Source organism: Rhodococcus tukisamuensis NBRC 100609 (assembly GCF_001894985.1).
GTDB classification, from domain to species: Bacteria; Actinomycetota; Actinomycetes; order Mycobacteriales; family Mycobacteriaceae; genus Rhodococcus_G; species Rhodococcus_G tukisamuensis.
Window position 1 is genome coordinate 56,175 of the sequence record NZ_BCXG01000017.1, and the last position, 44,121, is coordinate 100,295.

42 protein-coding genes are annotated in these 44,121 nt (G+C 70.9%); 19 read left to right on the forward strand and 23 right to left on the reverse strand.

Translation table 11 applies throughout. The features are described from left to right. Positions 1-10: 10 nt before the first annotated feature. From RT2_RS17215 to RT2_RS17235, 5 genes are all read right to left on the reverse strand, one after another. The gene (locus RT2_RS17215; RefSeq protein WP_072846014.1) at positions 11-664 is read right to left on the reverse strand and encodes a DUF305 domain-containing protein; all 654 of its coding nucleotides are present in this window, start codon (positions 662-664) and stop codon (positions 11-13) included. Between the two features lie 65 nt (positions 665-729). Next, complete coding sequence (locus tag RT2_RS17220) at positions 730-1,173, reverse strand: DUF6153 family protein (RefSeq protein ID WP_139191291.1); 444 nt, start codon at positions 1,171-1,173, stop codon at positions 730-732. A gap of 24 nt (positions 1,174-1,197) precedes the next feature. Then, positions 1,198-1,875: a hypothetical protein gene (locus RT2_RS17225; protein ID WP_072846016.1), complete on the reverse strand. Its 678-nt coding sequence runs from the start codon at positions 1,873-1,875 to the stop codon at positions 1,198-1,200. 127 nt (positions 1,876-2,002) lie between these two features. After that, complete coding sequence (locus RT2_RS17230; protein WP_072846017.1) at positions 2,003-3,034, reverse strand: glutathione S-transferase family protein; 1,032 nt, start codon at positions 3,032-3,034, stop codon at positions 2,003-2,005. A 75-nt stretch (positions 3,035-3,109) separates the two neighbouring features. Then, positions 3,110-3,817 carry a GNAT family N-acetyltransferase gene (locus RT2_RS17235; RefSeq protein WP_072846018.1) on the reverse strand — a complete coding sequence of 236 codons (708 nt, stop codon included), beginning with the start codon at positions 3,815-3,817 and terminating at the stop codon, positions 3,110-3,112. A 106-nt stretch (positions 3,818-3,923) separates the two neighbouring features. Here RT2_RS17235 and RT2_RS17240 point away from each other — a divergent pair, with 106 nt between their 5' ends. The 5 genes from RT2_RS17240 to RT2_RS17260 all read left to right on the forward strand — a co-directional run bounded on the left by RT2_RS17240 (position 3,924) and on the right by RT2_RS17260 (position 9,265). Next, positions 3,924-4,529 carry a PadR family transcriptional regulator gene (locus RT2_RS17240; RefSeq protein WP_072846019.1) on the forward strand — a complete coding sequence of 202 codons (606 nt, stop codon included), beginning with the start codon at positions 3,924-3,926 and terminating at the stop codon, positions 4,527-4,529. A gap of 74 nt (positions 4,530-4,603) precedes the next feature. Beyond that, positions 4,604-6,013: a DHA2 family efflux MFS transporter permease subunit gene (locus RT2_RS17245; RefSeq protein ID WP_245709520.1), complete on the forward strand. Its 1,410-nt coding sequence runs from the start codon at positions 4,604-4,606 to the stop codon at positions 6,011-6,013. 57 nt (positions 6,014-6,070) lie between these two features. Further along, positions 6,071-6,868: an enoyl-CoA hydratase/isomerase family protein gene (locus RT2_RS17250; protein WP_072846021.1), complete on the forward strand. Its 798-nt coding sequence runs from the start codon at positions 6,071-6,073 to the stop codon at positions 6,866-6,868. 50 nt (positions 6,869-6,918) lie between these two features. Next, positions 6,919-8,292 (forward strand): DUF1254 domain-containing protein, encoded by a 1,374-nt coding sequence (locus RT2_RS17255; protein WP_083577445.1) that lies wholly within the window; start codon positions 6,919-6,921, stop codon positions 8,290-8,292. A 4-nt stretch (positions 8,293-8,296) separates the two neighbouring features. Next, on the forward strand, positions 8,297-9,265 hold the full coding sequence (locus RT2_RS17260; protein ID WP_072846022.1) for an adenosine deaminase: 969 nt from the start codon (positions 8,297-8,299) through the stop codon (positions 9,263-9,265). A 19-nt stretch (positions 9,266-9,284) separates the two neighbouring features. Here the strand turns inward: RT2_RS17260 and RT2_RS17265 are convergent, their stop codons facing one another. Both RT2_RS17265 and RT2_RS17270 read right to left on the reverse strand, forming a co-directional pair. Further along, positions 9,285-10,613 (reverse strand): amidase family protein, encoded by a 1,329-nt coding sequence (locus tag RT2_RS17265; protein ID WP_072846023.1) that lies wholly within the window; start codon positions 10,611-10,613, stop codon positions 9,285-9,287. A gap of 106 nt (positions 10,614-10,719) precedes the next feature. Then, positions 10,720-12,033: a D-arabinono-1,4-lactone oxidase gene (locus RT2_RS17270; protein WP_072846024.1), complete on the reverse strand. Its 1,314-nt coding sequence runs from the start codon at positions 12,031-12,033 to the stop codon at positions 10,720-10,722. Between the two features lie 77 nt (positions 12,034-12,110). Between RT2_RS17270 and RT2_RS17275 the strand changes: the two genes are divergently transcribed. Next, the gene (locus tag RT2_RS17275) at positions 12,111-12,752 is read left to right on the forward strand and encodes a TetR/AcrR family transcriptional regulator (RefSeq protein ID WP_072846025.1); all 642 of its coding nucleotides are present in this window, start codon (positions 12,111-12,113) and stop codon (positions 12,750-12,752) included. A gap of 89 nt (positions 12,753-12,841) precedes the next feature. Further along, on the forward strand, positions 12,842-14,059 hold the full coding sequence (locus RT2_RS17280) for an amino acid deaminase/aldolase (protein ID WP_371851180.1): 1,218 nt from the start codon (positions 12,842-12,844) through the stop codon (positions 14,057-14,059). Between the two features lie 23 nt (positions 14,060-14,082). On the opposite strand, the gene RT2_RS17285 is transcribed toward RT2_RS17280, so the two are convergent. Beyond that, positions 14,083-17,541: a TM0106 family RecB-like putative nuclease gene (locus RT2_RS17285; protein WP_072846026.1), complete on the reverse strand. Its 3,459-nt coding sequence runs from the start codon at positions 17,539-17,541 to the stop codon at positions 14,083-14,085. 62 nt (positions 17,542-17,603) lie between these two features. On the opposite strand from RT2_RS17285, the gene RT2_RS17290 reads away from it, so the two are divergent. Together RT2_RS17290 and RT2_RS17295 are read left to right on the forward strand one after the other, a co-directional pair. Then, the gene (locus RT2_RS17290) at positions 17,604-18,227 is read left to right on the forward strand and encodes an alpha/beta hydrolase (RefSeq protein WP_072846027.1); all 624 of its coding nucleotides are present in this window, start codon (positions 17,604-17,606) and stop codon (positions 18,225-18,227) included. Further along, positions 18,224-18,973: a maleylpyruvate isomerase N-terminal domain-containing protein gene (locus tag RT2_RS17295; protein ID WP_072846028.1), complete on the forward strand. Its 750-nt coding sequence runs from the start codon at positions 18,224-18,226 to the stop codon at positions 18,971-18,973. Before RT2_RS17290 ends, RT2_RS17295 begins: the two co-directional genes overlap by 4 nt. 16 nt (positions 18,974-18,989) lie before the next feature. Here the strand turns inward: RT2_RS17295 and RT2_RS17300 are convergent, their stop codons facing one another. From RT2_RS17300 to RT2_RS17325, 5 genes are all read right to left on the reverse strand, one after another. Next, the gene (locus tag RT2_RS17300; RefSeq protein ID WP_092776408.1) at positions 18,990-19,466 is read right to left on the reverse strand and encodes a uracil-DNA glycosylase family protein; all 477 of its coding nucleotides are present in this window, start codon (positions 19,464-19,466) and stop codon (positions 18,990-18,992) included. Between the two features lie 235 nt (positions 19,467-19,701). Continuing rightward, a complete protein-coding gene (locus RT2_RS17305; protein WP_072846030.1) occupies positions 19,702-19,884 on the reverse strand; it encodes a hypothetical protein in 183 nt (60 codons plus the stop codon). A 223-nt stretch (positions 19,885-20,107) separates the two neighbouring features. Next, positions 20,108-21,895 carry an AMP-dependent synthetase/ligase gene (locus RT2_RS17315; protein WP_072846032.1) on the reverse strand — a complete coding sequence of 596 codons (1,788 nt, stop codon included), beginning with the start codon at positions 21,893-21,895 and terminating at the stop codon, positions 20,108-20,110. A gap of 173 nt (positions 21,896-22,068) precedes the next feature. Continuing rightward, entirely contained in the window at positions 22,069-22,701 is a 633-nt protein-coding gene (locus tag RT2_RS17320) for a phosphoribosyltransferase (RefSeq protein WP_072846033.1), read from the reverse strand. A 71-nt stretch (positions 22,702-22,772) separates the two neighbouring features. Further along, on the reverse strand, positions 22,773-23,570 hold the full coding sequence (locus RT2_RS17325; protein WP_072846034.1) for a carbon-nitrogen hydrolase family protein: 798 nt from the start codon (positions 23,568-23,570) through the stop codon (positions 22,773-22,775). A 72-nt stretch (positions 23,571-23,642) separates the two neighbouring features. Here RT2_RS17325 and RT2_RS17330 point away from each other — a divergent pair, with 72 nt between their 5' ends. After that, positions 23,643-25,385 (forward strand): DEAD/DEAH box helicase, encoded by a 1,743-nt coding sequence (locus tag RT2_RS17330; RefSeq protein ID WP_072846035.1) that lies wholly within the window; start codon positions 23,643-23,645, stop codon positions 25,383-25,385. Positions 25,386-25,494: 109 nt separating this feature from the next. Here the strand turns inward: RT2_RS17330 and RT2_RS17335 are convergent, their stop codons facing one another. Both RT2_RS17335 and RT2_RS17340 read right to left on the reverse strand, forming a co-directional pair. After that, complete coding sequence (locus RT2_RS17335; protein ID WP_072846036.1) at positions 25,495-26,421, reverse strand: D-isomer specific 2-hydroxyacid dehydrogenase family protein; 927 nt, start codon at positions 26,419-26,421, stop codon at positions 25,495-25,497. Positions 26,422-26,470: 49 nt separating this feature from the next. Then, entirely contained in the window at positions 26,471-26,989 is a 519-nt protein-coding gene (locus RT2_RS17340) for a hypothetical protein (RefSeq protein ID WP_072846037.1), read from the reverse strand. A gap of 150 nt (positions 26,990-27,139) precedes the next feature. On the opposite strand from RT2_RS17340, the gene RT2_RS17345 reads away from it, so the two are divergent. Continuing rightward, positions 27,140-27,613, forward strand: a complete 474-nt coding sequence (locus tag RT2_RS17345; RefSeq protein WP_072846038.1) for an SRPBCC family protein — start codon at positions 27,140-27,142, stop codon at positions 27,611-27,613. Further along, on the forward strand, positions 27,610-27,942 hold the full coding sequence (locus tag RT2_RS17350) for an ArsR/SmtB family transcription factor (RefSeq protein WP_072846039.1): 333 nt from the start codon (positions 27,610-27,612) through the stop codon (positions 27,940-27,942). The genes RT2_RS17345 and RT2_RS17350 overlap by 4 nt, the downstream gene beginning before the upstream one ends. Positions 27,943-27,953: 11 nt before the next feature. Here the strand turns inward: RT2_RS17350 and RT2_RS17355 are convergent, their stop codons facing one another. Beyond that, positions 27,954-28,730, reverse strand: coding sequence for a deoxyribonuclease IV (locus RT2_RS17355; protein ID WP_072846040.1), 777 nt, complete (start codon positions 28,728-28,730; stop codon positions 27,954-27,956). Between the two features lie 161 nt (positions 28,731-28,891). Between RT2_RS17355 and RT2_RS17360 the strand changes: the two genes are divergently transcribed. Together RT2_RS17360 and RT2_RS17365 are read left to right on the forward strand one after the other, a co-directional pair. Beyond that, entirely contained in the window at positions 28,892-29,686 is a 795-nt protein-coding gene (locus RT2_RS17360; protein ID WP_072846041.1) for an ABC transporter ATP-binding protein, read from the forward strand. Positions 29,687-29,701: 15 nt separating this feature from the next. Next, on the forward strand, positions 29,702-32,206 hold the full coding sequence (locus RT2_RS17365; RefSeq protein ID WP_072846042.1) for an ABC transporter permease: 2,505 nt from the start codon (positions 29,702-29,704) through the stop codon (positions 32,204-32,206). Between the two features lie 77 nt (positions 32,207-32,283). Here the strand turns inward: RT2_RS17365 and RT2_RS17370 are convergent, their stop codons facing one another. The 5 genes from RT2_RS17370 to RT2_RS17390 all read right to left on the reverse strand — a co-directional run bounded on the left by RT2_RS17370 (position 32,284) and on the right by RT2_RS17390 (position 36,328). Further along, the gene (locus RT2_RS17370; protein ID WP_072846043.1) at positions 32,284-32,892 is read right to left on the reverse strand and encodes an AMIN-like domain-containing (lipo)protein; all 609 of its coding nucleotides are present in this window, start codon (positions 32,890-32,892) and stop codon (positions 32,284-32,286) included. A gap of 42 nt (positions 32,893-32,934) precedes the next feature. Continuing rightward, entirely contained in the window at positions 32,935-33,408 is a 474-nt protein-coding gene (locus RT2_RS17375; protein WP_072846044.1) for an SgcJ/EcaC family oxidoreductase, read from the reverse strand. A 111-nt stretch (positions 33,409-33,519) separates the two neighbouring features. After that, on the reverse strand, positions 33,520-35,169 hold the full coding sequence (locus tag RT2_RS17380; RefSeq protein ID WP_371851181.1) for a hypothetical protein: 1,650 nt from the start codon (positions 35,167-35,169) through the stop codon (positions 33,520-33,522). 28 nt (positions 35,170-35,197) lie between these two features. Then, positions 35,198-35,785 carry a histidine phosphatase family protein gene (locus RT2_RS17385; protein WP_072846045.1) on the reverse strand — a complete coding sequence of 196 codons (588 nt, stop codon included), beginning with the start codon at positions 35,783-35,785 and terminating at the stop codon, positions 35,198-35,200. A 165-nt stretch (positions 35,786-35,950) separates the two neighbouring features. Further along, complete coding sequence (locus RT2_RS17390; RefSeq protein WP_072846046.1) at positions 35,951-36,328, reverse strand: excalibur calcium-binding domain-containing protein; 378 nt, start codon at positions 36,326-36,328, stop codon at positions 35,951-35,953. 124 nt (positions 36,329-36,452) lie between these two features. Here RT2_RS17390 and RT2_RS17395 point away from each other — a divergent pair, with 124 nt between their 5' ends. Together RT2_RS17395 and RT2_RS17400 are read left to right on the forward strand one after the other, a co-directional pair. Then, a complete protein-coding gene (locus RT2_RS17395) occupies positions 36,453-38,102 on the forward strand; it encodes an NERD domain-containing protein (RefSeq protein ID WP_072846047.1) in 1,650 nt (549 codons plus the stop codon). 91 nt (positions 38,103-38,193) lie between these two features. Beyond that, positions 38,194-39,402, forward strand: coding sequence for a hypothetical protein (locus tag RT2_RS17400; protein ID WP_072846048.1), 1,209 nt, complete (start codon positions 38,194-38,196; stop codon positions 39,400-39,402). 3 nt (positions 39,403-39,405) lie between these two features. On the opposite strand, the gene RT2_RS17405 is transcribed toward RT2_RS17400, so the two are convergent. After that, on the reverse strand, positions 39,406-40,008 hold the full coding sequence (locus tag RT2_RS17405; RefSeq protein WP_072846065.1) for a TetR/AcrR family transcriptional regulator: 603 nt from the start codon (positions 40,006-40,008) through the stop codon (positions 39,406-39,408). Positions 40,009-40,188: 180 nt separating this feature from the next. Between RT2_RS17405 and RT2_RS17410 the strand changes: the two genes are divergently transcribed. The 3 genes from RT2_RS17410 to RT2_RS17420 all read left to right on the forward strand — a co-directional run bounded on the left by RT2_RS17410 (position 40,189) and on the right by RT2_RS17420 (position 42,918). After that, the gene (locus RT2_RS17410; protein WP_072846049.1) at positions 40,189-41,358 is read left to right on the forward strand and encodes an acyl-CoA dehydrogenase family protein; all 1,170 of its coding nucleotides are present in this window, start codon (positions 40,189-40,191) and stop codon (positions 41,356-41,358) included. 9 nt (positions 41,359-41,367) lie between these two features. After that, positions 41,368-42,498 (forward strand): acyl-CoA dehydrogenase family protein, encoded by a 1,131-nt coding sequence (locus RT2_RS17415; RefSeq protein ID WP_072846050.1) that lies wholly within the window; start codon positions 41,368-41,370, stop codon positions 42,496-42,498. A 228-nt stretch (positions 42,499-42,726) separates the two neighbouring features. Continuing rightward, a complete protein-coding gene (locus tag RT2_RS17420) occupies positions 42,727-42,918 on the forward strand; it encodes a hypothetical protein (RefSeq protein WP_072846066.1) in 192 nt (63 codons plus the stop codon). Between the two features lie 48 nt (positions 42,919-42,966). Here RT2_RS17420 and RT2_RS17425 read toward each other — a convergent pair whose 3' ends face one another. Next, a complete protein-coding gene (locus tag RT2_RS17425; protein WP_072846051.1) occupies positions 42,967-43,851 on the reverse strand; it encodes an MBL fold metallo-hydrolase in 885 nt (294 codons plus the stop codon). Positions 43,852-44,121: the final 270 nt, after the last annotated feature.

Sequence of the window (44,121 nt, forward strand, 5' to 3'; positions counted from 1 at the left end):
GACGCGGCGCCTACCGCCCGAGCATCGCCTTCATCTGGTCGATCTCGGCCTGCTGGCCGTCGATGATCGACTGCGCCAACTCCTTGACCTGCGCGCTCTGACCGGAGGCCAGGATCTCCTCCGAGGAGTCGACGGCGCCGACGTGGTGCTCGATCATCATCTCGAGCCAGGCCTGGTCGAAGGCCGCGCCGGTGGACTCGTCGAGCTGTGTCATCTGCTCCGCGGTCATCATGCCGCCGTGGTCCATCCCGGGCATGGAGGCGTCCGTACCGGGCATGGAGTGGTCCATGGTGGCGTCCGTCGCCGGCGCGTTCCAGTCCTCGAGCCAGCCCGTCATCTGCGCGATCTCGGGGCCCTGGGCGGCTTCGATCCGCGACGCCAGCGCGACGAGTTCTGGGTTGGTGCTGTGGTCCGAGACCATCTCGGCCATCTCCACGGCCTGCTGGTGGTGCGGGATCATCATCTGCACCCACATCATGTCGGCGGCGTTGTGCGCCGACGCGGCATCCGCCGGGGTGGTGGCGGACATGGAGGTCGAGGTCCCCGCCGCCCGGTGCTCGGTGGTGTGCTCGGGGCCGGTGCCGTCGTTCGCGCAGCCGGCGAGCAGTGCGACCGCCGCTGCGGCGGAGGCGATCAGGGTTGCGGTCTTGGTGCGAGTGTTCATCTTTGGTTCCTTGGCTGTGGCTGTTGGTGTGACGGTCGCGACTGCGCATGTACGCAGTGGCCCTGTCACACCCGCAGCACGCACAGCGATGCCAGCCGTACCGACGTCGGCAGGAACGGGGGCCCGCGGCCGGAACTCAGAGTCGGGTGGGTCCGGCGCCGCGGGGCCCGGATCGGGTTCGCGGGAATCCCGAACAGCAGCAGGGCCAGGGCCAGCAGCAGTGCGGACGCGAGGACGGCCAGGCACGGGTTGAGCACGTGGTGGTTGTCGCCGTGGCCCGGGGGAGTGTCGGAGTTCTGGGCGGTCGCGGCGACCGCGACAGGTTCCTGAGCGGATGCGACATGATCCTGAGCGGAGGTGTCATGGGTCGTCGCCGCGTGCGAGACCGACTGCGCCGCAGGAGTGGCCGCGAGCACGTGGTGCATGGCCAACAGGCCGAACACCAGCACGCCGAGCAGGAGCGCGACCGGCGCTGCCGGTCGCGCGACCAGTCGCCGAGCCCAACTCATGATCGCCATCATACCCTAGGGGGGTCAGGTAGTGAGTTCGAGCTGCCAGCTGGCCGGAGCCGGTCCGAAGGCATCACGGGCGTTGTTGATCACGCCCTTGCCGATCGACCGGTTGCCCGCGCCGCCGATCGCCGCGCCGATGCCGGCGGGCACCAGCTTGCCCAGGATCAGGGCGCTGCGCCGGGCCGCGTACTTGGTGACGAACTTGCGCAGCAGGCTCTGGTTCATCCCCGCCATCGTGGGCGCGGGGATCCGGTTGGTGATCAGCGAACCCCAGTTCTTGGTCGTCACGCCCACCGCCTTCTCCACGATCTCCATCCCGGAGGTGCCGAGCGCGACCGCGAGCACCAGGGCCCGGCGCTGCTCGTGCTGCTGGACCGAGATGCCGTGTACCGAGGCCACCGCCAGCGTCAGCAGCGCGCAGGCCTCCAGGAAGAACACCGACTCGGCGCCGACCGCGGCGATCGAGCCCACCGTCCCGATGCCGGGGACCGCCGCGGCCGCACCCACTGCGCCGCCGCTGCCCGTCACCGCGGTGAGGAACATCCGTTCCATCCGTTCGACGATCTGCTGTGGGCTCTCGCCGGGGTGTGCGCGGCGGACCCGCTCCACGTACTTCGCGACGGCGGGACCCTGCAGCTTGCTGCCGTTGTCGAGCAGCGACACGACGACCTGCTCGACCCGCCCCATCATGTGCGCCATCGGTTCTCCCCTTCGCCACGGCCCACCGCGACTGGCGGCCGAACTCCCTTCCAACGGCCGGCCCCCGTGGTTTGTTCCTCCGGCCGCCTCGGGTGTCCGTCGGCGCCGTGCGTCGCGGTCCGCGTCGTCAGCCCAGGGCCCAGTGCTCGACCGGGACCACTTCACTGGGCTTCGGGGGATGTGGCGGCGTGCCGTCGCCGAACGGCCTGCCGCCCAGCAGCTCCCGGCCGTGGGGCTCGAGCCAGTTCGCCAGGCACGGACCCTTCGGCACGATCTGCGTCGGGTTCACGTCGGTGTGCACCACGTAGTAGTGCTCTTTGATCTGGGCGAAGTCGATCGTGTCGCCGAAGCCCGGCGTCTGGAACAGGTCTCGCGCGTAGTCCCAGAGCACATGCATCTCGGTGAGCTTGGTGCGGTTGCACTTGAAGTGGCCGTGGTACACCGGGTCGAACCGAACGAGGGTGGTGAACAGACGCACGTCGGCCTCGGTGATGGTGTCGCCCACCAGGAATCGCTGGGTGGCGAGCCGCTCGGTCAGCCAGTCGAGCCGGGCGAAGAGCCGGTCGTAGGCCGCCTCGTACGCCTCCTGCTTGCCGGCGAACCCGCACCGGTACACGCCGTTGTTCACGTCCCGGAACACCAGTTCGGCCACCTCGTCGATCTCCGCCCGCAGCTCGGTCGGGTACAGGTCGGGGGCGCCCTCGCGGTGGTACTGCTTCCACTCGGTCGACAGGTCGAGGGTGATCTGCGGGTAGTCGTTGGTCACCACCTGCCCGGTCGGGATGTCGACGATCGCGGGCACCGTGATGCCCCGCGGGTAGTCGGGGAAGCGGGCCAGGAAGGCTTCCTGCAGTCGCGGGATCTTCAACACCGGGTCCACGCCGCCGGGGTCGAGGTCGAAGGTCCAGCTGCGCTGGTCGTGGGTGGGTCCGCAGACGCCCATGGACAACACGTCCTCGAGCCCGAGCAGGCGGCGGACGATGATGGCCCGGTTCGCCCACGGGCAGGCCCGGGCGACGATCAGTCGGTAGCGGCCCGGCTCCACCGGGTAGCCGTCGCGTCCGTCAGCGGTGATCCGGGTGTCGATGTAGCGGGTGTCACGAGTGAATTCCTTGCCCTTGCCGACGTATGCCCCGGTGGAGCTGCTCTCCTCGGTCACTGCGAATCAACTCCCTGTTGGACTGACGATTCGCGGGCGCGGCCGCGGACCGTGGGGCCTGTACAACGACACAGCTCACACGCTACTGCGGTGCACCGTGGCGAGGGTGTGGGATCCGAGCACCTGATAGCCCAGCGTCGCGGCCAACTGCCAGGACGCGATGTTCTCGGGATGGCTGCGCCATTGCGCGATCATGCCCTCGTCGACGGCGTCGTTCGTGGTGAGTCGCGCGACGACCGCCGCATGTCCTCGCCGGCGGAGGTCCGGTGCGGTGAGGGCGCCGACGTCCGCGACGATGCCCTGCCACTCGCGGTAGCCGGCCGCGGCCACCGGGGAGCCGGCGTCGTCGAGCAGGGTGAACCAGCGCTCCCGGTCCGAGAGCGCCGCCTCGGTGACCTCGTCCGGCGGGCAGAGAGCCTCGAGCGCCCGCACTTCCGCGAGGTCGTGCGAGATCATCGGGTCGTCGGACTCGCCGGTGTCCGCGCCGACCTCCGCGGTGTAGGCGAGCAGGAGGGGACCCGGGCAACTGCCGCCGTGGTCCTTGGTGAGGTCGAGCAGGGTGCTGCGCTCGCTCAGCGCGTCGTCGTCGAGGTCCTCGGCCCGCTCGAGCGCCCACCGCGGGCCGACCAGCGCGCCGGCGCCGGCCAGCCGGAGGAACTGCACCCGGTCCGCGTCGTCGTCGACCAGCACCTGGCGGGCGCCGGGGCGGGCGAGCGCGGTGTCGGGCAGTCCGAGCGCGCGCGACCAGGCCAGCGCGACGATGTCGAGATGATGAGCGTCCACCCCCGTCACGCTATCGGTCCCGGCGAGATGTTGCCGCCGCCTACTCCTCGCCGTATATTCCACTTGGACTAATTGTTGGGGGGCGGACACGGATCGGGGGAGCGCAGTGGCCACAGCGCTGACACCGCTCGCGATCACCGTGCTCGCGCTGCTCAACGAGCGCCCGATGCACCCCTACGAGATGCACCAACTGCTGCTCCAGCGCCGCGTCGACCGCGTGGTGAAGGTCCGGCCCGGCTCGCTGTACCACGCGGTGGCGCGGCTCGAGCGGGCCGAACTGATCGCGGTGATCGGCACCGAGCGTGCTGGCAACCGCCCCGAACGCACCACCTACACCGTCACCGACAGCGGTCGCGCCGCACTCGAGGCCCGGATCGCGGAACTGCTCGGCGCCCCCGTCCGCGAGTACCCGCAGTTCCCGCTGGCGCTGGCGGAGGCGCACAACCTCGCGGCGGCCGATGTGTGCCGACTGCTCCGGGCCCGGATCGCGGCGGTCGAGGCGGACCTGGACGAACTCGACGCCGTGCGGGCCGTGCACGTCGCGGCGGACCGTCCGCGCGTCTTCTGGTTCGGGCTCGACTACCTGCGGGCGCTCGCCGCCACCGAGCTGGACTGGATGGCCGCGTTGGTGGCGGAGATCGAGTCGGGCGAACTGCCTTGGCTCACACCAGAACTCATCAGAGACCGACTCAGCCAACCGGCAAGGGGATGACCGTGACCGAGTTCAACCAGAACACGGAGATCAAGCAATGGTCGGCGCTGTGGGCGCTGTGCCTGGGGTTCTTCATGATCCTCGTGGACTCCACGATCGTCGCCGTGGCGAACCCCGCGATCATGACGGGCCTGCACACCGACATCAACAGCGTCGTCTGGGTCACCAGCGCGTACCTGCTGGCCTACGCGGTGCCGCTGCTGGTCACCGGACGCCTCGGTGACCGGTTCGGCCCGAAGAACCTCTACCTGGTCGGCCTGACGGTGTTCACCCTCGCCTCGCTCTGGTGCGGGCTGTCGGGCAGCATCGAACCGCTGATCGTGGCGCGGGTGTTCCAGGGCTTCGGCGCGGCGATGATGACCCCGCAGACGATGGCGGTGATCACCCGGATCTTCCCGCCGGACAAGCGCGGCACCGCGATGGGCCTGTGGGGTGCGGTCGCGGGCGTCGCCACCCTGGTCGGGCCGCTGGCCGGCGGCGTGCTGGTCGACGGCCTCGGCTGGGAGTGGATCTTCTTCGTCAACGTGCCGGTCGGCATCATCGCCTTCCTCGCCGCCGTCAAGTTCGTGCCGGTGCTCCCGACGCACAGCCACCGCTTCGACATCCCCGGCGTGGTGCTCAGCGCGCTCGGCATGTTTGCCCTGGTGTTCGGGCTGCAGGAGGGCAACTCCTACGACTGGTCGACGCGGATCTGGGTGCTGATCGGGATCGGCGTCGTGCTGCTCGGTGTGTTCATCTGGTACCAGTCTTGGAACAAGAACGAGCCGCTGCTGCCGCTGGGCCTGTTCCGGGACCGCAACTTCTCGCTCGCGAACATCGGCATCACCTCCATGGGTTTCGCGATCACCGCCATGGTGCTGCCGCTGATGTTCTACGCGCAGGCGGTGCGGGGACTGACCCCCACCGGGTCCGCGCTGCTGATGGTTCCGATGGCGGTGCTCACCGGCGCGCTGGCGCCGAACGTCGGCAAGCTGGTGGACCGGGTGCACCCGCGCTACATCGCCGCGCCGGGCTTCCTGATGCTCGCGATCTCGCTGGGCTGGTTGGCACTGGTGATGACGCCGCACGTCGAGATCTGGGAACTGCTGCTGCCGATCGGGCTGATGGGCATCGCGAACGCCTTCATCTGGTCGCCGCTGGCCGCCACCGCCACCCGTAACCTGCCGATGGAGGCGGCGGGCGCGGGGTCCGGCGTCTACAACACCACCCGCCAGGTCGGCGCGGTGCTCGGCAGCGCGGGCGTCGGCGCGCTGATCACCGCCCGGCTCTCGGCCAACGGGATTCCGACCGGCGGCGAGGAGGGCGCCGGCGGTGTGCTGCCCGACTTCGTCCGCGACGGCTTCAGCACCGCGATGGCGCAGTCGGTGCTGCTGCCGGCCGCCGTGCTGCTGATCGGATTCGTGGCGTCGTTGTTCTTCGAGCGGCCCGTCCGCGAGTCGGACCTGCCGCCGGTGGACGCCCGCGAGGAGTCGGTCGAGGCCTGACACGCAGTGAGGGTAGGACTGACGCACGCGTCGGGTGCCCGGCGCGATACTGGCGTCATGACGGAGACAGTGAAGCCCACCCACCTCGAACGCAGCACCACCGACGCCGGCGCCGAGTTCGGCGTCCTCACCCTCGAGCACGGGCCGCTGAATCTGTTCGACCGCGCGATGTTCGACGCGATCACCGAGGACGTGGCCGCGCTGACCGCGGCCCCGCCGCGTGCGCTGCTGCTACGCGCGGCGGGCAGGGTGGTCTCGGGCGGGGTGGACGTGCACGAGTTCGACGGGCTCGGCGCCGGGCAGGGCGCCGACCTCTGGCGCACCCTGTTCGCGGAGATCGTCCACCCGATCGAGGCGCTGCCCTGCCCGGTGGTGTTCGCCGCGCACGGGCTGACCCTGACCGCGGCGTTCGAGATCGCCCTGGCGTGCGACCTGGTGCTGGCCGCGCCGCAGGCCAGGTTCGGTCTGGTGGAGACGGTGGTGGGGCTGACGCCGTCGATGGGCGGACCGCAGCGGCTCGCGGAGCGCGCAGGTTCCGGCCGGGCCCGGGAACTGGTGATGACCGGCGACCTGTACGACGCCGCCACGATGCATGCCTGGGGAGTGGTCAACGCCGTGCACGAGGACGTGGACGCCGCGGCACGGGCGTTGACGGCGCGGCTGGCCGACGGCCCGACCCGGGCCCACCATGCCACCAAGCGGATCATCGAGGCCTGGCGTTCCGGTGGTGTCGCACACGCGGATTCGATCACCCCGGAGGTGTCCGGGGTGTTGTTCGAGACCGACGACCTGCAAGGCGCCGTGCGCAGCTTCCTCGACGTCGGACCGGGTAAGGCGCAGTACACCGGGAACTGAGGGCGCGCGGCGTCTGACACCGGGCGCCCGCAACGCCTAGGGTCGAAGCCATGTCTGGGTCCGGTGTTCGCCGCGGGGGACGCGCAGGAGGGGTCCTGGTCGCGGCGTCGGTGTTGCTGGCGGCCGGGTTGTCCGGCGGCTGTTCCACGTCCGCGCCCTCGGCTCCGGATCCGGTGGACGTTGCCGCCGACGCCGACGCCTACGTCTACGGCGCCGCGCCGGTGACGCTGGCGCGGACCCGGGCGAACATGACGTGCCTGCTGCCGGTCAACGAGCTGTTCAACCAGGCGCAGCTGTCGGGGCCCGACTCCCGGACGGTGGTCGCGCCGAACGTCGACACCCTGTATTCGATTGCCTGGCTGGACCTTCGGGCCGGCCCGGTGCTGCTCACCCACCCGGACATGGGGGAGCGGTACTTCGGTTTCCAGTTCCTGGACATGTACACCAACGTGTTTGCGAACGTCGGCACCCGGGAGACCGGCCCCGCCGCCGCCGCGCGGCTGATCGCACCGCCCGGCTGGTCCGGGCAGGCGCCGCCCGGTGCGGCGGTGGTCGAGTCCCCGACCTGGGACGCGTGGATGATCGGCCGGACACTGGTCGAATCGGAGGCGGACCTGCCCGCGGCGCGGGCCGCCCAGCAGCAGTACTCGATGCGGGTCCTCGGCCCGGCAGTGGCCGGCGCGCCGCCGACGCTGCCGCCGAACGACTGCGGTGACAACCCGGCGCCGCAGGCGCTCGTGGCGTCGGGGCCGGAGTACTTCGACGAGCTGTCGGCGATCCTGGCCGCCAATCCGCCGCCACCGGCCGACCGGCCGCTGCTCGACCGGATCGCCGCACTGGGCGTCACGGCAGGTGCGACGCCGAGCGGTGGCAGCCCGGAAACGGTGGACGCGCTGGCCGCCGGCATGACGCGCGGCGACCGGCAGATCACGGCGGCGACCGCCACCGGCGACCGGGTCTGGCGGTCGCTGCCGGACGCCGGCCGATACGGCACCGACTACCTCCAGCGCGCCGTCGTGGCCAGGATCGGTCTCGGCGCCAACGTGCCGGAGGAGTCGGCCTACGCGGTGGCGCGGGAGGCGTCGGACGGCCGCCCGCTGCGCGGCGAGCGGGGCTACCGACTGCACTTCCCCGCCGACGGCCTGCCGCCGGTGGACCGGCGTGGATTCTGGTCCGTCACCATGTACGGGCCGGACATGTTCCTCGTCCCGAATGTGTTGGGCCGGTATGCGATCGGCGACCGGACCCCGGGCCTGACCCGCAATCCGGACGGCTCCCTCGACGTCTGGCTGGCCGCGGCCGAGCCGGCGACCGGTACGTCGAACTGGCTGCCCGCCCCGGAGGGCGAGTTCGTCGTGATGCTGCGGTCCTACCTGCCCACCGACCCGTCCTGGACCCCGCCAGAACCCGAACCCGAGGGATGAGAAGATGCCGACCCCACTCGCCGAACTGCACATGCACATCGAGGGCTCGCTCGAACCGGAGCTGATCTTCGCGCTCGCCGAGCGCAACAGGGTGACGCTGCCGTACCGGGACCTCGACGACCTGCGTTCGCGCTACGAGTTCACCGACCTGCAGTCGTTCCTGGACCTGTACTTCGCGAACATGGCGGTGCTGCGGACCGCGCAGGACTTCGCCGACCTGGCCCGTGCGTACTTCGCCCGGGCGGCCGCGGGCGGGGTGCGGCACGCGGAGATCTTCTTCAATCCGCAGGCGCACACGGCGCGCGGGGTGCCGCTGCGGGACGTGCTCGACGGACTCGGCGACGCCGTCCGTGGCAGCGAGTCGGAGTTCGGGGTGTCGAGCGCGCTGATCGCCGCTGTGCTGCGCGACCGCCCGGAAGCCGAGGCCGCCGCGATGCTCGACGAGCTGCTGGGGCTGGACGTGCCGGTGCTCGGCCTCGGGCTGGACTCCGCGGAGGTCGGCAACCCGCCGTCGCGGTTCGTGGACGTCTTCGCCCGGGCCCGGGCGAGCGGCCTGCGGACCGTCGCGCACGCGGGGGAGGAGGGCCCGCCGGAGTACGTCTGGCAGGCGCTCGACCTGCTCGGGGTCGAGCGGATCGACCACGGGGTGCGCTGTCTCGAGGATCCTGCGCTGGTGACCCGACTGGTCGACGACCAGGTCCCGTTGACGGTGTGCCCACTCTCCAACGTCCGGCTGCGGGTCGTCGACACCATGGCGGAGCACCCGCTGCGGGCCATGCTCGCCGCCGGCCTGCTGGTCACCGTCAACTCCGACGATCCGGCGTACTTCGGCGGCTACGTCGACGACAACTTCGCGGGCCTGCGGGACGGCCTGGGACTGACCGAGGAGGAGCGGGAAACCTTGGCCCGCAACTCGATCCTTGCGTCCTTCGCCTCGCCCGAGCGCAAGCGGGAGTTGCTGGGGGAGTCCTGACGCCGGCGGTCGGGTCCGGTCAGCGGGTCAGACCGGCTTCGACGACCGCACGGGCGAGCGCGAGCACGTCGAGGTCGCGACCGGCGGGGCCGACCAGGCACAGTCCGACCGGTGCCGCGCCGGGGGTGCCCAGCGGCACGGTGGCGGTGGGCAGCCCCGCGACGGTGGCGATGCAGGTGAGCATCCCGGTGCTGCGCATGGTGTTGCGGTAGGTGTCTCCGCTGAGGTCGCCGTCCGAGAGCGGCGGGGCCGGTGTCGCGGTGGTGGGCAGCACCAGCACCCGGTCGCCGAGGAAGGCGCGGACCGTCGCGGCGGCGCCGGCGAGGGTGTCGGACGCGCGCCGGTAGGCCTCCGGGGAGGTGCGGCCGGCGCCGGTGAAGTTCTCCCGGGGCTCACCGCTCAGCGAGGTCGTCGCCGCGGCGGCGATCCCGCCGTGACGCTGCCACGCCTCGTAGGCGACGACGGTGGTGACGGCCTCGTGCCAGTCCGGCAGTGCGCCGATGTCGAGGTCCGGTTCGGCGAGGTCCGGCAGGCCCGACTTGCGCCAGGCCGTCAGTGCCCGGGAGGTCGCAGCCGTCACGACGGCGTCGGCCACCGCGTTGACGCCGGGCGCGGTGACGGCCCGCGACAGCGGGCGGGCGGGGGCATTCGGAACCGACGCGGCGACCGCCTTCGTCAGCGTCGAGATGTCGGCGGCCAGCCAGCCGATCGTGTCGACGGTGGGACTCAGCGGCACCAGGCCGTCGGTGGGGACTGCGCCGCGGGTCGCGGTGAACCCGAACAGGCCCTGGTAGGCGGCGGGTATCCGAATCGAGCCGTCGGTGTCGGGGCCGAGCCCGACCGTCGCCGTGCCCGCGGCGACGGCGCTGCCGGCGCCGGAACTCGATCCGCCCGGGAGTCGCTCCGGCGCAGCGACGTTCGGTGGGGTGCCGAACAGGTCGTTGACGCCCGAGTGTCCGTAACCGAGGTCGTCGGTCTGCGCCAGCCCCACCACCGCGGCGCCGGCGCCGAGCAGGCGCGAGACGGCCGTCGCGGTGGTGGACTCGACGGGCGCCTGCGCCAGCCATCGCGGGGTGCCGGCGCCGATCTGCTGGCCGGCGACCGCGAACAGGTCGGTCACCGCCACGGTCGCCCCGTCCAGGGCGCCGGAGCCGGACGCGGCGGCCAGGGGTGAGCCCTGCACCCGCCAGGTGGCCCGCGACGCCGGGGTGGACGCGGCCGCGGCGCCGCCACCGGGCAGCGGCGGGACCCCCGGATCGGCGGCCCCGTCACCGCAGCCGCCGAGCAGCAGCGTGGTCCCGGCCGCGGCACCGAATGCGAGAAAGCCCCGCCGAGTCAGATCGGTCATCCGATCAGGCTAGGACGTGTCTCCCAATCCTTTTCGGATGCACCTGGCGATTGGGCGCCGGGGGCGCCGAAACGGGGATTGGGAGACACGTCCTGGGGCGTCACGCTCAGCCCAGGACCTGCCGGAGGTAGTCGTTGTCGAAGACCCGGGACGGGTCGTACTTGTCGCGCACGGAGCAGAACTCGTCGAACCGCTGGTAGGTGGGACGCAGGTCGGCCGCGGTGCGGCTGTGCAGCTTGCCCCAGTGCGGCCGGCCGTCGGCGGCGCGCGCGATGGACTCGACCGCGTCGAAGTAGGGGCGGTGGTCCCGGCGGTAGTACTGGTGCACGGCGACGTACGCGGTGTCGCGGCCGTGCGCGGTGGACATCCACACGTCGTCGGCGGCGGCGAAGCGCACCTCCACGGGGAAGGCGACGCGGAAGTCGGACCTGCCGAGCCACTGGTCGATCTCGCGGAGGGTGTCCGGCAGCGCCTCGACCGGGACCGCGTACTCCATCTCGCGGAACTTCACCCGCCGCGAGGACGCGAAGACCCGGTAGCTGCGGTCGGTGAACTCGCGCGCGGAGAGCGCCCGGGACGCGACCTCGTTGATCTTCGGGATGGCGGCGGGGAACTGGGCCGCAACCCGGTTGACGCCTTCGAAGAAGGTGTTGGAGAGCAGCTCGTCGTCGACGAAGCCGCGGACCCGGCCCACCGGCTCGAGTGGGGTGGTCGCCGGCAGCCGCGTGTTCCGCTTGGTCAACACGCGGTCGGTGTGGGGGAACCAGTAGAACTCGAAGTGGTCGACGCCGCGGGAGTTCTCGTCGATGCGCTCCATGACCGCGCTGAGGCGATCCGGCGACTCGACCGCGCGCATGGCGTACGCGGGCTCGCACTGCAGGGTGAGGGTGGCGATCACGCCCACCGCGCCGAGGCCGATGCGGGCGGCCTCGAACAGCTCCGAATTCTCTTCGGGGGAGCATTCGACGACCGTGCCGTCCGCGAGTACCAGGGTCAGCGCGCGCACCTGGGTGGCCAGTCCGCCGAATCGGGCACCGGTGCCGTGGGTTCCGGTGGCGATTGCGCCGGCAATCGACTGGGCGTCGATGTCGCCGAGATTTGTCATGGCGAGTCCGAGATCCCACAACATGGGATTCAGGTCGCGAAGCCGCGTTCCCGCGAGAACGGTGACCAGCGCGCCGGCCGGTTCCGTGTGGACGACGGATTTGATGCCGGAGAGGTTGTCCAGGCTGATCAACACGCCGTCCGTCACGGCCACTGGCGTAAACGAGTGACCAGCGCCAACGCACTTGACGTGCAGGCCTTCCGTCGTCGCGCGGGCGATTTCGAAACTGAGCTCGGCCACGCTCGCGGGCGTTGCGTAACGTCGCGGGCTCGCGCTTGCGCACTCAGCCCAGTTGTGCCAGGTCTGCTGATCCATGACGCCACTATTCACATGGACAGTCGTCCAGGTCAACAGTTGACGCGATCTTTATTTCTGCGTTCTAGGATCATCCAATGCTGAACAGGCTTCCGGCGGACGAGCGTCGCGCGCAACTTGTCGAATCTGCCATGGGAATTGCGGAGCGGGGTGGTATCAGTTCTGTCACCATCCGGGCGGTCGCCGAGAATGCGGGGGTCTCGCTCGGGGTGGTGCACTACTGCTTCGACAGCAAGGAGGCGTTGGTCGCCGCGATGGGCGAGTCGCTCGTCGTGCAGCTGAGCCAGGCGCTGGGCTTCGCCTTCGGTCAGGCGCAGAGCGAAGAGCAGCACGGCGGCCTGCGCGGGCTCCGCGAGGTGCTGCACAGCGGAATCACCGCAATGTGGCCGATCATCGAGGCGACGCCGAACCGTCAGCTTCTCACCTACGAGATCACCGCGTACGGGCTGCGTCAGCAGGCAGCCGGCGCGGAGCTGGCAGGCGTGATCGCGGACATGCAGTACCGGACCATGGACGCCCAGGCCGTCGACTTCCTCGAGCAGTCGGCCGCGCACACCGGCACCAAGTGGACCGAGCCGGTCGCGCACATCGCGCGATTCGCGCTGGCCGTGATCGACGGGATCGTGCTCCGGTGGTTGGTGGACCGGGACAGCGAGGGCGTCATCGCCGAGCTCGACGACCTCGTGCAGATGATCACCGGCAAGGCCGTCGAACTCTGACCCGGGATCGGCTCGCACTTCGCCGCTGCGGAAAAGTGGTCGCGCCAAGACGTGGACAGTCGTCCAGTTCGGGTGGTTGACTCGTTGGCATGACCGCCATTTCCGACCGTCCGGAGACCATGGCCCGCGACGGCGCGACCCGCGCACGACTGGACGCCGCCACCCGCGAGCTGGATCCGCCGCTCGCCGCCATGGACCTGGGGGCGCTGCGCGCCAACGCCGCGGACCTCCTCCGCCGGGCAGGTGGGACGCCCGTGCGGGTGGCCAGCAAGTCGGTCCGGTGCCGCGCGGTGCTCGAGGAGACACTCGGGACCGGGCTCACCGCCCGCGGTGGCTTCCGCGGGATCATGTCCTATTCGCTGCGTGAGGCGATCTGGCTGGTGCGCCTCGGGGCCCGGGACGTCCTGATGGGCTACCCCACCACCGACCGCGGTGCGATCGCCGAGCTGGCCTCGGACCCGCTGCTGCTCGACTCGATCACCCTGATGATCGACAGCGCCGACCACCTCGACGTGGTGCACGCCGCCGCCGGCAGTTCCTCGGTCCCCGCCCGGGTGTGCCTGGACGTGGACGCGTCGCTGCGGGTCGGGCCGGTGCACCTCGGCGTCCGCCGCTCACCGCTGCGTACCCCGGAGGAGACCGAATCGCTGGCCCGGGCGGCCGTGCGACGGGGCTTCCGGGTGGTCGGCGTGATGTTCTACGAGGCGCAGATCGCCGGGTTGCCTGACAGCAGCCCCGCGATCCGACTGGTCAAGCGTGCCTCCGCCGCCGAGCTGTCCAAGCGCCGCGGCGCGGTGGTCGACGCGGTCTCCGCGGCCGCGGGGAAGCTGGAGATCGTCAACAGCGGCGGCACCGGGTCGCTCGAGGTGAGTTCCGCCGACCCGTCGGTCACCGAGGTCACCGCGGGTTCAGGGCTGTACGTCCCGACCCTGTTCGACCGCTACCGCGCGTTCACGCCGCGGCCGGCGCTGTTCTTCGCGTTGTCCGCGGTGCGCCGCCCGACGCCCAAGATCGCGACGCTGTTCGCGGGTGGCTACGTCGCGTCCGGCCCGGCCGGCGCATCCCGGGTGCCGACGCCGGTCTGGCCGGCCGGCCTCAAGTTGCTGCGCAACGAGGGGGTCGGCGAGGTGCAGACGCCGGTCACCGGGCTCGCCGCGGGCGGGCTGCGGATCGGCGACCGGGTCTGGTTCCGGCACGCCAAGGCCGGCGAGCTGTGCGAACGGTTCACCGCCCTGCACCTGGTGGACACCGACGGCACCCGCACCGTGGTCCCGACCTACCGCGGCGACGGGCAGTGCTTCGGCTGACGTCCGGCGGCGGGTAGCGGGCGCTACCCGCCACTCAGGCGCATGAACGCGCCCAGTTCGGACAGGCCCGCCGGTGTCCCGGGCAGGTACTGGATCAGGGCGGGGGACCGGACGATCACCGCCCGCCACTTCCCCCGGGAGACCGCGACGTTCAGCCTGTTGCGGGACAGCAGGAAACCCATGCCGCGGGGCACCTCGTCGATCGACGAGGCGGTCATCGACACGAACACCACCGCGGCCTCCCGGCCCTGGAACTTGTCGACGGTGCCGACCAGGACGTCGCCGAGGCCGGCGTCGGCGAGGCGCGCCCGGATCAGCGACACCTGCGCGTTGTAGGGCGCGACGACGAGGATGTCGCCCTCGGCGAGTGGGCGGGCCGGTTCGCCGACGCCGGGGGTCCATGGCGTGCCGATCAGCGTCCGGACCTCGGCGGTGATGGCCTCGGCCTCCTCGGCGGACTCCGTCGAGTTGCCCCGGTGCTCCACGTGCAGCGTCGTGACGCCGGGCTCCACGCCGGCCAGCGCCCGGCCGGTGGTGACGGGCTCCTGAGAGCGCAGTCGACCGTCGTAGGACAGGTCCGAGACCGCCGAGCAGACCGCGGGATGCATCCGCCAGGTCCGGTCCAGGAAGTACCCGAGTTCGGGTGGCAGCGCGCCGTGTCCCTGGGCGAGCCAGCCCAGTGCGGACGCGTCGACCGGCTCGGGGTGGGTGCCCTGGCTGACCTGCGGCAGCTGCTGCGGATCGCCGAGCAGCAGTAGGTTCCGGGTCGAGATGCCCACCGCGACCGTGTTTGCCAGGGAGAACTGGCCGGCCTCGTCGACCACCAACAGGTCCAGGCTGCCGGCGGGCACCCGGGCGGTGTGCGCGAGATCCCAGGCGGTGCCGCCGATCACGCAGCCGGTCTGCTCGTGCTCGGCGAGGAAGCCGGCCAGCGCGCCGGACTCGATCTTCGTCCAGGCCGGGTGCTCGGACAGCCCGGAACCGGGCTTCTTCGCGACCTGCTCGCCCGGCACCCCGGCGCGCACGATTCCGTCGAGCATGTTCTCGACCACCGAATGCGACTGGGCGACAACACCGATCCGCCAGCCGTACCGGTTCACCAGTTCCGCGACCACCGCCGCGCCGGTGTGGGTCTTGCCGGTGCCGGGTGGCCCCTGCACGGCGAGATAGGAGTTGTCGAGGTCGCGCAGCGCCGCGACGATCGCGGCGGCCCTGTGGTCCGGATCGGCGACGGGGAGGGGGCTGCCGGAGCGGGTGCGGGGCGGCACCCGGCGAAGCACGTCGACGGCGGCCGAGGCGGGCATCGACGGCAGGGCCGCGGCCATCGCGGCGGCCTGCTCGGCGACCGCGGCCTCGATGGCCACCGTGCGGACCGGCTGTCCGGGGGCGAGCGCCATCGGTGCGACGGCATGCGGACCGGTGCCGGTCGGCTCGAGTTCCTCCACGACCGCCACCTCGCGCGGCTTGCCGTCGGGCCCGACCTCCTCCTCGAGCGCGAGGATCGTGACGGGGACGGCGCCGCGGGCGCGCGGGTCGTCGGAGCCGATCCCGCTGCCCTGCTCGTAGAGCGCGTACACCTGGTCCCCGACGCGCACCGTGGTGCCGGCGCCCCAGTGCCCGGCGAGGCGAACGTGCCTGCGCTGCTTGCGTTGCCGCGGCGTGCTCTTGTGCCACTCCACCGGCACCTCGACCCGGTCGGCCACCAGGACGTCGGCGGACTCGGCCCACTCGTCCTCGGGCTGGACGAGCCGGTCGAAGTGCGCCCACCAGAAGGGCTTACGTTCCCGCCGGTGGTAGCCGACCGCGGCGGCCATCAGGGCGGCGGCCCGCTGGTCGTCGGTTCGCTCGCCGGGCAGCGTGTCGCCGACGTGGTCGCGCAGTGCGGTCTCGGCCGCGCTCGGTTCCTCGACGGGCGCCGAGAGCACCTGCTGAGCCGGGTGCGGCCGCACTCCGTGCTCGGCCGCGACGGCCCGCAGCCAGTCCCGCAGCCGCAGCGTCGAGATGCAGTCGTATTCGTTGTAGTCGGCGATCTTCTGCAGGAGGAGATGGGCTGCGCCGTCCTTGCCTGCGTCCCGCAGCGCGCAGTAGTCCGCGTACGCGACGATCGAATCGACGGCGGTGGCGACGTCGTCGCCGCGCAGCTGGTCGCCCATGTACAGGGGTTCGAGCTTCTTGATCGAGTACGACGAGGCGCCGACGCGGACCGCTCCGCGGACTACCGGGTACAGGTCCACCAGTACGTTCTCGCGCAGCAGGGCGTCGACGGATTCCTCGCCGACGCCGTAGCGACCGGCCAGCCGCAGCAGCGCGGTCTTCTCGTAGGCCGCGTAGTGGTAGACGTGCATGCCGGGGAAGCGTTTCCGGCGCTCGGCGACGTAGTCGAGGAAGTCGAGCAGGGCGCGGCGCTCCTGCGCGCGGTCGTGGGCCCAGAACGGGCGGAAGGTTCCGTCGGTCTCAGTCACCCCGAACAGGTACTCGAGGCCCCAGTCGGTCGATCCGTCCTCGGCCCACAGCGGGTCGCCCTCGAAGTCGAAGAAGATGTCGCCCGGGTCGGGTTCCGGGACGGCGGCGAGGGCCGTCGCACCGTCGATCACCTCGTACACCGGGGTGTGCGAGTGCTCCTGCCGGACCTGTGCCGCGGCTTGGGCCTGCAGGCCGCCGAGGGTGCGTGCGCTCATCCCGTGGACCGGCTCGGTCCGGTCGGCGAGGGCGTCGATGTCCGTGACGCCGCCGCGGATCAGCGTCTCGCGCTGTGAGGACCGCATCCCGGCGACCAGCAGCAGGTCTCGGGTTCGCACGATCTCCGGCGTGCACTCATCGCACCGGCCGCAGCCGCGGTAACGCGGATCCGACCAGGACACCGGGGCTTGCTCGCGGTGGTGCTCCTCGAGCATCCGGACCAGCTCGTCGCGGCGCTGCCGGAAGACCGGTGCGATGTCGCCCAGCGGGTGGTCCGCGGCGGCGTGATCGCCGAGGACCAGGGTGGCGTGCGACGCGGTGGGGATCCCGTCCGAGGTCAGCGCGTCCGCGTAGGCGGCCAGCTGCAGCAGGGCCGTCACCTTGGCGTGGCGGGAGAGCTTGGTGTCGACCACCACGTACCGGTCGCCCTCACGCACCAGGAAGTCGCAGAAGCCGAGGAACCGTCCGTCGAAGAAGGTGCCCTGGTAGATCACGTCGGCACCCGCCCGGGCGGCGGCCACGGTCGCCTTGTTCGCCCGGCTGAGCTCCTCGAAGTCCAGGCGTGGTCGGTCGATCCGCACCACGCCCTCGCCGAATCGCTCGACGTACCGGTCGAGCTGACGCTGTTCGTGGGTGGCGCCGAGCTCGGATGTCCGGTCCAGCATGGCGTCCCGCCGGTCGGTGCCGGCCGGTTCGATCCGCCCCAGCTTCGCGTCGAGCCGGCGTAGCAGCGCGTATTCGCACTGCGCGGCCTGGGACAGGTCGCTGGCGCTGTAGATCAACACGTCGTCGAGGAGGAACACGAGGACGACTATCGCAGACGGTGCCGACACGTCCCGTTCGGCGACGAGACCATAATTGGCCGGTGCCGTTCTTCGCCGGGGCCTCCGGGCAGGTCCACTACCGCCACTGGCCCTGCGCCGATCCCGTCGCCGGCCTGGTGTTCCTGCACGGCCGCGGCCAGCACAGCGGCCACTACCACCGCTTCGCGCGGGCGCTCGGGGCCGAACATGTCGAGGTATGGGCCCTCGACCACGTCGGCCACGGTCTCAGCGAGGGCGACCTCGGCGATGCCGGTCCGCTGCGAGAACTCGGCGACAACGCACTGCTGCTCGCCGAGCTCGCCGCCGCGGACCGGCCGGGCCTGCCGCTGTCGGTGATGGGCCACTCGCTCGGCGCGGCCGCCGCGGTCGCCGCGCTGGCCTCGGCGCCGGACGCCTTCGAGGCGGTGGTGCTGTGCGGCCTGCCGCGGTCCGTGGCCGCCGAGCCGGAGCTGCTCGCGGCCGTCCACGCTCCGATCCTGGCGGTGCACGGCGTCGACGACCGGCTCGCGCCGGTCGACCCGGTGCGGGAGTGGGCCGGGCGGCTGCCGGCCGTGGTGCTCCGGGAGTACCCCGACGCGGGTCACGACCTGCTGCACGAGCCGGTGGCGCCGGAGGTGACCGCCGACGTGACCGAGTTCCTCTGGCGGGCTACCGTGCACGAATGACCCCGGACGAACACCTGGACCTGCTTCGGATCGAGGGACACCGGCTGGCCGCGATGCCGGTCGACGCGCTGGACGCCCCGGTGCCCACCGTGCCGGGGTGGACGCTCGAGCGGGTGCTCCGGCACACCGGCAAGGTGCACCGCTGGGTGGCGGCCACCCTCGCGGCCGGACCCGGTGCGGACCTCGGGGGTTCCGCCGAACTCCTGTCGCTGCCGAAGGGACCGGACTGCCTGCCCGCCTACCGCGAGGCGCTGGAGCAGTTGCTCGCCGAACTCACCGCCCACGACTTCGACCGGGCGGCGCCGACTTTCGCCGGACCCGGCACCGTCGGGTTCTGGGCACGACGGCAGGCACACGAGGTCGCGGTCCATCGGGTCGACGCCGCCGACGCCGTCCACGCGGCCGGCGGACCCGCACCCGAGGCGATGTCGGTGACGGGGTCCGTCGACGGCGTCGACGAGTGGGCCCGGCTGATGCTGCCGCGCGTGCTGGCGGAGGTCCCGGTGGTGTTGCGCGAGAAGACTGTCCACCTGCACGGCACCGACGCACCCGACGCCGAGTGGTTGTTGACGCTGACTCCCGACGGCGTGCGGGTCACGGCCGGGCATGCGAAGGGCGACGTCGCGGTGCGGGGCACGGCGCAGGAGTTGCTGCTGACCATGTGGCGACGGCGGCCGCTGGCCGCGCTGGAGGTGTTCGGTGACGCCGGGGTCGCGCAGGCGATGGTGGACGCGGCGCGGATCTGAGCCGACCACGGACGGGTCATCGGGCGCTTCCGCCGCACCCCCAGGACAGTCCGGCGGCCCGCTGCCCGGTGGCCAGGACGTCGGCGAGCATCGCGTCGGTCAGCGCGGCGTCGTCGAGCCCAAGGCACGCGACGACCGTGACGGGTCGGTCGCCGGTACCCGCAACCGATTCGCCGTGCGTGAACTCGGCCTCCTCGAGAGCCAGGACCCGCAACGACGCGTCCCACGCGTCCGCGCCGAAGGCGACGACCGCACGCACCAACGGCCGCAACGACTCCCATTCGGACGCGGGGTCGGTGACGATGCGGGCGCCGAACAGTTTCTGGCCCGTGGCGTCGCGGCCGCCGGGTCGTGCGGCGACCCCCGCGAGGTGCAGCGAGTGCAGCAGCCGCGAATGCGTCGCGGTCGCCGGGGCGACCAGCAACAGTTTGGGAAACGCGTCACCGTATCCGGGTGAGCCGTCCTCCGGGGCGGGGTGCGCAGTCGTCGGCATGGCTGCCATTGAACCCCGACCGCGATCCGGCGCCGAGGTCGGCTAGGTCATGGTCCGTCGGTGGAGCCGAGTGCGAGGGCGATGCGGGAGAAGACTTCGGCCAGCAGGTGGTCGAAGGTGCCGATGGGGGCGTCAATCTCGTCGGGGTTGGGCATTCGATAACTCCTCTGTGAGGTCGGTACAAGAAACGACAAATGGGCCGCTCCAGCTGGATGATTCGGCGGGAACGACCCATTCAGCCACACACCTGCCCCGATCGGGGCAGGAACGTCAGGAGTAGATCGCCGCGATCTCCCGGGGCGACCAGCAGCAGCTTGGGCATCGCGTCACCGAATCCGGCGGCACCGGACTCCGGGTGGTCGGTTCTGGGCGCGGTCGTCGGCATGATCGACATGAACTCCACGCCCAGAACCCGCACCGCTACGTCATGATCACGGCGTCGGTCGAGCCGAGCGCCAGGGCGATCGAGTTGACGAACGAGGTCACCGGGTCGAATACGAGAATGTCCTGCAGGGGCAGCATCGGAAGATCTCCTTCGTGAAGTCGGTACACAAACGACGAATGGTCGTTCCCGCCGGAGAATTCGGCGGGAACGACCATTTAGTCACACGAGCGCATCCCTCGGTCGGGGATTGGTCCGCTCAGGAGTAGATCCCCTCGATCGCGACGGCGAACTCCTGATGGATGATGTTGCGCTTGAGCTTGAGCGTCGGGGTCAGCTCGCCGGTCTCGACGGTGAAGTCGACGTCCAGGATCCGGTACTTCTTGATCTGTTCCGGGTTGGAGACCTTCTTGTTGCCCTCGGCGACCGCGGCGTCGACCTCGGCGACCAGGTCGGCGTGCTTGATCACCTCGGCGATCGGCAGGTTGGCGGCGAGACCGTTGCGCTCGAGCCAACCGGGCAGGGCCTCCGGGTCGATGGTGATCAGGGCGCCGATGAACGGCTTCGCGTCGCCGACCACCAGGCACTGGCTGATCAGCGGGTGGGCCCGGAGCGCGTCCTCGAGCACCGCCGGCGCGACGTTCTTGCCGCCCGCGGTGACGATGATCTCCTTCTTCCGGCCGGTGATGGAGACGAAGCCCTCGGAGTCGATGGATCCCAGGTCGCCGGTGTGGAACCAGCCGTCCCGGATGGAGTCCGCGGTGGCCTCGTCGTTGTGCCAGTAGCCGCTGAACACAACGGGACCCTTCACCAGCAGTTCGCCGTCGTCGGCGATCTTCGCGGCGTGGCCGTTGATCGGCTGGCCGACGGTGCCGACCTTCTGCGCCCGCACGGTGTTGACGGTGATCGCGGCGCTGGTCTCGGTCAGGCCGTAGCCCTCGTAGACCGGGATGCCGACGCCGCGGAAGAAGTGGCCGAGGCGGGCGCCGAGCGCGGCACCGCCGGACACCGCGCGGTCGCACTCGCCGCCGAGTGCCGCGCGCAACTTCGAGTACACGAGCTTGTCGAAGACGGCGTGCTTGAGCTTGAGGCCGAGACCCGGACCGCCGGCCTCGAGGGCCGCGCTGTAGGCGATGGCGGTCTCCGCCGCCTTGCCGAAGATCTTGCCCTTGCCGCCGTCCTCGGCCTTCTGCTTGGCCGAGTTGTAGACCTTCTCGAACACGCGCGGCACGGACAGGATGAAGTTCGGCTTGAACGTCGCGAACTGCTCGAGCAGGGTCGTGAGGTCCGAGGTGTGGCCGACGGTGACCTTGTTGTCGAAGGCGCCGAACGAGATCGCGCGAGCGAACACGTGCGCCAGCGGCAGGAACATCAGGGTGCTCTTCCCCTCGGCCAGCGCGTCGGCCAGGGCGATCTTGACGGCCTGCGACTCGGCGCTGAAGTTGGAGTGGGTGAGCTGCACGCCCTTGGGGCGGCCGGTGGTGCCGGAGGTGTAGATGAGGGTGGCGGGGGAGGCCGCGTTCACCTGGCCGCGGCGCGTGTGCAGGTCCTCGTCGCTGATGCCCGCGCCGCGGGTGGTCAGTTCGTCGAGCGCCCCGGCCTCGATCTGCAACATCTCGCGAAGGTCGGGGGCGGCCTCGGCGACGTCCTTCATCGAGGAGGCATGCTTGGCGGTCTCGACGACCAGCAGCGAGGTGGCGGAGTCCTCGAGGATCCACTTGGCCTGGTCGGGCGAGGAGGTCTCGTAGATGGCGACGGTGCAGCCACCGGCGGTCCAGATGGCGTAGTCGAGCACCACCCACTCGTAGCGGGTGGCACAGAGGATGGCCACCCGGTCCCCGAGCTCGACGCCGGAGGCCATCAGGCCCTTGGCGACTGCCTTGACCTGCGTGGCGAACTCGGCGGCGGTGACGTTGACCCAGGCACCGTTCACCAGCCGCTTGAACGGCACGTGCTGCGGGCACTCCTGCTCGAAGCGGAACACCGTGTCCGCCATCGAGATGTCCTCGGGGATGGAAAACGTTGCCGGAACGTCGAACTCTCGCACTGGGACCCCTTCGTGAACTGCTTGTTTTACCGAGTGTGCATTGGATCACATTCAGTCTAGGTCCGCACCCGCTTGCGATGCCCGGAATGCCCGACTCGCGACACCTCGGGTCGGTTGTCTGTAACTCCGAGTTTTGTGAACTGCGGATTCCGCGGGCGGCAATGAGGTGAAGATCACGTCGACAGCCCGAGTGCGAGCGTCACCTCCCGGTCGGTGAGCTGGTGGAAGTCGCGATAGGCCCCGCCGACGCCGCCAAGCCAGCTCGGGACGAGGGGACACACCACCTCGTCGGCCTCGGCCTCGAGTCGGGCGACCGCCTCTGTCGACGACACCGGGACCGCCACGACCACCCGGGCCGCGTGCTGGGCTCGCGCCACCCGGCAGGCGGCGGCCGCGGTTGCGCCAGTGGCCATCCCGTCGTCGACGATCACCACCACCCGGCCGCTGGGCGGGATCCGGGGCCGGTCGCCCCGCAACATGCGCACCCGCCGGCGGAGTTCGCGGCGCTCGGCAGCCTCGACCGTGGCGAACGCCAGTGCGGTGACGCCGGTCTGCTTGACCACGTCGTCGTTGAGGACCCGCACGTCGTCCTCGCCGAGCGCGCCCATCGCCAGTTCCGGCTGCCACGGCACGCCGAGTTTGCGGACGATGATCACGTCCAGGTCGGCCTGCAGCGCGCGGGCGACCTCGGCGGCCACCGGGACCCCGCCCCGTGGCAGTCCGAGCACGAGCGGGTTCGAGTCGCGGAGGTGTCCGAGCGAGGTGGACAGGTCGCGACCGGCAGTGGCCCGGCTGTCGTAGAGCATCCTGGTTCCGACGCTACGCCGTGCAGCGGTGGTTGCGGTGCCGGTCTTCCCCGCGGGTTCGGTGGGCGCGACTACCGCTGAGTGACGGTGAACCGGCGCAGCGCGAGCGCCGGGTTCTTCTCCCTCACTTCGGCGATCCGCGCGGCGGTGACGTCGGCACGGGCGGTCCCGACCGTCTCGCCGAGCGATGCGAGGACCACGCCCATCGGGTCCACGATCATCGAGTTGCCGGCCCCGGTGCGGGCGCTCTGGTCGGCCGCGGCCACGTAGACGGTGTTCTCGATCGCCCGCGCCCGGATCAGGGTGGTCCAGTGGTCCTCCTTCAGCGGGCCCGGGACCCACTGCGCCGGCATCAGCAGCACGTCCGCGCCGGCGTCCACGATGCGCCGCGTCACCTCCGGGAACCGCAGGTCGTAGCAGGTCTGCATGCCGAAGGTGAGGCCGTCGACGACGAACGTCTCGGGGGACTCGACCGCGCCTGCCCGGATCACCGCGGACTCCTGGTAGCCGAACGCGTCGTAGAGGTGCAGCTTGCGGTACACGGCCTCGATCCGGCCCGCCGGACCGGCCGCGACCAGGGTGTTCGAGATGCGTTCGTCGTCGGCCAGCGCCTCGTTGACACCCGCGACCACGTGCACGCCGAACTCGGCGGCGATCTCGAGCAGGCCGCTGACGAACGGGCCGTCCAGCGGCTCGGCGGACTCGACGAGTCGTTCGTCGGTGCGGGGTGGGGTGAACATCGCGTACTCGGGGGCGAGCACCAGTCGGGCCCCCCGGGCCGTCGCCTCTCCGACCAGGTTGCGCAGGGTCAGGTGGTTCTCGTTCTTGTCCAGGCCCGGGGCGAACTGGGCCACTGCGATCTCGACCATGACACCGAGTATGGCGGGTCGGCCAGGGCGCTACCGGGCACCGTTGATACCACGCGTTAAACTGCTGGTGAAATGAGTGACACGGAGCAGTACCCCGAGCCCGAAGCTGACATCACCACCTTTGCCGATCTCGGCATCGAGGAACGAGTGCTTCGGGCGCTGTCGGATGTCGGCTACGAGTCGCCGTCCCCGATTCAGGCCGCGACGATCCCGCCGTTGATGGCGGGCAACGACGTGGTCGGCCTGGCACAGACCGGCACCGGCAAGACCGCCGCCTTCGCCGTGCCGATCCTCTCCCGCATCGACACCACGCAGAAGCGGCCGCAGGCGCTGGTGCTGGCGCCGACCCGCGAGCTCGCCCTGCAGGTTGCCGAGGCGTTCGGCAAGTACTCGGCACACATCCCGGGCCTGCAGGTGCTGCCCATCTACGGAGGCCAGGCCTACGGCGTGCAGCTGTCCGGGCTGCGCCGGGGCGCGCAGATCATCGTCGGCACGCCGGGCCGGGTGATCGACCACCTGGAGAAGGGCACCCTCGACCTCTCGCACCTGGACTACCTGGTGCTCGACGAGGCCGACGAGATGCTCAAGATGGGCTTCCAGGACGACGTCGAGCGGATCCTCGCCGACACCCCGGAGTACAAGCAGGTGGCGCTGTTCTCGGCGACCATGCCGGCGGCGATCCGCAAGATCTCCAAGCAGTACCTGCACGACCCGGTCGAGATCACGGTCAAGACCAAGACGTCGACCGCGCCGAACATCACGCAGCGGTACGTGCAGGTCGCGCACCAGCGCAAGCTCGACGCGCTGACCCGAGTCCTCGAGGTCGAGACCTTCGAGGCGATGATCATCTTCGTCCGCACCAAGCAGGCCACCGAGGACCTCGCCGAAAGGCTTCGGGCGCGGGGGTTCTCGGCCGCCGCCATCAACGGCGACATCGTGCAGGCGCAGCGTGAGCGGACCATCGGGCAGCTCAAGAAGGGCACGCTCGACATCCTGGTCGCGACGGACGTGGCCGCTCGCGGCCTGGACGTGGACCGCATCTCGCACGTGGTCAACTACGACATCCCGCACGACACCGAGTCCTACGTGCACCGGATCGGCCGCACCGGCCGCGCGGGCCGCACCGGCGACGCGCTGCTGTTCGTCGCCCCGCGGGAGCGCCACCTGCTCAAGGCGATCGAGAAGGCGACCCGGCAGCCGCTGACCGAGATGCAGCTGCCCTCGGTCGAGGACGTGAACGCGCAGCGGGTGGCCAAGTTCGGTGACTCGATCACCGAGAGCCTCAGCTCGGAGAACCTGGCGCTCTTCCGCGGCCTGATCGAGGACTACGAGCGCGAGCACGACGTGCCGCTCGCGGACATCGCGGCCGCCCTGGCCGTGCTCTCCCGCGACGGCGAGTCCTTCCTGATGCCGCCCGAGCCGCCGCCGGCGCCGCGCCGGGAGCGCGAGCCCCGCGCGGAGCGTCCCGCTCGGAAGTTCGACGACGCGCCGAAGGTCGGCAAGGAGGGCCAGGAACTGGCCACCTACCGGATCGCGGTCGGCAAGCGGCACCGGGTGGCGCCCGGCGCCATCGTCGGTGCCATCGCGAACGAGGGCGGACTGCGCCGGAGCGACTTCGGCCACATCAGCATTCGGCCGGACCACAGCCTGGTCGAGCTGCCCGTGGACCTCGCCGACGAGACCCTCGAGGCGTTGCGCCGCACCCGCATCTCCGGGGTGCTCATCCAGCTGACCCTGGACGACGGCCCGCCCGGGCAGCGGCCGCCGCGTGACGGTGGCAAGTTCGACCGCAAGCCGCGGCGCGAGCGCTACTGACGGGAACGCAAGAGTGCCCGGTCACCTTGGTGGCCGGGCGCTTTCGTCTGTGTCGGGCGTCAGCCCGCGGGCGCGGTGAACGCGGTGACGACCGGAAGCCGCCGCCGGTTCAGTAACCGGCCACCGGGTCGATGACACCGGCGAGCGGCTCGCCGGCCGCGAAGCGGGCGACATTGCCCGCGACGTGGTCGGCGAGGGCCCGCGGCAGCCCGGTCGCCGGGTTCGCCACGTGCGGGGTGATCAGCGCGTTGGGCAGTGTCCACAGCGGATGGCCGTCGGGCAGCGGCTCCGGGTCGGTGACGTCGAGGGCGGCGCCGCCGATCGTTCCCGCGCGCAGCGCGTCGACCAGTGCGTCGGTGTCGATCAGCGTCCCGCGTGCGACGTTCACGATCCACGACGACGGCGACATCTGCGCCAGCTCCGACCTACCGACCAGGTGTCGGGTCGCCGCGGTCGCGGGTGCCGCGATGACGAAATGGTCTGCGCGGGACCACACCTCGCCGACCCTGTCCGCGGGCAAGGTCTCGTCTGCGCCCGGCACCGGGACGCCCGAGCGGGTGACCGCGAGAATCCGGCACCGGGATGCGGCGAGGTACGGGATCAGGGCGCGGCCGATGCCGCCGCAGCCGACGATCGCCACGGTGGTGCCCTGCACGGTGCCCACCCGCGGGTCGAACTCGTCCTTGCGCCAGGACGTCGCGCTCAGCTGCTCGCGCAGCGACCGCACCCCGGCCAGCAGGGTCATCATGGTGTGCTCGGCGACGTTGCCCGAGTAGGCACCGGCCGCGGACGTCCAGGAACGGGCGGAATCCACGACGCCGGCCGCGAGCCACGGCTCGATGCCCGCGAACGGGAGCTGCACCCAGCGGACCGTGTCCGGCAGGGCGCCGGGAAACGTGTCGGGGCCCTGTGCCCAGACGACGGCCTCGGCCTCGTCGAGCGGGACCAGGACCCCGCCGCCTCGGCGGATTCCCTCGGCGAGAAAGGGATCCCCCTCGGGGCCGAGGTGGATTCGGGGTGCTGGGCGGGTCGGCATCGGTGACCTCTCGGTGCGGGTGGTGTGCGCGGGTCGGTGTGGAACCCGGCTACCGGGCCTTGGCGGCCAGCCGGCGCTCGCCGTGCGAGTCCCGGATGGCGTCGACGAGGGCGGACTTGCGTGCGGTGTACCGGTCCCGGAACTCGTCGCAGTCGTGGACGCCGTCGATGGTGGAGTCGGTGACGAAGCCGAAGAACGTGACCGCGGAGTCGACGACGGGGGCGGGCGCGAGGATCCGCAACTCGTTGACCAGTTCGTCCAGTTCGACGATGGCCTGGGCGAGGGCGCGCAGGCTCGGGTCGTCGGACTCGAGCGCGTGGACCAGGTCGGCCTCCGCGAGTACACCGCTGTCCACGTCGACGACGGCGTTGTGGGCGCGGTCCGTGGCGGCGAGGAAACGGACGTAGATCGAGCGCACCTGCGGGTCGGGCGCGGTGGGGGCCGCGACCGTCGCGGGCCGGCCGCGGCGGACCGCGAACACCCCGAGCAGCACCCCGACGACCATCGACGCCGGGACCGCCCACCACGGCGCGGTTCCGGAACTGAGGGCATCAACCAGCGAATTCACTTGCCAACCCTAACAATTGATCGGCAGGGATTCCGGTAGCGACATGTTTGCGCCGCCACCCTGTATGCAACCTGAAGGTTGCATGTCAGGGGAATTAGTGCAACCATTGAGTTGCAGTCAGAAGGTGGTCCCCCGAACAGGAGATTCGACATGACGAACACCCAGGCAGCAGTCGTCGACGCAGACCGGTACACGGTCAGTCGCACGGTCGTCGTGAACGCGCCCCGCGCCGCAGTGTGGCGGGCGCTCACCGACCCCGAACACATCGCGAAGTGGTTCGGGCAGACCGCCACCCTCGACGCGCTCGAGGTTGGTGCCCGGGGCAGCTTCGGCTGGCCCGACCACGGCGTCTTCCCGATGGTGGTCACCGAGGTCGCCGAGCCGGACCACTTTGCCTACCGGTGGTACACGCAGTCCGGCGAGTTCGACGTCGACCGCGCCACCGAGGCCCGGTTCACCCTCGTCGAGGAGGGTGCCACGACCGTGCTCACCGTCGTCGAAACCGGCTTCGACCGGATCAGCGACGACGAGGAGATCCGGCGCGGCCAGCTCGAGAGCAACCGGCAGGGCTGGGACGGCGAACTCGACGAGCTCGTCGCCTACCTGGAGGCGGTATCGGCATGAGGGTGGGGGAGTCGCCGACTGTGTCGCCGACGGCGGTGTTCGCAGTGCTTGCAGACGACACCCGGTGGGGCATCCTCGAACTGCTCGGCCGCGAGGATCTGTCCGCATCGGCGCTGGCCGATCGCCTGCCGGTGAGCCGGCAGGCCATCGCCAAGCACCTCGCGGCGCTCGAGGCGGCCGGACTGGTCGAACGGGTCCCGGTCGGGCGTGAGGTCCGTTACCGCGCGCTCGGCGCGGTCCTCAGCGCTGTGGGCCGTCGGCTCGAGTCCATCGGTGCACAGTGGGACGCCCGGCTCGCCGAGATCAAGCGGATTGCCGAGTCGCTGTAGCCGGCAACGGTTCAGGCGTCGCCGACGGCCTCGCGCAGGTAGGCGAGGTCCTCGGCGACGCCGTCCGCCGGGGTCTCGAGGATCACCGGCGCCTGCGCGGCCACCACCACCGCGGCGAGCACCTCCGCATCGATGGTGCCGTCGGCGAGGTTCGCGTGACGGTCGCGCGCGGAGTTGAACTCGTCGCGGGAGTTGTTCAGGTGCACCAGGTCGATACGCCCGGTGATCGCCTTGATCCGCTCCACCACGCCGACCAGTTCCTCGCCGCCCGCCCAGGCGTGGCAGGTGTCGAGGCAGAAGCCGGCGCCGAAGTCGCCGACCGCGTCCCAGAGACGGGCGATGTCGTCGAAGTGGCGGGCCATCGCCGCGTCCCCGCCCGCGGTGTTCTCGATCAGGATCGGCACCTCGAAGCCGCCCTTGTCGGCCTGCCGCTCGAACAGCTTGCGCCAGTTCGCGAACCCCTCCGCCGGGTCCTCGCCGTCACGCACGTGGCCGCCGTGCACCACCAGCCCGATCGCGCCGAGGTCCGCGGCCGCCTTGGCCTGCTGGGCGACGGCGTTGCGGGACGGGATGCGGATGCGGTTGTTCAGGCTCGCCACGTTGATGACGTAGGACGAGTGCACCACGACGTCGATCGGGCTGGCCCGGATCTGCTCCGCCCTGGGATGCTCGGTCACCTTGTTCCACTTCTGCGGATCCGTCAGGAACAGCTGGACCACGTCCGCGCCGAGCGCCTCGCCGGCGCCGATGGGGTCGTCGTCCTCGCGTACGTGTGCTCCGATGCGCATGGGTACAGCCTAGGACGAGGCATCGACAAGTACCTTCGGTGCGGGGATTCCCCCGATGCGAAAGATCAGGGGCTTCCCGGATGGCATCGTGGTGCGGGGACCGCAACGATGGGATGCGTTCGCATCCACGAGCCCGGCCCAGATCAGGACGAAAGGCAGTCATGAGCTCGCATGCCCTCGGCGCGACCACCGCGCCCACCACCACCGCCACGGTCGCGCGGGCGGTGAATCTGACCAAGACCTACGGCACGGGGGACACCCAGGTCACCGCCCTCGACGCGGTGACCGCCGACTTCGCCCGCGGCGAGTTCACCGCCATCATGGGCCCGTCGGGGTCCGGCAAGTCGACGCTCATGCACTGCCTCGCGGGCCTCGACGCGGCGACCTCGGGTTCGGTGCTCATCGGCGACACCGATCTGACCGGGCTGTCCGACAAGCAGATGACGGCGCTGCGCCGTGACCGGATCGGCTTCGTCTTCCAGGCGTTCAACCTGGTCCCCACGCTCACCGCGCTCGAGAACATCACCCTGCCGCTGGACATCGCCGGCCGTAAGGCCGACCAGGAGTGGCTCGACAGCGTGGTCACCCGGCTCGGGCTCCGGGACCGCCTCGACCACCGGCCCTCCGAGCTGTCCGGCGGCCAGCAGCAGCGTGTGGCCTGCGCCCGCGCACTGGCCGGCCGCCCGGAGATCATCTTCGGCGACGAGCCGACCGGCAACCTGGACTCGCACTCGTCGGGTGAGGTGCTAAGCATCCTGCGCGCCGCCGTCGACGAGTTCGGGCAGACGGTGGTCATCGTGACCCACGACCCGCGGGCCGCGAGCTACGCCGACCGGGTGGTGTTCCTGGCCGACGGCAAGGTGGTCGACGAGCTGCGCGACCCCACCGCCGAGTCGGTGCTCGACCGGATGAAGCGCCTGGACACGTCCGCCGTCCCCGTCACCGAGAAGGTCTGATCCGTGGCCTCACCCATGCGCAAGGTTTCTCTGCGGAACCTGGCCGCGCACAAGGTCCGCCTTGCCCTGACCGTGTTGGCGGTCGTGCTCGGTACCGCCTTCGTCTCCGGTTCCTTCATCTTCACCGACACCCTGCAGCGCACCTTCAACGGGCTGTTCGAGGACGCCGCGCAGGGCGTCGACGTCCGGGTCAGCAGCAACGAGACGGGCTCGAGCGGCGTCCCGCTCGCCGACGTCGCCACGGTCGAGGCGATCGACGGGGTCCGGACGGTGGTGCCCTCGGTGGACGGTCAGCTCGTGCTGCTCGGCTCCGACAAGAAGCCGGTGCAGACCGGCGGCGCGCCCAGCCTCGGCATGTCGTACATCCCGCCGGAGCGGGCGATCGCCAAGCCCGACACCTTCGTCGCCGGGACGCCCCCGTCTCGGCCGGGCGAGATCGCGCTCAACGAGGGCGGCGCCCGTAAGGCCGGGCTCGCGGCCGGCGACACCACTCAGGTGCTGGTCCCCTCGCACGGCGTCCTCGACGTCACCGTCTCCGGCATCTACCAGACCCCCACGGACTCCGGCGGATTCATCGGGGTGCTCTTCGACGACGCGCAGGCACGGGAGCTGTTCACCGACGGCGCCCACGCCGACTACCTCGACGTCGCGGGTACCGGATCCCAGGCCGACCTGCGGGATCGAGTGGCCGCGGCGCTGCCGGACCTGAAGGTGCAGACCGGCGACGAGGTTCGCGACGAGGTCAAGTCCCAGGTCACCTCGGCGCTGAGTTTCGTCAACTACTTCCTGCTGGCCTTCGGGGCGATCGCCCTGCTCGTCGGCACGTTCATCATCTACAACACCTTCTCGATGATCGTCGCCCAGCGCCTGCGCGAGTTGGCGCTGCTGCGGGCGGTCGGCGCCAGCCGCAAGCAGGTCGGCCAGTCGGTGGTACTCGAGGCGCTGGTGGTCGGCGTCCTCGGCAGCGCCCTGGGAATCGCGGCCGGCGTCGGGCTGGCATACGGGCTGCGCGGCCTGCTCAACTCCTTCGACGTGGGGCTGCCGTCGGGCTCGCTGGCGCTCGCGCCGCGCACCGTGATCGTCGCGCTGCTGGTCGGCGTGCTGGTCACCGTGGTCAGCGCCTACGCCCCCGCCCGGCGAGCGGCGAAGATCCCGCCGGTCGCGGCGATGCGCGAGGAGTTCGCCTCCACGGGTGACTCGCTGCGGGTCCGCACGCTGGTCGGTGCCGCACTCGCGGTCGTGGGAGTCGTGGCCCTGGTCGCCGGTTCGCGTGGCACCGGCGGCGGCGCCGCTGCGACCGTCGGCGTCGGGGCCGCGGCCCTGGTGTTCGCGGTGCTGCTGGCGGCGCCCGCCCTGTCCCTGCCCGTGGTCGGCGGTCTCGGCGCGGTGCTGGGCCGCCCGTTCGGCGCCGTCGGCAAGCTGGCCCGCACCAACTCGGTGCGCAACCCGCGACGGACGGCGGCGACGGCGTTCGCGCTGACGCTCGGCCTGATGCTGGTCTCGGTGATCGGCGTGTTCGGGTCGTCGGCGAAGGCCAGCGTCGACACGCTCGTGGACGCCGGGGTGCGCGCGGACTACATCCTGACCGGACCGCAGGCTATCGGCGTCCCGGTCGGTGCGGCGCCCGCCGTGGCGGCCCTGCCCGGGGTGTCCGACGCCGTCGCGCTGCACTTCACCTCGGTCAAGATCGACGACCGGGACGAGGTCGGCACCGGTGTCGGCGGCCAACTCGGCGGCGTCCTCGACTACACCCTCGAGCAGGGCAGCGCGGAGCTGTCGGGCGAGGGCATGCTGGCGTCCGCGACGTACGCGGGCAAGCACGGCTGGACCGTCGGGTCGCCGGTCACCATGACCAACCGGGACGGCGTCGAGGTGACTGTGCCGGTGACCGGCATCTACGCCGACAGCCAGATGCTCGGCAACTGGCTGGTGACCCAGAGCGTCTACGAGAAGCTGACGCCCCCGCAGATGCGGGCGGACTGGGCGGTGCTGGTCAAGGCGGCCCCGGGCACCGACGTCGCCGCGCTGCGGGCCGACCTCGAGAAGGCCACCGACCGGTACCTGGTGGTGCAGGTCCAGGACCGCGAGCAGTTCAAGGGCACCCAGGGCCAGCAGATCGACACGCTCCTCGCGGTGCTGTACGGGTTGCTGGCGTTGGCGGTGGTGATCGCGATCCTCGGGATCGTGAACACGCTGGCGCTGTCGGTGGTCGAGCGTCGCCGCGAGATCGGCATGCTCAGGGCGGTCGGCATGCAGCGGGCGCAGGTGCGCCGGACGATCTACCTGGAGTCGGTGCTGATCGCGGTGTTCGGCGCGGCGGTCGGGGTGCTGCTCGGACTCGCCTTCGGGTGGGGCTTCGTGAGCACCCTCGCCGACCAGGGTCTCAACGTCATCGCGGTGCCGTGGGGCCAGGTGGCGGCGATGCTGCTGGGTTCGGGCGTGGTGGGGGTGCTGGCCGCGCTGTGGCCGGCCGCCCGGGCCGCCCGCACCCGCCCGCTGGAGGCGATCGCCGGGCTCTGATCCACACCACCGAACGGGCGGTTGCCGGGGGAGACGTCGAGTGACGTACCCGGGAACCGCCCGTTCGTCGTTGTGGATCAGCGCGCGATGTCGACGACCAGGCGGGTCGGGTCGTCCAGCCGGGACACCGTGAACGGGTGACGCTCGCCGTCGAGGCCGACGAACGACTGCGTGGTGCCCTCGAACACGGTGCTGATCCGCGCCTGCGTGAGCCCGGTGGCCTCGCCGCCGGGCAGCGGGTTCGGGCCGCCGTACGGCGCGACGCCGGTGTCGAAGGGGTAGCCCGTGCCGGTGATCCGCACCTCGAGGAGCGAGCTCCCCGGGACGTCGAGCACGTCGCCGCTGCCGTCCTGGACGGCGTGGTCGACGTACTGCACGGCCCAGCCGGGGGCGCCGGTGCCGCCGAGCTCGTACACGACGCGGTCGAAGCCGGGGTGTGCGCCGATCCGCAGCCCGGTCACCGTCAGCAACGCGTCCGGGGAGGCATCGGCGCGCTCGGGTTCGGTGCCGCCGGTGGGCGCCGGGACGGTCGGCGTCGAGGTCGAGGGCGACCCCGAGACGACGGGCACCGGCACGGTCGCCGAGTTCGGGGCCGCGGTCTCGGTCCCGTTCGAGCAGCCGGTGAGGAGGAGGACGCCGGCCAGAACGGCCGCCGCCGCAGGGGCCAGGGACTTCTGCGGTTTCATTCGTCCAGGGTATTCACGCCCGGCACTTCCCCGGAGGAGTGGTCATTCCTCCGGCATCTCCGAGGAGTGGTGGTTGACGATCAGCCACTTGCCGTCCTGTTTCTGGTACACGAAGGTGAACCGGGCGTCGACGGTCTCCGGGACGTCCGTCTTGTGAAGCGTGAACCGGTAGACGCCGGCGTCGATCGCGTCGTCGGCGTCGAGAACGGTGACGACGGACTGTTGGATCACCGCGCTGGGCCGGACGGGCAGGAACCCGACGAAGTAGTCGACGATTCCGGCGTGGTCGGTGCGCACCTCGTTGGACAGCGTCGGGATGAGGACCGCGTCGGGGGCGTACAGCGCTGCCACGGTGTCCGGGTCACCGGTGGCGAGGGCGTCGTTCCATTCGGTGAACAGCCCCGTGATCTCGTCCGGCGAGGGCCGGGCCTCGGAAGCCGGATTCGAGCAGGCCGTGACGACGGCGAGTGGGACCGCGGTGATCGCGGCGAGTCGAACAGCGACGGCATTGCGCATGGTGCTGCCCTGAATTCCCCGTCGGCGCAGGGGCGCTCGACGAACGCTCGAAGGGTTCCCGCTGGCAGAGACAAGTGTAGCCAGCGGGGTGTCGCCGGAGGGTCTGAAACGTCAGCGGACGACCAGGTCGTGGTCGGTGGCGCTGAGGGTGATCGCGGCGATCTGCTTGCCGCGCATCCAGTCCCGGACGAACGCGTCGAGTGCCGGGTCGGACGCGCGGGCGGCGTATGCGTCGGCGGGAATCTCGACGGCGCCGACGAGGTGCCGGGGCTCGGCGTCGAGGCCGGCGCCGCGCGGTGTCATCCGCAGCCCGTCGGCGGTGTGCAGGACCACCGGCAGCGTCGTCCCGTCGGGCGCCGTCACCGTGGCGGGGCGAGTGGTCGCGGCCGGGTCGAAGTGGTCCACCGACAGGCGGTAGCCGGACGGTGCGGCGTGCTGGCCGACCGCGTCGAGCAGGCGCGGGTCGACGACCGTGTACGGGAAGCCGATGTCGATGAGGACCTGGCCGTCGATGGCGGCGTCCCGGGCGGGCAGGGTCGTCGAGAGGTTCCAGGGGGCGGGCGGCGCCAGGGTGTCTGCGGAGCGGTCCGCCGCGGAGTTGTCCAACGGGGTGCCCAGCGGGGCGGCGCCGGTGGGGGTGAAATCCCAGGAGTCTGCGCTCAGATCCTTGTGCCAGAAACCCGTTTCGCCGTCGCGGCTGCCCTCCACCCGCAGCTCACGGCGGCCCGGTCCGGGGCCGGTGGAGTGCACGCTGATCGCGGAGGTGATCTCGCCAGGGATCTTGGGCTGGTGTACCCAGTCCGGCGCGGGCAGCTGGATCGCGGCGGTGCTGCGGTCGAGGGTCTCGGCCACCAGGTTCGGTGCGGTCGGCTTGTCGGACTGGTCGTCCCAGCTGTAGCGGAAGAAGATCGAGTCCGAACCGGACGAGTCGAAATCGAATGTGCGGGTGTACATGTCGCCGTACTGGTTGGCGACGAACGTGGTCGACCCCGCCGCGGACAGCGAAGTGGACCGGAACCGGCCGCCGAGCGGTCCGCCGATCTCGTAACTGTCGTCGTTGGGGAGCCACGGATCCGCGTAGGTGATGCGGCTGCCGTCGCCGGTCAGTGTCGGCACCATGGTCATCTTCCCGTACCCGACGTAGTGGATGCGTCCGGCGATGTCGGTGAAGGTCTGGTTGTCCCATGGGGAGGAGATGCTCAGCGCCCAGCCGTTGGGCGTGGCACCGGGCAGTTGCCGGCCCGGTCCGATCCACAGCGGCGCTCCCCAGGCCGACGTCCAGTTCCACAGCACCGGGTGCTGGGAGGCGTTGTCCATCGTGTAGATCCAGCCGTTGTCGTCCACGGCGATCAGTTCGTCGTCGTCCAGCGAGATGGCGACCAGTCGCCCGCGCAGGCATTCCGGCATCGGCACGTACCGCCACGGCTCGGCCGCGGCGCCGGCGTCGGCTCGGGGACGGGTCAACAGATCGTGCCCGACCAGGGCGAAGTCCCAGAATCGGTTGAACTGCGTTGTCGGAGTGCGCAGTTCGATGCTCGTCGGAGCGTTCTGGCCGGTGAACGGGGGCAGATTCGTCAGCCCGGCCTGCCCGCCACCGGAAGGTGCGCCCGGGGGCAGTTGCGCGGTGCCGAACGGGACGCAGTCGGCTGGCCGGTTCGGCGGCGCGGCGACGGCGGTCGCCGGCCACAGCAGTCCGACCGCGACCACGGCTGCGATCGGTAGTAGGCGTGAACGATCTCGGCCGGCACCATAAGAGCTCACCGGTCGAGTGTCGCACGAGATTCGGTGGTCACCGGCTTTGTTGCCGGAGTGTCGAGCCGTCCGCGACCGCGACGCCGTTGATGCTGCCCACGACCCATCGCTGTCCGTCATGGCGCAGGGTGCTGACGCCGGCGTTGGCGATCCGCGGCGACCGGTGGGTGAGCAACGAGTCGAGGACCGTCCGGATCACACCGCCGTGGGTTACGACGACGATCGCGGACCCGGGGTGCTCGCGGGCGAGGTCGTCGATCTTCCGCAGCGCGCGCCGCCGCACCTCCGACCGCGGCTCGAGCCCGGGATACCGCCCGTGCGGCCAGCGGTCGTAGGCCTCGAAGTTGGTGCTGCCCTCGGCCTCCCCGAAGTGCCGTTCCGCCAGGTCCGAGTAGGTGGCGGCGCGTTCGAGTCCCAGATGGGTGCCGATGATGTCGGCGGTCTCGCCGGCGCGGGAGAGCGGCGAGCTGACCAACAGGTCCCAGTGCCTTCGGGCCAGGTCGATCCCGGCCAGGCCGGCCTGACGGCGACCGGTGTCGTTGAGCGGGATGTCGGAGGACCCCTGCAGTCTGCCGCGGCGGTTCCAGTCGGTCTCGCCGTGTCGCACCAGAGCCAAGTACGTCATAGTCGCCGCAGGTTAGCACCGGACATCGGCGACCGCCCGTGCGCCAGCCTCGGCCGGGTGTGAGAGCCGGCCTCGGGTCGTGGGCGCCGCCCGCGCGCCACACAGGCGAGTGACACGCGACTGCCCCCGTCCGTAGACGAGGGGCAGTCACCGAACACGGACGTGTCAGTTCTCGCAGGCGATTCCGTCGTTGTCGCGATCCAGGTGCGCGGCGTAGCCGGCCTCGCCGCGGTAGATCGGAGTGACGCCGGCATTGCGTGCCTCGGCGCAGTTCTTGTACGTCCGGTTCGGCTTCGCCTGCACGGGCGGCGCCGGGGCCGGGACCGGCGCGGGAGCGGGGGCGGCCTGGGGTGCCGGGGCCGGAAGCGGGGCCGGCAACGGCGGGAGGAACGGGGCCACGGAGTCGGCAGAGCCGCTCGGGATCAGGGCGACCACCTCGGCGGGGAGGAAGTCCGCGAGGGTGGACGCCGTCGCCGTCGTAGTGCCTGCCAGGGCTATTGATGCGCACCCGAGCAGTGCGAGGGCCAGCCGTCGAAGCTTCATGAACTCTCCAATTTCGTCGTTGGGTGGACCAGGAAGGGTATCCGGCATACCGATCGGTCTTCAATTCGTCTGCGGCGGTGGATACCGCGGCGAAAATGTCCGATTTCGTGCCAAGCTGTCAGCCATGGTGACCCGCATTCCCGAGACCCCGCGCCTGGTGAACACAGCCGAGCAGGCGGTATGGGAGGCGCTGCTGGGCCAACTCGGCGACGGCGACCTGGTGGTGGCGAACCAGCGCGTCACCGACCGGCAGAAGGACCACGAGATCGACTTCGTCGTCGCCATCGAGGGGCAGGGCATCGTCTGCCTCGAGGTCAAGGGCGGCGAGATCTGGCACGACGGGTCGAACTGGCTCCAGGACCGGCGCGGTCGGCCCACCCCGATCCACCCGGTGCGGCAGGTCCGCGAATCGTGCTACGCGCTCCGCAGATTCGTCGAGGACGATCCGCGCTGGAGCCAGGGCCGGCTGCACTGGGACCACATGGTGGTCTTCCCGAACTCCGAGATCGGTGCCGACTTCGCGTTGCCGGACTGCCCGCGCTGGAAGGTGGTCGACCGGTCTCAACTGGACCAGCTCGTGTCCAGGATGTGGAAGGTGTTGGTGGGCAACGAGATGGACCGGCCGGGGCTGACACCGCTCGGGGTGGAGCAGCTCGCCGACGCGCTCGCGGGCCGCGGACTTCCCCAGCGCGATGTGGTCTCCCGGTCGATCGCCCACGAGGAGGCGGCGAACGCGCTGTCCGCGGAGCAGGCCACGATTCTTCGCGCGACGGCGCTGCTCAATCGCGTCGAGGTGCGTGGCGGTGCGGGTAGCGGCAAGACGTTCCTCGCCGTCGAGCAGGCCAGGCGGCTGGCGAAGTCGGGGCAGCGGGTGGCGCTCATCTGTTACTCGCACGGCCTCGCCTCGTACCTCGGGCGCCTCGCGGAGACCTGGCCGCGGCGCGAGCGTCCGGCGTACGTCGGCGAGTTCCACGCGCTGGGCCAGCTGTGGGGCGCGCCCGAGGGGCCGGACGAATCCCTCCGCACCGCGGACACCGTCCGGTTCTGGGAGCAGGAACTGCCGCGCACCATGGCCGAACTCGCGGCGGCCCTGCCTCCCGGACAGCGGTTCGACTCGGTGGTGATCGACGAGGCGCAGGACTTCGCGGACGCCTGGTGGCAGCCCATCCTCGCGGCGCTCGAGGACGACGAGTCCGGCGGGATCTACGTCTTCAGCGACGAGGGCCAGCGGGTGTTCGACCGGCAGGGCGTGCCCCCGGTCCAGCTGGTGCCGCTGGTGCTCGACCACAACCTGCGCAACACCAGGCAGATCGCGGGCGCGTTCGTCCCGCTCGTCGGGCAGCGGATGCGGTTGCTCGGCGGGGAGGGCCCGGAGGTGCGGTTCGTGCCGTGCTCGGCGGCGGACGCGTTGGCGGTCGCGGACGACCAGGTGGACCTCCTCCTGGGCGACGGCTGGCGCCCCGAGGATCTGGCGCTGCTCGCCACCGGCAGCAGGCACCCCGAGCAGGTGGGCCGGCAGCGGGAGGGCAACGAGGCCTACTGGAAGAGCTTCTGGGACACCGAGCAGGTGTTCTACGGCCACGTCCTCGGGTTCAAGGGGCTCGAACGTGCGGCGGTGGTGTTGGCGGTGAACGAGGAAGTGGCACAGGAGCGTTCGAGGGAACGGCTGTACGTCGGGCTCTCCCGTGCGCGCGACCAGCTGGTGGTGTGCGGCGAACCGGCGCTGATCCGCGAGGTCGGTGGCGAGGAGCTGGCCCGCCGGCTGGGCCTCTAGGAGAGGGAGCGGGCCGTCACGCCCGGCGAATTTCTGGGACAGTGGTGGTCTGGGGCGCGGTGGCGGCGACCCGGAACAACGGGAGGGCGCGATGTCGGATGGCGTGCAGGGCCGTGGCGGCGAGACGGCCGCGCAGCGGCGTGAGCGCATCTCGCGGCAGGTTCGGCGGTGGTGCGAGCAGGCGCGAATCGAGGGCGGCCCAAGCGAGCTGTCCGACGACGCCGCGGTGCTGATCGCGGCCGGGTACCTCGACGAGCCCACCCGGCAGGTGCTGACCAACCGACGCCGCGCCGGTCGCGGTGTCCCCACGATCCTCGGGTTCACGCAGTTGCGCCTGCTGACCGACGAGCAGACGCGTCTCGAGCAGCGCGCGGCGCAGTCGCGCCCGGGTGCCGCCTCACTGGTGGCCGGGTACCGCGCGACGGAACTGGCCCGCCGCCTGCAGGCCGCGCGGTCTGCCGTGGTGATGTCCGGGGCGCACTACGCGAGCGGTGTGCGGGCCATCCGCCGGGACCGGCGCGACGGCATGCACCTCGAGCCGGCGCAGCGGGAGGCCCTGTTCGTGGCGTTGCAACGCACCCCCGCGTCGCTGCCCGGCGAGCGTCGCCCGGTCGAGCAGGTGCTGGGTGCCGCGTTCGGCGCGGCGGCCGACCGGATCGCGGCGCGGTCGGTGGGGACGGCACTGGCCGCGGCGAGCAAGCGGGCCGCGGAGGTGCTGGGGGCCGGATCGGACCTGGACGGCGAGCGGTTCGTGGACCCCGTCGATGCACTGCTGTTCCTCGCCGGCACGCTCTTCGACCGGATCGAGGGGTCCGCGGCCTGGCACTCCGAGCACTTCGCCGTCCAGCGGGTACAACTGGACCTGGCCGAGGAACTGACGCAGATCGCGGTGGACGCCGTCGCGCTGCGGGGGATCGGTGCCGAGCTGGCGGTGGCCCTGCGCTCGGCCCGCGTCGAGGCCGCCCGGGATCAGATCCAGGCCAGGCAGCGGGCGCTCGAACCCGTCTGGGACCAGCTGGTGGAGCGGGTGGCGGCGTTGGCCCGGATCGGCGACCTGCTGGGCCAGGCCGAGGACCAGTTGCGGTCGATGGCGGCGGTGGAGCGGACCCTGAGCCTGGACTCCCGGATCGACGACCTCATCGCCCGGTCCGGGAACCGGGAGCTGTCCGCGCAGAACACCCACCACGTCGGGGACCAGTTCGGCGAGGTCGAGGCGTTGATGCTCGGCTACCAGGACGTGCTCTACGGCGACATCCTGGCGTTGACCACCCGGTCGCGGCCCGGCGGGGGTTCGGCGTAGCCGTCAGTCCTGCGCGCCGACCAGACGCAGGGCAAGTTCCGAGTACAGGTCGGCGACGGCCTCGGGTTCGGTGATGCCGCCGCTGGGGAACCAGCGGCACACGTCCACGCACAGCGAGTTGATCGCCAGGGTGACGCCCTCCACGTCGGGCACCACGAAGCTGCCGTCCTCCGCACCGGCCCGCACGATGCGCTTGACGATTCGGCTGATGTCGCGGCGCAGGCCGATGACCGTGCGGTAGTGCTCCGGCGAGAGTGCGGTCAGTTCGTACTGGACGACCCGTCCGCGGGCATGGTGGGTGGCGTGCCAGCCGCTGAACGCGCCCACCACTGACCGCAGCCGGACCGACGGCGAATCGTCCACGTGGTCGGCGGCGGTCAGCACTTCCACGCACCGGACGTGGCCCTCGTAGGTGATCGCGTAGAGCAGCTCTTCCTTGGACTTGTAGTGCGGGTACATGGCGGCGGGGCTGAGGCCCAGGCGGGCGGCGATGTCGCGGGTGGTGGTGCCGCCGTAGCCCTTCTCGGCGAACGCCTCGATCGCGGCGGCCCGGATGCGGGCGGCGGCCTTGGAGGTGCTCAGCACGCCGTCGTCCAGCGTCGTCATCGATGCCTCCCGTTCTCGCTCGTGTCCGGTGTGCGGCTCCTTGACAACGCCCATCGGCCCGGTCAGTATAAGCATGCGCTTAGATTATGAGCGAATGCTTATTTTCTGACGGGCTGGACCCGTAACCGGTTCCTCGAGCCCAGGTAAGCCCGGCCCTCGATCTGACACAGAAGGCACACCATGAACCTGAAACTCACCGACGAGGAACTGGCGTTCCGCGACGAGATGCGGACGTTCTTCACCACCCAGGTCCCCGCGGAGGTTCGCGAGCGGACCCTTGCGGGCACGCTGACCAGCGAGGACTTCGTCACCGCCCAGCAGGCACTCAATGCCGCCGGACTCGCGGTGCCGAACTGGCCGACCGAGTGGGGCGGCCGGGACTGGACTCCCGTGCAGCACCACATCTGGCTCGACGAGATGCAGCTCGCCTCGGTGCCGGACCCGCTGGCCTTCAACGCCAACATGGTCGGCCCGGTGATCGCGGCCTTCGGTTCGCAGGAGCAGAAGGAGAAGTTCCTCCCCCCGACCGCCAACCTCGACATCTGGTGGTGCCAGGGCTTCTCCGAGCCCGAGGCCGGCTCGGACCTGGCCTCGCTCAAGACCAGCGCGGTCCGCGACGGCGACGACTACATCGTCAACGGCCAGAAGACCTGGACCACCTTGGCCCAGCATGCCGACTGGATCTTCTGCCTGGTGCGCACCGACCCGAACGCGCCCAAGCGGCAGGCCGGCATCTCCTTCCTGCTGATCGACATGAAGACGCCGGGTGTCACGGTCCGCCCGATCAAGCTGATCGACGGCGGCTACGAGGTCAACGAGGTGTGGTTCGAGGACGTCCGCGTCCCCGCCGAGAACCTTGTCGGCGAGGAGAACGCCGGCTGGGGCTACGCGAAGTTCCTGCTCGGCAACGAGCGCACCGGCGTCACCCGGGTGGGGTCGTCGAAGGTGCGCCTCGCACAGGCCAAGGAACTGGCCGCGCAGACCAAGATCGGGGAGGGCATCCTCCTCGAGGACCCGCTGTTCGCCGCCCGCCTCGCCGAGTTGGAGAACGAGCTGGTCGCGCTCGAGCTCACCCAGTTGCGTGTCGTCGCGGGTTCTGCCGACGGCAAGCCGAACCCGGCGTCGTCGTTGCTCAAGCTTCGTGGCTCCGAGCTGCAGCAGGCCGCCACCGAGATCCTGATGGATGTGGCCGGCCCGGATTCGCTGCCGTTCGAGGCGGCCGACATCGCCTCGCCGGCCTGGGCACAGCACGCCACCCCGACCTTCCTGAACTACCGCAAGGTATCCATCTACAGCGGATCGAGCGAGGTGCAGCGCACCATCATCGCCTCCTCGATCCTCGGATTGTGAGGCGCAGCCATGGATTTCGAACTCAATGACGAACAGGGCATGCTGCGCGACACGACCCGTGAGTTGCTGGGCCGCAGCTACGACGCCGAGAAGCGCAACGCCGTCATCGCCACCGACCTCGGCTGGAGCCAGGACGTGTGGAAGAACTTCGCCGAGATCGGCCTGCTCGGGCTGCCGTTCGCCGAGGCGGACGGCGGAATGGGTGCCGGACCGGTCGAGACGATGGCCGTGATGAACGAGATCGGCCGCTCGCTGGCGCCGGAACCGTACCTCGACGCGGTGCTCGTCCCCGGCGGGTTGATCGCCGAGGTCGGTTCCGCCGAGCAGCGGGCCGCAGTCCTGCCGACGCTGAGCGAGGGCGGCATCCTGCTCGCCTTCGCGCACGACGAGCCGGGTACCCGCTGGCCGGCGGCGGCCGTCAGCACCACGGCGACCCCGAAGGGCGACGGCTGGATCCTCAACGGCCGCAAGAACCCGGTGCTGCACGGCGACTGCGCCGACATCCTCGTGGTCAGCGCGGCCCTGCCGGACGGCGGCGTCGGCCTGTTCCTGGTCAACGTCGACGCCGACGGCGTCACCCGGACCAAGTACGCCACCCACGACGGACTGCGCGGCGCGCAGGTCGACCTCGTGGAGGCGCCGGCCAAGGCGCTCGGCGACGGGAGCGACGCGTCGGCGGCCATCACCGCGGCGCAGGTCCGCGCCCAGGCCGCACTGTGCGCGGAGGCCGTCGGAGCCATGTCCGAGGCACTGCGTCTGACCACCGAATACCTCAAGCAGCGCAAGCAGTTCGGGGTCCCGCTGGCCAAGTTCCAGACGCTGACCCAGCGCGCCGCCGACATGTATGTTCGGCTCGAGCTGGCCAGCAGCATGAGCCTGTACGCGACGATGTCGCTGGCCGACGGGGTCGTCGACCCGATCGTCGCCTCGCGGGCCAAGCTTCAGATCGGCCGCGTGGCGCGGGAGATCGGCGCCGAGGCGATCCAGATGCACGGCGGTATCGGAATGACGGCTGAATACCCGGTCGGACACTACGTCTCGCGTCTGATCGCCATCGACCACACGCTGGGCAGCGCCGACGACCACCTGCGGGTACTCGCCGGACAGGTCGCGAGCTACGACAAGGTCGACATCTCGTAACTGCTCGACTCGTCGGTACCGGAGTACCGAGCCAGGCCCCGCCGACCAGCACGGTCGGCGGGGCCTCACGTTTTGGTCCGCCTCGCCCCGTCGCGCCTCCGCCGATCTCCGCCCGAACGGCCCTATCCTCTTTACGGAAACTTTAGCGACGACTGGTACATCGAGAATTCACGTCAGGTGCACGCGGGTGGGCAACGCGAATTGCGGATTCTCGCGAAGGGAACATCCATGAACATCCGTGCGGGACTCAGGGTCCTCTGCCTGGGCGTGTTTCTCGTCGGGCTGGTGGGCGCCGGCGTGGCGATCTATAACCTCGACGCCGTGACGACGGTGCTCTCGCTGATCGTGGCGTCGGTGTCGGGGCTGTACCTGCTGAAGATGCGCGCCCAGGCGCAGGGCAGGCTGGACCGGTCCGCCTGAGCGGTGTCCGGCGGGTGCGCGCGTGGGGATACCGCGTTGTGCCGCCCGTCACCCCGCGGTCACGCGGGCGGGTTCGACGATGATCGAGAAATGGGCGAACTCGATCTCGTCGACCACCGCGCCGAGGACGTCCCGAGACCGGCGCGCCCCCGAACGCTTGCCGGCCAGGACCTCGAAGGCGTCGGCGACCTCCTGCAGTAGATAGGGCGCGGCGACAATCCGGCCGAAGTGGTTCATCGCAACCAACGAGACGCTGTCCTTCATCGCCGCCAGTCGCGCGGTGCTCGCCGCGAAGTCCGCGAGATCCGATTCGGGTTCGTGCGCGTAGATAGGCCCGGAGTTGACGGTGTCACCGCCGAACAGGATCCCGCTCGCGGAGTCGTGCAGGCAGATGCTGTCCGGGGTGTGGCCGGGAGTGTGCAGCACCGTCACGGTGCGCCCGCCGAGGTCAAGGGTGTCGCCGTCGCCGACTGTCTCGGTGGGCGCCGGGGGAGCGACGCGCCAGGATCGCCGCACGACACCGGCCGGCGGGCGGCAGGGAGTGCTGTCGGCATCGAGCAGGTGCAGGTAGTCGCGGTCGACGCCGCGGACGGACTCCGACGCACGCACCATTCGATCGGTGTGGGCGAGATAGGTGTCCAGCACATGAGAGGGCGCCGGGACAGCGAGCGCGTCGACGCCGGTCGGGTGGATCGCCACCCGGTCGAACTCGTGATTGCCGCCGACGTGGTCGAAGTGCGCGTGCGAGTTGACCACCCGTACCGGTAGGGCAGTAAGCGACTCGACGACGGGGCGAAGGGGGACGAACCCCATGCCGGTGTCGAACAGCAGGGCCTGTTCGGTGCCGACGATCAGCCACAGGCTGACGTGCCCTGGTTCGGTGATGCTCCAGACCCCGCGTGCGATCTGGGAGATTCGGTGCCAAGTCGTCATGGGACTGCCTCGCCTGTCTCCGTGCGAATGCGCTGGACTCCATCATCGCCCTCTGTGGACCCGAAATGCCAGGTTCGCAAGGCGTCCGGAGTGAGGAATGGCGCCTTGACCAGGCGATTTGGCGAAGCGCGATCTACTCGCGTAACTTATTCCAAGTCAGAGCGACACGGACACCGACCCGGACCGAGAGGTGCGGGACACGAGGTAGGACGAAGTCGGAGACAATCCCACCAGCCAGAGAATGCGGGTTTGCGCCCGCCGCTTCGATGG

Excerpts from the sequence above, each read along its gene's own strand:
- RT2_RS17215 (WP_072846014.1), bottom strand. The coding sequence starts at position 664 with ATGAACACTCGCACCAAGACCGCAACCCTGATCGCCTCCGCCGCAGCG.
- RT2_RS17220 (WP_139191291.1), bottom strand. The coding sequence starts at position 1,173 with ATGAGTTGGGCTCGGCGACTGGTCGCGCGACCGGCAGCGCCGGTCGCG.
- RT2_RS17225 (WP_072846016.1), bottom strand. The coding sequence starts at position 1,875 with ATGGCGCACATGATGGGGCGGGTCGAGCAGGTCGTCGTGTCGCTGCTC.
- RT2_RS17245 (WP_245709520.1), top strand. The coding sequence starts at position 4,604 with ATGATCCTCGTGGACTCCACGATCGTCGCCGTGGCGAACCCCGCGATC.
- RT2_RS17250 (WP_072846021.1), top strand. The coding sequence starts at position 6,071 with ATGACGGAGACAGTGAAGCCCACCCACCTCGAACGCAGCACCACCGAC.
- RT2_RS17255 (WP_083577445.1), top strand. The coding sequence starts at position 6,919 with ATGTCTGGGTCCGGTGTTCGCCGCGGGGGACGCGCAGGAGGGGTCCTG.
- RT2_RS17260 (WP_072846022.1), top strand. The coding sequence starts at position 8,297 with ATGCCGACCCCACTCGCCGAACTGCACATGCACATCGAGGGCTCGCTC.
- RT2_RS17265 (WP_072846023.1), bottom strand. The coding sequence starts at position 10,613 with ATGACCGATCTGACTCGGCGGGGCTTTCTCGCATTCGGTGCCGCGGCC.
- RT2_RS17270 (WP_072846024.1), bottom strand. The coding sequence starts at position 12,033 with ATGGATCAGCAGACCTGGCACAACTGGGCTGAGTGCGCAAGCGCGAGC.
- RT2_RS17275 (WP_072846025.1), top strand. The coding sequence starts at position 12,111 with ATGCTGAACAGGCTTCCGGCGGACGAGCGTCGCGCGCAACTTGTCGAA.
- RT2_RS17280 (WP_371851180.1), top strand. The coding sequence starts at position 12,842 with ATGACCGCCATTTCCGACCGTCCGGAGACCATGGCCCGCGACGGCGCG.
- RT2_RS17295 (WP_072846028.1), top strand. The coding sequence starts at position 18,224 with ATGACCCCGGACGAACACCTGGACCTGCTTCGGATCGAGGGACACCGG.
- RT2_RS17300 (WP_092776408.1), bottom strand. The coding sequence starts at position 19,466 with ATGCCGACGACTGCGCACCCCGCCCCGGAGGACGGCTCACCCGGATAC.
- RT2_RS17320 (WP_072846033.1), bottom strand. The coding sequence starts at position 22,701 with ATGCTCTACGACAGCCGGGCCACTGCCGGTCGCGACCTGTCCACCTCG.
- RT2_RS17325 (WP_072846034.1), bottom strand. The coding sequence starts at position 23,570 with ATGGTCGAGATCGCAGTGGCCCAGTTCGCCCCGGGCCTGGACAAGAAC.
- RT2_RS17330 (WP_072846035.1), top strand. The coding sequence starts at position 23,643 with ATGAGTGACACGGAGCAGTACCCCGAGCCCGAAGCTGACATCACCACC.
- RT2_RS17335 (WP_072846036.1), bottom strand. The coding sequence starts at position 26,421 with ATGCCGACCCGCCCAGCACCCCGAATCCACCTCGGCCCCGAGGGGGAT.
- RT2_RS17345 (WP_072846038.1), top strand. The coding sequence starts at position 27,140 with ATGACGAACACCCAGGCAGCAGTCGTCGACGCAGACCGGTACACGGTC.
- RT2_RS17350 (WP_072846039.1), top strand. The coding sequence starts at position 27,610 with ATGAGGGTGGGGGAGTCGCCGACTGTGTCGCCGACGGCGGTGTTCGCA.
- RT2_RS17355 (WP_072846040.1), bottom strand. The coding sequence starts at position 28,730 with ATGCGCATCGGAGCACACGTACGCGAGGACGACGACCCCATCGGCGCC.
- RT2_RS17360 (WP_072846041.1), top strand. The coding sequence starts at position 28,892 with ATGAGCTCGCATGCCCTCGGCGCGACCACCGCGCCCACCACCACCGCC.
- RT2_RS17365 (WP_072846042.1), top strand. The coding sequence starts at position 29,702 with ATGCGCAAGGTTTCTCTGCGGAACCTGGCCGCGCACAAGGTCCGCCTT.
- RT2_RS17370 (WP_072846043.1), bottom strand. The coding sequence starts at position 32,892 with ATGAAACCGCAGAAGTCCCTGGCCCCTGCGGCGGCGGCCGTTCTGGCC.
- RT2_RS17375 (WP_072846044.1), bottom strand. The coding sequence starts at position 33,408 with ATGCGCAATGCCGTCGCTGTTCGACTCGCCGCGATCACCGCGGTCCCA.
- RT2_RS17385 (WP_072846045.1), bottom strand. The coding sequence starts at position 35,785 with ATGACGTACTTGGCTCTGGTGCGACACGGCGAGACCGACTGGAACCGC.
- RT2_RS17390 (WP_072846046.1), bottom strand. The coding sequence starts at position 36,328 with ATGAAGCTTCGACGGCTGGCCCTCGCACTGCTCGGGTGCGCATCAATA.
- RT2_RS17395 (WP_072846047.1), top strand. The coding sequence starts at position 36,453 with ATGGTGACCCGCATTCCCGAGACCCCGCGCCTGGTGAACACAGCCGAG.
- RT2_RS17400 (WP_072846048.1), top strand. The coding sequence starts at position 38,194 with ATGTCGGATGGCGTGCAGGGCCGTGGCGGCGAGACGGCCGCGCAGCGG.
- RT2_RS17405 (WP_072846065.1), bottom strand. The coding sequence starts at position 40,008 with ATGACGACGCTGGACGACGGCGTGCTGAGCACCTCCAAGGCCGCCGCC.
- RT2_RS17410 (WP_072846049.1), top strand. The coding sequence starts at position 40,189 with ATGAACCTGAAACTCACCGACGAGGAACTGGCGTTCCGCGACGAGATG.
- RT2_RS17415 (WP_072846050.1), top strand. The coding sequence starts at position 41,368 with ATGGATTTCGAACTCAATGACGAACAGGGCATGCTGCGCGACACGACC.
- RT2_RS17420 (WP_072846066.1), top strand. The coding sequence starts at position 42,727 with ATGAACATCCGTGCGGGACTCAGGGTCCTCTGCCTGGGCGTGTTTCTC.
- RT2_RS17425 (WP_072846051.1), bottom strand. The coding sequence starts at position 43,851 with ATGACGACTTGGCACCGAATCTCCCAGATCGCACGCGGGGTCTGGAGC.